This is a genomic window from Rhodococcus maanshanensis NBRC 100610, assembly GCF_001894865.1.
Classification (GTDB): Bacteria; Actinomycetota; Actinomycetes; order Mycobacteriales; family Mycobacteriaceae; genus Rhodococcus_G; species Rhodococcus_G maanshanensis.
In genome coordinates, this window is the sequence record NZ_BCXA01000049.1 from 1 (window position 1) to 57,188 (window position 57,188).

Here is a 57,188-nt window from a genome sequence, read left to right on the forward strand (position 1 = left end):
AGTCGCTCGGCCACCTCGTTGATCGCCACGGGTTCTCCGTGTTGCGCCAGCATGAACAGAGTTCGCGCCTGCGAGAACGACAGATCCATGGCGATCAACTTGTCCATGGACTCCGACTCCCCCACCCCCAGCAGCCGCATGATGAACTCCTCGAGCGCCTGATACAGGTCATCGGGGGATGCAGTCACTCGCGCAATAGTAGCGTTCGTGCAACTATTACCCAAACGTAAGGAATGTGAAGACCGTCACGCCCCTCGATTTGCCCGCGGCGATCCGATCACGACCACACCGGGCGGGCAAACGAATTTCGCCCGCCGGCCGGGTCGCTACTGTCGGGACATGCACTCCCGGGTCCTGATCCTGCTTCGGCACGGCAAATCCGCGTATCCCGACGGTGTGGCCGACCACGAGCGGCCGCTCGCACGGCGCGGGCAACGCGAGGCCGCACTGGCAGGCGACTGGATCCGCCTGACGCAGCCCGCAGTGGACGCCGTGCTCTGCTCCACCGCCACCAGGACGCGACTGACCCTCGAGGCGAGTGGTGTCGACGCACCCGCTCGGTACGTCGACACCCTGTACGGGGCGAGCGCGGCCGAGATCCTGCAGGAGGTCGCGAGCACCGACGCAGCGGTGCGGACCCTGCTCGTCGTCGGGCACGAGCCCGGCATCCCGGACACGGCGCTCGCGCTCGATCCTGGCGGCCAGCTCGCCGACCGGATCGCGGACCGCTTCCCCACCTCGGCCATGGCGACCCTGGCGGTGACGGGAGCATGGGCCGACATCCTCGGCTCGGGCGCGCGCCTGACCGACTTCCACATCCCGCGCTGAGCGGCGCCAGCGAACCGCTACTCGCGGACGAGCACCGCCTTGCCGAGCACCTGACCGGCCTCGAGATCCGCCAGCGCGCGGGGCGCGTCGGCGAGCGGATACTTGGCCTTGACCAGCGGCCGCAGCCCCTTCGCGACCAGTTCGGTGAGGTCCGCGTGGGTGCGCGCCAGCGCAGACGGGTCGGTGCGCAGGAACTCGCCCCATGCCGCGCCCACGATGCTGATGTTGCGGAACAGCACCCGATTCACCTTCACGGACGGGATACCGCCGCCCGCGAACCCGATCACCAGGAGCCGGCCCTCCGGCGCCAACACCCGAACGGCATCGTCGAAGGCGTCGCCGCCGACCGGATCCACCACCACGTTCGCGCCGCGGTTCCCGGTCAGCTCACCAACCCGGGCGGCCCAGCCCTCGTCGAGTGCCACCACCTCGTCCGCACCGAGCTCGCGGAGGAACTCCTCGGCCCCCTCCCGCCGGACCACCGCGATCACCTTCGCGCCGTGCGCCTTCGCCAGCTGGATCGCCGCGGTGCCGACGCCGCCCGCGGCGCCGAGCACCACCACCGTCTCCCCCGGCACCAGGCCAGCCCGCCGGGACAGCGCGAACTCCATCGTCTGATAGTTGATGATGAGCGAGGCCGCCTCCTCGAAGCTCAGGTCGGCAGGAATCGGCATCACCCGCGGCGCCGCGATCGCGACCCGCTCCGCGTAGCCACCGAGGTCGGACATCGCCAGCACGCGGTCGCCGACCACGAACCCGCTGTCGTCCGGCGCGGACACCACCACGCCTGCCACCTCGGCGCCGGGGATGAAGGGCGGCTCGGGCCGCAGCTGGTACTTGCCATAGCTGATGAGCAGGTCCGGGAAGCACACCCCTGTCGCGCGCACGTCGATCAGCACCTTGCCCGTCGCGTCCGGCTCGGGCACCTCCTGCAGGGCCATCCCGGCGGGTCCGGTCAACTCCGAGACCACAACTGCTTTCACCACAGACCTCCGTGTTCGCGCCATCGCAACTCTGCTGCGATCCGAAGCCCTGACGCTAGTCCTTGTCACGCCACGCCTGCGCGGGAAAGATACTGTTCGCGTCACGCCGGTGACCACCGCAGAGGAGCGCAGTCTTGGACTTCGATCAGCCGCTCGCCGTTCCCCCTGCCGACGGGCTGGGGTTCGCAACCTCCTGGCCGGTCAGGACGGGCGACGTCGCTCCCGACAACCGACTGCGGTTCGACGGCATCACCAGGTACCTGCAGGACATCGGCTCCGACAACCTGGACGCCTCGGACCTCACCGAACTCGACCCGCTGTGGATCGTGCGGCGGACCGTGATCGACGTCGTCCGCCCCGCGCTGTGGCCGGACCGGATCCACCTGCGTCGCTGGTGTTCGGGCCTGTCGACCCGATGGTCGGCTATGCGCGTCCAGCTGACCAGCGAGAAGGGTGCGCTGATCGAGACCGAGGGCTTCTGGATCAACATCAGCCCCGACACCGGGATGCCGACCCGGATCAGCGACGAGGGCATCGCCCTGTTGTCGCGGACCACGGACGAGCACCGGCTCAAGTGGCGCCCCTGGCTCGGCGGCCCGGCACCGGAGGACGACGGCACCGATGCCCGATTCCACCTGCGATCCACCGACCTGGATCCGATGGACCACGTGAACAACGCCGCGTACTGGCACGCCGTCGAGGACCACCTCGTCACCAGGCCCGACCTGCTGGCGTCCCCGCACCGCGCCGTCCTCGAGTACAACGCGCCCATCACCTCCGGCGAGCACGTCCACGTCCGCAGCAGGCAGGACGCCGAGTCGATGCGGCTGTGGTTCCTGGTCGGCGGCGACGTGAAGGCCGTTGCCCGGGTCTCGGGCATCGGCCACTACTGAGCCGCCGACCGGCGGAACCTACTTCTTGGCGATCGCCACCATCTCGGTGAGGTCGAGCAGCTTGACCCGCGGCCGACCGGACGCCTTGCCGAGCTCGCGCTCACGAGCGTCGATCGCCTTCCAGCCCGCCCAGTCCAGCGCCTCGGGCTGGCGGTCCGCCAGCAGCGCCTCGAGCGCCTCGCGGTCGCCCTTCGGCGCCGACAGCCGGTCCGCGGCGAGGTCCTCGATGAGCAGCGCGATGGTGTCGTGCGCGCACTGCCGGTTGGTGCCGATCACGCCGGAGGGCCCGCGCTTGATCCAGCCGGCCGTGTAGGTGCCCGGCATCGGCTCGCCGGACTCCGGGTACGTGACCCGGCCGCCGACGTTCGCGATCGTGCCGCGCGCGTCGTCGAACGGCAGGTCCGCGACCGGCACGCCGCGGTAGCCGACCGAGCGCAGCACCATGCGGGTCTCGAGCAGTTCGGTCTGATCCGTGCTGCTCGCCCGCAGCGTGCCGTCCGGACCCTCGACCATCTCGTTGCGCGCCACGACGACCCCGCTGACGTGGCCATCGCCCTTGATCTCGACCGGCGAAGCCAGGAACCGCAGCACGATCCGCTTCTCGTGGCCCGCAAGGGGGCGCTCCGCGTACTCGCGCAGGATCTCCATCTTCAGCCGCTTGGCCGGGCTCTCCGCGACCTCGGCCTCACTGTGGCTGTCGAGCTCGAGCTCGGCCGGGTCGACGACCACGTCCACGTCGGCCATCTGGCCGAGCGCCAGCAGCTCCGGGCTGGTGAAGGCGGCCTGGGCGGGTCCGCGCCTGCCCAGCACCACGACCTCCCGGATGGCACTGCCACGCAGTGCCTCGACCGCGTGCTCGGCCATGTCGGTGCGGGCCAGCTTGTCCGGCTCGGTGACCAGGAGACGGGCCACATCGAGCGCGACGTTGCCGTTGCCGACGATGACCGCGCGCGTGCCGGACAGGTCGAAGGTGTGGTCCGCGTACTCCGGGTGGCCGTTGTACCAGGCGACGAACTCGGTGGCGGCGAGGCTGCCGGGGAGGTCCTCACCCGGGATGCCGAGGTGCCGGTCGCTCGGAGCGCCGACCGTGTAGAGCACCGCGTGATGGTGCTCCATCAGGTCTTCGTGCGTGAGGTGCTTGCCGACCTCCACGTTCAGGTGCAGCCGGAAGCCGGGGCGCCGCGAGACCTCCGCGAACACATCGGTGACCGCCTTGGTCTCCGGGTGGTCGGGGGCCACGCCTGCGCGCACGAGGCCCCACGGCGTCGGCAGGCGGTCGAACATGTCGACCTCGATGCCCGAGCGCTTGAAGGAGAGCAGCTCGCGGGCGGCGTAGAAGCCGGACGGCCCGGCGCCGACGATGGCGACGCGGAAGGGTTCCTGGTCCACCTTCGGGAACTTCAGGGAGGGGGCGGGATCCGCGTACTCGATCTCGGTGCCTGCGAAGTAGTCGGCGTTGATCTTCGAGTACCGCGCCATCGTCTCGGGCAGGTCGTCGTCACGGAAGATCGCGTCCACCGGGCACGCGTCGACGCAGAGCCCGCAGTCGATGCAGGTCTCCGGGTCGATGTAGAGCATCTCGGTCGACTTGAATCCGCGCTCGTCCGGCGTCGGATGGATGCAGTCCACCGGGCACACCTCGGTGCAGCTAGCGTCGTTGCAACAAGGCTGGGTGATCACGAACGCCACTGTCGGCCTCCTCCAAAACTAGAACCTGTTCCTGCGACAATACCCGGCTTGTGCGAGCAAAGTCACAGAGGATCAGAGGATAGCCGCACCGCCGGGCTCCCGACCGAATTCGTGCAGGTCGCCGGCGCCCAAACCCGCCGAGTGTGCACCTGCCGGGGCTTCGCCCGAGTGCCGCGACGACACCCTGCACGCTCGACGCGAACGGGCCGGTCAGCGCGTCAGCCGAGGAACTTCTTGCCCGCCACCACGACCACGCCGAGCACGATCGCCAGGATCAGCGCGCCGCCGAAGCCGAACAGCCACCAGGCCACCCCGAAGATCGCGATCGCGGGGGCCGCGGCGACCAGCGAGATGAGGGGGTTCTCGCGGACGACCTCGAGCGCCGACTGCGCCTTCGAACGGTCGATTCCCTTGCCTGCCATCGAATCCTCCGTGGTCGTCACCCGAACCGATGTCGGGAATGTCCCTCCAACAGTAGACGCGAAACGGCCCCCGCACCCATTGCTGGGGGCGGGGGCCGTTTCACAGACGCCGGAGTCGCTTACCGGTAATCGGTGCTGAAGCCGTAGTCGTCGAGCGGAACAGCAGCTCCGGTCCCGGTGCCGAAGCCTTCCGGGCTGTAGTACTGATCGTCGTACGACGGCACGGCGTAGGCCGCGGCGCGCGCCTCTTCGGTCGGCTGGACCTGGATGTTCCGGTAACGGTTGATGCCGGTACCGGCCGGGATCAGCTTGCCGATGATGACGTTCTCCTTGAGACCGATCAGCTTGTCCGAGCGGCAGTTGATCGCCGCATCGGTCAGCACGCGAGTGGTCTCCTGGAAGGACGCCGCCGACAGCCAGGAGTCGGTCGCCAGCGAGGCCTTGGTGATACCCATGAGCACCGGACGACCGGCTGCGGGCTCACCACCCTCGGCGACGACGCGACGGTTGGCCGCCTCGAACTCGGAACGCTCGGTGAGCGAACCGGGCAGGAACTCGGTGGCGCCGGAGTCGATGATCGTCACGCGACGCAGCATCTGACGAACGATCGTCTCGATGTGCTTGTCGTGGATCGACACACCCTGGCTCCGGTACACCTCCTGGACCTCGTTGACCAGGTGGATCTGCACCTGACGCGGACCCATGACGCGCAGCACCTCGTGCGGATCGGCAGCGCCCTCCATGAGCTGCTGGCCGACCTCGACGTGGTCACCGTCCGCCAGCAGGCGCTCGGAGCCGTCGTCGTGCTTGAAGACGCGCAGACGCTGACGCTTGGACAGCTTGTCGTAGACGACCTCTTCGCCGCCATCGTCCGGGACGATGGTGATCTTGTAGAAGCGGTCGCCGTCCTCGAGCTGCACCCGTCCGGTGACGTCGGCGATCGGGGCCTTGCCCTTGGGGACGCGGGCCTCGAACAGCTCCTGGACACGCGGCAGACCACCGGTGATGTCCTCGCCTGCGACACCACCCTGGTGGAAGGTACGCATGGTCAGCTGGGTACCCGGCTCACCGATGGACTGGGCGGCGACGATGCCGACAGCCTCACCGATGTCCACCAGCTTGCCGGTCGCCATCGAGCGGCCGTAGCAGGTGGCACAGACGCCGGTGCCGGTGGTGCAGGTGAGCACGGAGCGCACCTTCACGTCGGTGATGCCCGCCTCGAGCAGCGCGTCGATCGCCGGGTCACCCAGGTCGGCGCCGCGCTCGACGATGACCGTGCCGTTGGCGTCGACCGCGTCCGCGGCCAGCGTGCGGGCGTAGGTGCTGGTCTCCACGTGCGCATCCCGGATCAGCGAGCCGTCGGCCTGCTTCTCCGCGATCGTGGTGACGATGCCGCGCTCGGTGCCACAGTCCGTCTCGCGAACGATGACGTCCTGCGAGACGTCCACCAGACGACGGGTCAGGTAACCCGAGTCGGCGGTACGCAGCGCGGTATCTGCCAGACCCTTACGGGCGCCGTGCGTGTTGATGAAGTACTCGAGAACGGTCAGGCCTTCCTTGAAGGAAGACTTGATCGGACGCGGGATGAACTCACCCTTCGGGTTCGTCACCAGGCCCTTCATGCCGGCGAGCGACCGAACCTGCGTCATGTTGCCGGCGGCGCCGGACTTCACGATCATCGGGATCGGGTTGTCGTCGGGGAAGAAGGCCTCCATGGCCTTTCCGACCTCGTCGGTTGCCTCGGACCAGATCTTCACCAGGGCGCTGTTGCGCTCGGTGTGGTTGAGGGCACCGCGCTGGTACTTCTTCTCGATCTGCTCGGCCTGGCCCTCGAACTTGTCCATGATCTCGGACTTGCTCGGCGGCACGAGGACGTCGGAGATCGAGACCGTGACGCCCGAACGGGTCGCCCAGTAGAAGCCGGCGTCCTTGAGCTTGTCCACGGTCTGCGCGACCACGATCATCGGGTAACGCTCGGCGAGATCGTTGATGATCGTCGCCTGACGCTTCTTCGGCATCTGCTCGTTCACGAACGGGTAGTCCGCGGGGAGCAGCTCGTTGAAGAGCACCCGGCCGAGGGTGGTCTCGGCGACCCAGCCCTCGCCGTAGTTCCAGCCGCCGTCGGGGAACAGCTCGTCCTCGATCTCGCGCGACGGGCGCTGCGTGGTCAGGCGGACCTTGATCTTCGCCTGTACCGCGAGCGCGCCGCGGTCGACCGCCATGATGGCCTCGGCGGGCGAGGAGTACACACCGGTCTCGGCCTGGTCCTTCGACGCCGCGACGAGCTCACCCACGGCACCCTCGTCCATCCGGGTCAGGTGGTACAGACCGGTCACCATGTCCAGACGCGGCATGGCGAGCGGGCGACCCGACGCGGGCGAGAGGATGTTGTTCGAGGACAGCATCAGGATGCGGGCCTCGGCCTGCGCCTCCGCGGACAGCGGGAGGTGCACGGCCATCTGGTCACCGTCGAAGTCGGCGTTGAAGGCCTCACACACCAGCGGGTGCAGCTGGATGGCCTTGCCCTCGACGAGCTGCGGCTCGAACGCCTGGATACCGAGGCGGTGCAGCGTGGGTGCACGGTTCAGCAGCACCGGGTGCTCGGCGATGACCTCTTCGAGGACGTCCCACACCTGGGCGCGCTGACGCTCGACCATGCGCTTGGCCGACTTGATGTTCTGCGCGTGGTTCAGGTCAACCAGTCGCTTCATCACGAACGGCTTGAACAGCTCGAGGGCCATCAGCTTCGGCAGACCGCACTGGTGCAGCTTGAGCTGCGGGCCGACGACGATGACCGAACGCCCCGAGTAGTCGACGCGCTTGCCGAGCAGGTTCTGACGGAAACGACCCTGCTTGCCCTTGAGCAGGTCGCTCAGGGACTTCAGCGGGCGGTTGCCCGGACCGGTGACCGGACGTCCACGACGGCCGTTGTCGAACAGCGCGTCGACGGACTCCTGCAGCATCCGCTTCTCGTTGTTGACGATGATCTCGGGCGCGCCGAGGTCGATCAGTCGCTTGAGGCGGTTGTTGCGGTTGATCACGCGGCGGTACAGATCGTTCAGGTCGGAGGTGGCGAACCGGCCACCGTCGAGCTGAACCATCGGACGCAGCTCCGGCGGGATCACCGGCACGGCGTTGAGGACCATGCCCATCGGCGAGTTGCCGGTGGACTGGAAGGCCGCGACGACCTTGAGGCGCTTGAGCGCGCGCAGCTTCTTCTGGCCCTTGCCGCTGCGGATGGTCTCCCGGAGGATCTCCGCCTCGGCGTCGATGTCGAAGTTCTCCATCAGCTTCTGGATGGACTCCGCGCCCATCGCGCCGGTGAAGTACTCGCCGTAGCGGTCCACCATCTCGCGGTAGAGGCCCTCGTCGACGATGAGCTGCTTCGGGGCGAGCTTGGTGAAGGTGGTCCAGATCTCCTCGAGCCGGTCCAGCTCGCGCTGGGCCCGGTCACGGAGCTGACGCATCTCGCGCTCGCCGCCGTCCTTGACCTTGCGGCGCACGTCGGACTTGGCGCCCTCGGCCTCGAGCTCGGCGATGTCCGCCTCGAGCTTCTGGGCGCGGGCCTCGAGGTCGGCGTCACGCTGGTCGGCGACGGACTTCTTCTCGACCTCCATCTCGGCCTGCAGGGTGGAGAGCTCGTTGTGACGGAGCTCGTCGTCGACCGCGACGATCACGTAGGCGGCGAAGTAGATGATCTTCTCGAGATCCTTCGGCGCCAGGTCCAGCAGGTAACCGAGACGGCTCGGCACGCCCTTGAAGTACCAGATGTGGGTCACAGGAGCGGCGAGCTCGATGTGGCCCATGCGCTCACGGCGCACCTTCGCGCGGGTCACCTCGACGCCGCAGCGCTCACAGATGATGCCCTTGAAGCGGACGCGCTTGTACTTACCGCAGTAGCACTCCCAGTCCCGGGTGGGGCCGAAGATCTTCTCGCAGAAGAGGCCGTCCTTCTCGGGCTTGAGCGTGCGGTAGTTGATGGTCTCCGGCTTCTTGACCTCGCCGAACGACCACTGACGGATGTCCTCAGCGGTGGCAAGGCCGATGCGGAGTTCATCGAAGAAGTTGACGTCGAGCACGTAACTTCCTTTCCCCAGAGGGATTATGGTGTGCGCTTCTCAGCGCCTACCTGTCTGCCAAATTCAAATGTGGGCTACGCCCCCGGGCCGCGGAATCCCACGGCCCGGGGACCAAACACCTAGTTCGCGAGATCGTCCACGGTCGCCGCCTCGTTCCTGGACAGGTTGATGCCCAGGTTCGCAGCCGCACGCTCGAGGTCCTCGTCGTCGCCGTCGCGCATCTCGATGGCCGCGCCGTCCGAGGACAGCACCTCCACGTTGAGGCAGAGTGACTGGAGCTCCTTGAGGAGCACCTTGAACGACTCGGGGATGCCCGGCTCGGGGATGTTCTCGCCCTTGACGATGGCCTCGTAGACCTTCACGCGGCCGACCACGTCATCCGACTTGATGGTGAGCAGCTCCTGCAGCGTGTACGCCGCGCCGTAGGCCTGCATCGCCCAGCACTCCATCTCACCGAAGCGCTGGCCACCGAACTGGGCCTTACCGCCGAGCGGCTGCTGGGTGATCATCGAGTACGGACCGGTCGAACGAGCGTGGATCTTGTCGTCGACGAGGTGGTGCAGCTTGATGATGTACATGTAGCCGACCGAGACCGGGTACGGGAACGGCTCGCCGGAGCGGCCGTCGAACAGGGTGGCCTTTCCGTCCGGGCCCACCATCTGCTCGCCGTCGCGGTTCGGCAGGGTCGCGCCCAGCAGACCGGTCAGCTCGTCTTCCTTGGCACCGTCGAACACCGGGGTGGCGATGTTGCTGTCGGCCGGGGCCGAGAGCATCTCCTCGGGCAGGGTCGAAGCCCAGTCCGGGCGGGTGCCGTCGCTGGCGATCTGCACGTTCCAGCCGGTCTTGCCGATCCACCCCAGATGGGTTTCCAGGATCTGACCGATGTTCATACGACGCGGGACGCCGTGGGTATTCAGGATGATGTCGACGGGGGTGCCGTCGGACAGGAACGGCATGTCCTCCTGCGGGAGGATCTTGCCGATGACACCCTTGTTGCCGTGTCGGCCGGCGAGCTTGTCGCCGTCCTGGATCTTGCGCTTCTGGGCCACGTACACGCGGACCAGCTCGTTGACACCGGGGGGCAGATCGTCGTCGTCATCGCGCGAGAACACGCGGATGCCGATGACCTTGCCGTTCTCACCGTGCGGAACCTTGAGGGACGTGTCGCGGACCTCGCGGGCCTTCTCACCGAAGATGGCGCGCAGCAGGCGCTCCTCCGGGGTCAGCTCGGTCTCGCCCTTCGGCGTGACCTTTCCGACCAGCACGTCGCCGTCACGGACCTCGGCACCGATGCGGATGATGCCGCGCTCGTCGAGGTCGGCGAGGACCTCGTCCGAGACGTTCGGGATGTCGCGGGTGATCTCCTCGGCACCGAGCTTGGTGTCGCGGGCATCGATCTCGTGCTCCTCGATGTGGATCGAGGTCAGGACGTCCTCTTCCACGAGGCGCTGCGACAGGATGATCGCGTCCTCGTAGTTGTGGCCCTCCCACGGCATGATCGCGACGAGCAGGTTCTTGCCCAGCGCCATCTCACCGGCTTCGGTGCAGGGACCGTCGGCGATGACCTGGCCGGCCTCGACCCGGTCGCCCTCGTCCACGATCGGACGCTGGTTCGCGCAGGTGCCCTGGTTCGAGCGGGCGAACTTGCGCATCCGGTAGGTCTTGCGGCTGCCGTCGTCCGCCATCACGGTGACGTAGTCGGCCGAGACCTCCTCGATGACACCGGTCTTCTCGCTGACGACGACGTCGCCCGCGTCGACCGCGGCGCGCAGCTCCATGCCGGTGCCGACCAGCGGCGCCTCGGAACGGACCAGCGGCACGGCCTGACGCTGCATGTTCGCACCCATCAGGGCGCGGTTGGCGTCGTCGTGCTCGAGGAACGGGATCATCGCGGTCGCGACGGAGACCATCTGTCGCGGCGAGACGTCCATGTAGTCGACGTCCTCGGCCGGGATCAGCTCGACCTCGCCGCCCTTGGTGCGGACGAGGACGCGGTCCTCGGTCAGGCGACCGTCCTTGTCGACCGCGGCGTTGGCCTGGGCCTTGACGTGGCGGTCCTCCTCGTCGGCGGTCAGGTAGTCCACCTGGTCGGTGACCTGTCCGTCGACGACCTTGCGGTACGGGGTCTCGATGAAGCCGAACGGGTTGACCCGCGCGTACACCGACAGCGAACCGATCAGGCCGATGTTCGGGCCCTCAGGGGTCTCGATCGGGCACATGCGGCCGTAGTGCGACGGGTGCACGTCTCGCACCTCGAGGCCGGCGCGCTCACGGGACAGACCACCGGGGCCGAGCGCCGACAGGCGGCGCTTGTGGGTCAGGCCCGACAGCGGGTTGTTCTGGTCCATGAACTGCGAGAGCTGGGAGGTTCCGAAGAACTCCTTGATCGCGGCCACGACGGGACGGATGTTGATCAGGGTCTGCGGCGTGATCGCCTCGACGTCCTGGGTCGTCATCCGCTCGCGCACCACGCGCTCCATGCGCGACAGGCCGACCCGGATCTGGTTCTGGATCAGCTCGCCAACGGTGCGCAGACGACGGTTGCCGAAGTGGTCGATGTCGTCGACCTCGACCGGGACCTCGACGCCGTCGGGCGCCGTCATCACGGTGTCACCGGCGTGCAGGCGCACCAGGTACTCGATCGTCGCGACGATGTCTTCCTCGGTGAGGGTCGACGCGGTGATCGGCTGGCCGTGGTTCAGGCCCAGCTTCTTGTTGATCTTGTAGCGACCCACGCGGGCGAGGTCGTAGCGCTTCTCCTTGAAGAACAGGTTCTCCAGCAGGGTCTGCGCGCTCTCCTTCGTGGGCGGCTCGCCCGGACGCAGCTTGCGGTAGATGTCGAGCAACGCCTCGTCGGTGCCTGCCGTGTTGTCCTTCTCCAGGGTGGCCATGAGGATCTCGGAGAAGCCGAAGCGCTCCGTGATCTGCTCGGTGGTCCAGCCGAGGGCCTTGAGCAGCACGGTGACCGGCTGACGACGCTTGCGGTCGATGCGGACGCCGACGGTGTCGCGCTTGTCGACGTCGAACTCCAGCCACGCACCGCGGCCGGGGATCACCTTGACGCTGTGCAGGTCCTTCTCGGTGCCCTTGTCCACGGAGTGGTCGAAGTAGACACCCGGGGAGCGGACGAGCTGCGAGACGACGACGCGCTCGGTGCCGTTGATGATGAAGGTGCCCTTGTCGGTCATCATCGGGAAGTCACCCATGAAGACCGTCTGGCTCTTGATCTCGCCGGTGTTGTTGTTGATGAACTCCGCGGTGACGAACAAGGGCGCCGCGTAGGTCATGTCCTTGTCTTTGCACTCATCGGTCGAGGCCTTGACCTCGTCGAAGCGCGGGTCCGAGAAGGACAGCGACATCGAACCCGAGAAGTCCTCGATCGGGGACAGCTCGGTGAGGATGTCCTCCAGACCGCCGGTGACGCTGCCGTCGCCGCGGGCAGCTGCCCGCTCACGCCAAGCAGGCGATCCGATCAACCATTCAAAAGAATCCGTCTGTAGATCAAGTAGCCCTGGAACTTCGAGAGGTTCGCGAATCTTCGCGAACGAGACCCTCTTCGGGGCTCCGGGGATTCCGGCATTTGCCTTGGTCTGGCTAGAGACTGCCAAGATGCGTCCTTCCAGCACCTCACGCGGGCCGCTCGTGCTGCGCGACCGCCGCTGTATCTGCTTCTTCATGTGGGGCGAATTCGCTGGTCACGACCCGAACGAAACTCGCCAACAGACGCAGGAAGCGAATGCTTCACAGGCGGTGAGGTGGAGAGATGGACAGGAGGCAGCCAGCGCAACGTCCAAAGGTACCCGAAGTCGACGCAGAATACAACTGGACAGGGCAGCCCGAACGGTGCCCACGCCTGGTGTCCGTGCAATCCCTCGCGCCCGGTGCCTCCATTTGCGCCGGCGCGATCTTGCGCGGACCCGCTCCCGCAGAAGGAGCGATCTCGCATGTCTCGCCATTAGAGTGACGCCTGAACCCCGCCGCGTCAAGACACGTCCCGGCGATTTGCCCCGCGGTCACCGCCGGGACACCCGATCCGGGCCCGGCTCAGCGGTCCCTGATGTCCGTGATCACCCAGTTGTCGCCGGACTTCGCCATGGTCACCGAGAGCGGACCCTGGGCACTCCCCTGCGCAACACCGTCATTGGTCGCGCTCACGTTCATGCTGGCCACGAGCTCGGCGCGGTCGTCGGAGAGCAGCTTCAGGCCGATATCGGTCACCTCGGCGTTCGTCGCCGTCTTCGTCTGGATCACGGCATCCTTGGTGACCGCGGCGGTCCGGTCGAACTCCTCGCGCATGGCGTCGTCGAGGACCGCCCGCGCCTTGTCGAAATCCTGCTCGACCGTGTCGAACTTGTACGTGTAGAGGGTCTGGATCGCGTTCTTCGCGTCGGCGGTGACCTTCGAGGTCTCCGCGGTGTCGACCCAGGCCTGGTTCGGGACGTCGGCGCCCGGCCGGAACGCGGCGACGAGTGCGAAGACGCCGAGCCCAATCGCCACCAGGCCGATCGTTGTGACCCGCTTCCAGCCCGCCCTGACCGCTTCTTCGTCGACCGCGGACCCTGGAGCTGCGGTCACCTCGGCGTCCGGCGCGCCGGTCGCCCGCGGGCGCAGGGAGCTGGTCCGGTTGATCGTCTTCGGCGCCTGTTCCGGCTCCTGCGCCGCGCTCTCGCCCTCCGTGTCCTCTGCTGCCGCGGCGGTGGCGGTCGCCGTGACCTCCGCGGCTGCGGCTTCGGTGTCGGCTGCCGCGGGGGCCACGGATGCCCCTGCCGGCGGGCCGGCGGCTCCCGAGCCCGCCGCCACGACCTCGGTCTCGGTCCCGGCCGAACTCGCGGGCGCGGTGGTCTCGGGTTCGCTCGCGGTTCCGCGGGCGGCGCTCGACCCGGTGCCCGCCACGCGGGGGCGACGCCCCTTGGGCTGGGGCGTGCTGGTGATACGACGACGTGGGGGCACTGTTCGATACTCCTTAGCTGTTCCGCTGCCGGATTGCCTGTGGGGGCAGGACCGTCGGCCCTACTGCCCGCCGGACTCGGGAGCGGGTGCAGGGGCCTCTTCGGGCGCCGGGGCGGGTGCGGGGGCCGGTGTACCGGGGTCCATGGCCAGGGGCTGGCCGACGTTCTCGACCTTCGAGGCCTTCCAGACGCCGTCGACATCGGTCAGGCCGATTCGCATGGTCACCTTGACCTTGCTCGTCGGCTGATTCGGCCAGGTCGTGGTCGTGGTGAGCACGACGAGCGAGTTCGCGGTGCCCTCGTCACGGCTCATCGCGGTGAGCGCGGCGTCGAGCACGTGCGCCTCGCTCTTCGCGCCCGTCTGCTTGACCTGCTCGGTCATCTGGTCCTTGGTCTCGGCCAGCGCGTTCAGCATCTCGTCGCCGGTGATCGACGACTCCATGTTCGCGAACGTCTGGTCAAGGTTCCCCGAGTCGACGGTGTTCAGGTTGATCGCCGCCTGACGGGCGCCGGTCAGCGCATCGTCGCGGGCGGCGGCCGCCGGCTTGTCCGAGAACAGGGCATGACCCCAACCGAACCCGAACCAGACGGCGGCCACGAGGGCCCCGATGGCGAGCACACTCACCGCAGCGAGAACAGGCTTCAGCAGTTTCGTGCTACGCATCACGTTTTCTACCCTACTACTTGGTAACTTCTGCTCGGCTCCGTCGGAACGGCATCACTTCGGGGTGATGCCGAGCAACGGCGCCAGCTGCGTCGCGATCGGGTTGAGGTTGAGCTTGTCCGGATCGACCTTCGGCTTGTTGTCCCACGGCTGCGGCGTCGCCGGGTCCGCGTACACGATCCGGTTGGCGCTACGCACGCCGGTGACGCTGCCCAACGGCGTGGTGCAGTTGGCGTTCATGTTCAGCGGGAACTCGTCGCGGGTCGGGTCGAAGTCGGGGTTCTCCCGCTTCATCTGCGCGAGGATCTCGTGCGTCCCCTCGTAGCCCTGGGTGCACGGCGGCGGATTGTTCGTCTCCAGCAACAGGCCCTGGTGCAGGGTGCCGTCGCCGGGCGCCGCGGTACTCGCTCCCGCCGCCAGTCCCGGCAGGAACATCAGCAGGGCGTTGAGTGCCAGGGTCCGCGGACCGAGCGCCGCCGTCACCAGTGCCAGGTTGTCCAGGTCGGTGGTCAGGGCCGGGCCTGCCGAATCGATCAGCGCACCGACCTCGTCGCTCGCGGCGGTGCCGGTCTCGATGAGGCGCCGCAGGTCCGGATCGCTTGCCCGGAGCTGGGCAGCCACCAGATCCAGATCGGAGCTGAACTGTCGGATCGCCGAGGACTGCTCCGACTGGGTGTCGAGCACGGTCCTGGTGTCCCGGATCAAGGTCAGCGTCTGCGGCAGGTTGTCGATCCCATCCTTCGAGAGGGTGTTGAGCGAGTCCACCAGCACCTGCAGGTCGTCGCCCTTGCCGTTGAACGCCTTGCCCAGCTCGGTGACCGTGGTGTTGAGCGCCTTCAACGGCACCGAACGCACCAGCGCGTTCGTGCTCGAGAGCACCTCCTCGACGGGGACGGGGGTCGCGGTGTCCTGACGGGGGATCACCGATCCGTCCTCCAGGTACGGACCCTCGTCGCTGGTCGGCTGCAGGTCAACGTACTGCTCACCGATCGCCGACCGGTTCGCGACGACGGCCTTGGCCGAAGACGGGATCTCCGGGGCGCTGGTGTTGATCTTCAGATCGACCAGCACGCCGTCGTCGGTCAGGTGCAGATCCCCCACCGTGCCGACCGGCACACCTCGGTAACTCACCTCGGCGTTGGTGAAAATGCCGCCGGAGTCGGCGAAGTCCGCCTGCACCGTGTACTGGCCGAATCCCAGCAGGTTGTCGAGCCGCACGTACTTCGCGCCAACATAGAGCAGGCCGAGAATCGCGACCAGCGCGAACGCCACCAACTGATAGCGCACCAGAGCAGATCTCATCGTCCACCCACCCCCAGCTTGTCGAGCAGCCCGCTCAGCGGATTCTGCGGCGCCTGATCCTTCTTCTCCTTGACCGGTTCGGTGCCGGGCGGCACCGGGGCCCCCGGAGCGGGCGCGGGCATCGGGACGATCGGCGGCAACGGCAGGATCGAGACCGTCGGCCAACCGGGCCGCGGGCCGTTGCCGTTGTAGTACGGGTTCGACGGGTCAACCTTCGGCACGTAGCCGCCGTATCCGGGCGGCGGCGGAACGTAGACCGGGTCGGGGAGTCCGACCCCGAGCGCCTCGAACTGCTGGCCGAGTCGCATGTCCAGCGAGAGGAAGAGGTTCATCGAGTTGCCGTGGATGACCTTCTCCGCACCGTCCGGGAACGGGAACGTCGGGATCAGCGGGAGCACGGTCACCAGGTCCTCGCCCGAGTCGGCGAGCGCCTGCAGGGTCGGCCGCAGCGCGCGCAGGTCCGCGATCAGGTTGTCCTTGGACTGCACCAGTACATCGGTGCCCACCTGACCGAGCCGGTCCAACTGGGTGAGCATCTGGATGAACTGCGGTTCCTGCTCGTTCAGGACCTGCACCGCGGTCGGGATCTCGCTGAGGATCTTGTCGATCTGATCGGTCTGCTCGTTGACCCGACCGGTCAGGGTGTCGAGCCCGTCGAGCGCCCGGGTGATGTCGTCGCGCTGCTTGTTGAGCCCGTCGATCAGCGTGTTCGCCTGGTCGAGCAGCGAGCGTGCCTTGGACTCGCGACCGTCGAGGGCCGTGGTGAGCTCGTGGATGATCGGCTGCAACTGAGCCACGCCGCCGCCGTTGAGCAGCAGCGACAGCGCGCCGAGCACCTGCTCGATGTCGGTGGCATGCCTGGTCCGGTCCACGGGGATCGTCGACCCGTCCGTGAGCCGGGCAGCGTCTGCGTCGACGGGCGGGGCCTTGAGCTCGATGAACTTCTCACCGAGCAGGCTGGTCTGCTGCACGGACGCGAGCGCGTTCGCGGGCAGGTCGACCGCCGAGTCGACGACGACGCCGACGGCCGCCGTCCAACCGTCGTCCGGGACATCGATGCTCTGCACCCGTCCGACGGGGACGCCGTCGACCTTCACGGTGGACTGGGGCACCAGGTCGAGCACGTCATCGAACTCGACCGTCAGGTGCATCGGGTCGCTACCGATGTCGGCGCCACCGGGCAGCGGAATGCTGTAGATGCCCTTGGACCCACAACCCGCGACCGTCAACGCGACGACGCATGCGCCGACACCGATCGCGACCGAGCGCTTCACTGACCGTTCCTGCATCACTGGCCACCCCGCGGGATGTTCTGGTCGCTGAGGCCGGGGGCCTGCGAGTTTCCGAGTCGGGGCGAGACGTTTCCTGGAACCGTGCCCGGCTGCGAGGGCCGCTGGAGGTTGTCGCCGCTGAGGATGCCGAACGGTAGATTCAACGACGGTGTCTTCACGCCCGCGGTCACCTGGTCCATGATCATCTTGCAGTTCTGGATCAGCGGCGCCATCTGGCGCCCGAGCGCGTCGAACTTCGGGTCGCCCGGCATCAGCTTGCCGAGGTCGATCAGCTTGCACAGGGTGCCGAACGGGTCCTGCGTCTCGGGCAGGTTCACCCTCGAGGCCAGCGTTCCGGACTCCGCGTCGTATGAGTTCACGACGTTGCTGATGGCGATCGGCAGCGTGGTGAGCGCGTCGACCAGGTCCTGCCGGTTGTCGGCGAGGGTCTGCGTCACCTGGACCAATCCTTCCGCGTTGCTCGTGACGGCCTCCTGGTTGTCGCGGACGAACACCGCCACGTCGCCGAGCGCGAAGGAGAGCTGGTTCAGCGCGTCGCCGAGGTTCTGCCGTTCGCCGGCCAGGAAGCCGCTGAGATCGGAGAGCTGGGAGTTGAACTGGCGGACCTGCTCGTCGTTGGCCGCGAGCGCGCTGACGAAGGTCTGCAGGTTCCGGATCGTCTCGAACAGATCGCCCCGGTTGAGGTTGAGGGTCTCCGCCGCCTTCGACAGCTCGGTGATGGTGGCGCCGAGCGCCTCACCGTTGCCGTCGAGATTCTTGGCCGCGGTGTCGACGAACTCGGAGAGCGCGCCCTCCTTGTTCGCCCCCTCCGGCCCGAGCGCCCTCGACAGTTCGTCGATGCTCGAGTAGAGCTGATCGACCTCGACCGGGGTCGCGGTGCGCTCGCGGGGAATGGTGTCGCCGGACTCCATCACCTCGCCGCCCGAGTACGCGGGGGCGAGCTGGATGTACCGGTCGGACACCACCGACGGCGTGATCTGCGCGGCCTTGGCATCTTCGGGGATCTTCACCCCGCGATCGACGCGCATGGTGACCCTGACCTGGTCACCCAGTGGCTCGACCTCGTTCACCGAGCCGACCTTCACGCCGAGCACCCGGACGTCCGAGCCGTCGTAGATGCCGACCGACTTGTCGAAGTACGCGGTGATCTTGGTGGTGCCCGCTCGGGTGATCAGCCACCAACCGCCGAATCCCACCACCAGCAGCCCCACCAGCAGCAGGGCGGTGGCAACGACCTGGCGCCTGCTGAACTTCTGCATCCTCCCCGAGGTCACGCCGGTCATCAGTTGCCCCCAATGGTTCGAACGGGATCGCGGTAACCCGGGATCAGCGGGAGCGCGGGCGGCGTCAGGTTCACGACCACCTGGTCGAACCAGCGACCGTTGCCGACGATGTTCGCGTACAGCCGGGTGAACGGTGCGTACAGCTTGATCGCCTTGTCCAGGTTGTCGTTGTTGTCCTGCAGGATCTGCACGACGCCGCGGAGCTGCTCGAGCGCGGGACCGATCTGCTCCTCGTTCTCCTTGACCAGACCGGTCAGCTGCTGCGAGAGCCGCTGGGTGCCGGTGAGCAGCTGGGAGATCGCCTGCTGACGGCTGTTCAGCTCGCTGAGCAACAGGCCTGCGCTGCCGATCAGCTTGGTGAACTCGGCGTTGCGGTCGGCGAGCACCTTGGAGGTGTCGGCGGTCGCGGCGAAGAGCTTGCGCAGCTCGTCGTCACGGCTGCCGATGGTCTTCGACAGGCGCGTCACCCCGTCGAGCGAGGCCCTGATGTCCGCGGGGGTACCCGAGAACGCATCGGACAGCGTCTCCATGGCCTGCGCGAGCTGCGTCGTGTCGATCGCGTCCAGCGTCGTCGTCGCGTCGCCGAACGCGTCGAGCACGTCATACGGGGAGGTGGTGCGCTCCAAGGGGATCGTGTCCCTCGGGTCAAGGGTGTCGGATCCGCGGGGGTCGAGCGCCAGGTACTTCTGGCCCAGGACCGTCTTGATCTGGATCGACGCGGTGGTCTGGTCGCCTACCCAGGCGTCCTTGACCTTGAACGCGACCTCGACCTTGTCGCCGTCGAGCTCGACGGCGGTCACCTTGCCGACCTTGACGCCCGCGATGCGGACCTCGTTGCTGGGCTTGAGCCCGGCCGCCTCGGTGAACTGGGCCCGGTAGGTGGCGCCAGCCCCGATCAACGGCAGGTCGTCGAGGAAGAAGGCCGACACGGTGGCGAGCAGCACCACGACGATGCCGAGCGCGCCGATGGTGGCGGGGCTACGACGTTGCTTCACTGTCCGGCCCCGTTCGCCGAGCACCGCGGTGCGGAGTTGGTGTAGATCGGCTGATTGACCGTCGGGAGCCCCGTCGGCAGGTTGAGGTACGGCGACTCGCCGGGACCCGCGACGATGTCGATGCCGCACAGGTAGAACTGGAACCACGACCCATAGCTCGCGATGCGGGACAGCTTGTCCAGCTTCACCGGCAGGGTGGCCAGGATCTTGTTCACGTCGTCGCTCTGCGCGTTCAGCGTTCCGGCCAGCGTGTTGAGTGCGGACACCGAGCCCTGGATCGACGGCCTCGTCGGTTCGAGTACGTCCGCGGTGGCATCGGCCAGCCCCGCGAGCGAGGTCACCGCGCTACCGACCACGTCGCGATCATTCGCCAGCCCCGTGACGAGTTGCTCGGTGTTGACGATCAGCGAGCTCAGCTCCTCGTCGTGCTTGTTGACGGTCTCGAGAACCCCGTTCAGGTTGTTGATCACGTCCCCGATCACTCGGTCCTTGTCCGCGATGGTGTTGGTCAGGCTGGCCGTGTTGCGCACCAGTTCGGAGATCGTGCCGCCCTCGCCCTGGAACACCTGGATGATCTGGAACGACAGCTTGTTCACGTCGTCGGCGCTGAGCGTCTGGAACAGCGGCCGGAAGCCGTTGAACAGGGTCGTCAGGTTGACCGCGGGCTTGGTGCGCTCGATCGGGATGGTCGCGCCGCCGGACAGCTTCATGCCCTGCGCGCCCTCGCCCTGTTCCAGCGCGATGTAGCGCTGGCCGACCAGGTTCCGGTAGCGGATCGTGGCGGTCGAGCTGGCCGGGAGCCAGTCGCGGTCGGTCAGCGAGAACTGGACCTTCGCCTCCCGCTCATTGACGATCCCGATCTCGTCGACCTGTCCGACCCGGACACCCGCGATCCGGACCTCGTCACCCTTGTTGAGCGAGGCGACGTCCGTGAAGATCGCGTTGAACTTGGTGCCACCGCCACCGCTGGTGTTCGCGATGGTCAAGGCCAGCGTCGCGGTCGCCACCACGGTGACGACGGCGAAGATGATGAGCTTGATCAGGGGAGCCGCGAGACCTCTCATCGGACACTCACCTCCGTTCCCCTCAGCGCAGGCGCGCCCAGCAGCGTCGCCCAACCCGGCACCGCCTCCGGCAGGGTGCCGGTGCCCTCCCCGTAGATGACTGCCAATGTGTCCTGCTCGAGTGTCGATCCGGTGTATGCGGCGGGCGTGTTCTGCCCGGCCGCCGGGCTCGGGACCACCGAGTACTGCGGCGCGGCGGGCGACGGCACGAACGAGGGGCCCGGATTGCGCGACGGCACCTGGTAGGAACCGTCGTTGTACGATCCGCCCGGGTACTGGCCGAACTTGTAGCCGGGCGCCGCCGGCTCATAGCACTTGGCGCCGCGGTTGTCGAAGAGCCGGGGCTCGTCCTGGTTCGGCAGGTAACGCCCCTTCGGGTTGACGAACACCGTGGCCGCACGGGCGCCCGGGTGGTCTTGGAGGCTGCCGTCCGGGTTGAGCCCGAGGATGGCGCTCGCGCTCTCCACGATCGGCACGAACTGCGAAAAGGTGCAGCCGAAGGTCGGTGATGCGGCCGCCAAGACCTCGAGGGCCTCCCGCGAGTCCGCCGCGATGGAGATCAGCGAATCCTTGTTGGCCGTCAGGAAGTCCGCGGTGCTGCCTGCGGTGGCGGTGACCGTGGACATCAGCGCCCGGATCTGGTTCTGCTGCTGGACCACGGTCGCGCCGGTGGTCCGCAGGTTGTCGAACGCGTTGATCAGGTCGGGAGCGGCTTCCGAGTAGGTCTGTGAGAAGTCCGCGAGACCGCGCAGGCCCTCCCGCAGGTTCGGCAGCTCCGTGTTGACCCCGGCGAAGATGGTCTCGAGTCGCTCGATGCTCAACCCGATGTCGTTGCCGCGCCCGGCCAGTGCCTGCGACAGCGCGCCGAGGGTGTTCGCCAGGTCCTGCGGCGGAACCGCCTGCAGCAGCGGCAGCAGCCCGTCGAGCAGTTCGCCGACCTCGATCGCGTTGCCGCTCTTGTCCTGGAGCAGCGTGTCGCCCTCCGAGATCGGGGCGGCGGTGTCGCCCGTGGGCACGATCAGCGAGACATACCGCTCGCCGAACAGGGTCTTCGGCAGCAGCCGCGCCGTCGCGTTGGACGGGATCAGCTCGGCCTTGTCGGGGTCGATGGCCAGGACCGAGGTGACCTTGCCGTCCTCGGTCGAGGCGGAGCGCACCTCACCCACGATCAACCCGCGCACCTTCACGTCCGCGTGGCTGGGCAAGGAGTTGCCGACCGAGTCGGTCACGAGGTTGACCTTCACGACCTCCTTGAACGACTTGTTGTACATCCCGATCGTGAACGCGAGGAACAACGCGAGGACGAGAAAGAAGGCCAGGCCAAGAATGCGTCGGCGCAGCGCCGAACCACCGTCGGTCATCCGGCCACCCTCACTGTGGTCGTGGTGCCCCAGATGGCGAGGCTCAGGAAGAAGTCGAGCACCGCGATCGTCACGATCGCGGTCCGCACGGCCCGGCCGACGGCGACGCCGACGCCCGCGGGTCCGCCGGAGGCGTGGTAACCGTAGTAGCAGTGGATCATGATCAGCACGAACGCGAAGACCAGCACCTTGCCGAAGGACCAGAGCACGTCCGCAGGCGGTAGGAACAGGTTGAAATAGTGGTCGTACGACCCACTCGACTGCCCGTTGAAGACCGTGTTGATCAGCCTCGACGCCAGGTACGCGGCCATCAGACCGACGATGTAGAGCGGCACGACCGCGACGAACCCGGCGATCATCCGGGTGGTGACCAGGAACGGCACACTCGGCACCGCCATGACCTCGAGCGCGTCGATCTCCTCCGAGATGCGCATGGCACCGAGCTGCGCGGTGAAGCCACAGCCGACCGTTGCCGACAGCGCAAGGGCCGCGACGAGCGGGGCGATCTCACGGGTGTTGACGTACGCGGACAGGAAGCCGGTCAGCACGGAACTGCCGAGCTGCTCGAGCGCCGCGTACCCCTGCAGACCCACGACGACGCCGGTGAAGCCGGACATCATCACGATGACGCCGATGGTTCCGCCGATGACGGCCAGCGCACCGCTACCGAAGGTGACCTCGGCGAGCAGCCGGAGCACCTCTCGGCCGTAGTGCGTGAGCGTCCGCGGAATCCAGCCGATTGCCCTTGCGTAGAAGGACATCTGGTCGCCGGCGCGATCGAGAACGTGCAGCGGCGCGCGGGTCACCTTGCGCGCACGCATCAGTGTCCGGTCGCCGCGACCCTTGGCGATCGTCATGGGTTAAGCCCCCTTGGCAGGAACGACTTGCAGGTACACCATCGTCAGGATCAGATTGGCGAAGAACAGCAGCAAGAAGGTGATGACGACCGTCTGGTTCACGGCCTCGCCAACGCCCTTCGGCCCTGGATTGGGGTGCAGGCCCTTGTAGGCCGCGACCACGCCCGCGATGACGCCGAACACGGCGGCCTTCGCCTCCGCGATGTAGAGGTCGGGCAACTGGGCGAGCGCGGAGAACGAGGACAGGTAGGCGCCGGGGGTGCCGCCCTGGAGGATCACGTTGAAGAAGTACCCGCCCGCGATGCCGACCACCGAGACCAGCCCGTTGAGCAGCACCGCGACCAGGATCATCGCCAGCACGCGGGGGACCACGAGGCGCTGGACCGGATTGATACCGAGCACCTCCATGGCGTCGATCTCCTCACGGATGGTGCGTGAGCCGAGGTCGGCGGTCACCGCCGAGCCGGCCGCACCCGCGATCAGCAGCGCGGTCACGATCGGACTGCCCTGCTGGATCACCGCAAGCACGCTGGCCGCGCCCGTGAAGGACTCGGCGCCGAGCTGCTTGATCAGCGATCCGGTCTGCAGTGAGACCACCGCGCCGAACGGGATCGCGACCAGCGCAGTCGGAAGGATCGTCACGCTCGCGATGAACCAGGCCTGCTCGATGAACTCCCGGAACTGGAACGGCTTCCTGAACGTGTTCCGCACGACGTCGACGAAGAGCTGGAATATCAACCCGGCCTGTGTCAACGCGGCCGTCAGCGGACTGAGCAGCGTGCTCTTGGTACCCCCCATCGGCGCGTGCTACCCGCGTCCCCAGGAAGACGTCTCCATGCCGGAGCCGTCATATGCGGGAATCACCTGAGTGCTGTCCTCGGTGTCAAGGCTCTCCTGAATCGCGACCTGGGCATTGTGCGGCAACGTGTGCATGATCCGGCGGACGCGATCCTGACGGCGGGCGACGGCCTGACGGAACGGCATGCCGGGGGTGGCCTTCATCTGCGGGATGATGCCCTCGACGTCGTCGACGCCACCGTGGTGGTGGCCCGCATCGACCATCGCCTGCTCCTGCGCCATCTGCGCCTCGTCCTTCTCCTCGGACATGCCGATCGGACCGAGCATGCTGCCGTTGAGGAACTGCTTGACCACCGGCTCGTCGCTGGTGAGCAGCACCTCACGGGGGCCGAACATGACGAGCTCCTTGCGGAACAACATGCCGATGTTGTCCGGCACGGTGCGCGCCAGGTTGATGTTGTGCGACACGATCAGGATCGTCGCGTCGATCTGCGAGTTGATGTCGATCAGCAGCTGGCTGATGTAGGTCGTGCGGACCGGGTCGAGACCCGAGTCGGGCTCGTCGACCAGGATGATCTCCGGGTCGAGCACGAGCGCCCTTGCCAGTCCGGCGCGCTTGCGCATACCGCCGGAGATCTCGCCGGGGAGCTTGTTCTCCGCACCGATGAGTCCGACCAGCTCCATCTTGTTCATCACGATGTTGCGGATCTCGGACTCGGTCTTCTTGGTGTGCTCACGCAGCGGGAAGGCGACGTTGTCGAAGAGGTTCATCGACCCGAACAGCGCACCGTCCTGGAACAGCACTCCGAACATCTTCCGGATCTCGTAGAGCTCTCGGCTGGAGCACTCAAGGATGTCGGTGCCGTCGATGACGATCGAACCGCGCTCCGGACGGAGCAGGCCGATCAGCGACTTCAGGAACACCGACTTGCCCGTACCGGACGGGCCGAGCAGGGCCGTGACCTCTCCCGGGGGGAGCGTCAGGGTGACGTCCTGCCAGATCTTCTGCGAGCCGAACGACTTGGTGAGTCCCTCGACTACTACCTCTACTCCCACCGAAAACCTCCACGCTTTTCGACACACTGACCCAATGTGGGTTGGGTCACTCTATCGCATCGATGTGGTACCTGTGACGCTGAATGCTACTCATGAGTAGGGTTTGAGGGAAATCGGACCCCCCCATGTCCGATTTAGGCACTGTGACCTGCTCAGACACGCCCTCAAATCACTAAACAACCGTCCACTTTTGGATCCGGCGGCGACACGGGAAACCGGTCGCTGGCGAACGCCAAAAAGGGCCGCTCCCCTTGCGGGGAACGGCCCTTTTGTCGAGCGCGAGCGCTGCGTTGTTACGCGGCGGTCTTACTTGATGGAGATGGTGGCGCCTGCGGCGACCAGCTTCTCCTTGGCGGCCTCGGCCGCATCCTTCGCAACCTTCTCGAGGATCGCCTTCGGCGCGCCCTCGACGAGGTCCTTGGCTTCCTTCAGGCCCAGGCCCGCGACGACCTCACGGACGACCTTGATGACCTGGATCTTCTTGTCGCCGGCCGACTCGAGGACGACGTCGAACTCGTCCTGCTCCTCAGCGGCGTCCGCGGCGGCGGTCGGGACACCGGCGGCGGCGACGGCGACCGGAGCAGCGGCGGTGACCTCGAAGGTCTCCTCGAACGCCTTCACGAACTCCGAGAGCTCGAGGAGGGTGAGCTCCTTGAACTGGTCCAGCAACTCTTCGGTGGTGAGCTTCGCCATGATGGCGGTCCTTCCTGTAAGTCCCATGTCGCTGATCCGCGACGAGGTGGGAGTGGTTTGTTACGTGATACGCAAGACCTTGTTCGCGCCCGCGAGGGCGCCCGTCCGGTCTCGTGCGGATCAGCTTTCGGCTGCGGAGCCTTCCGCGGCCTTCTTGTCCTGCAGCGCAGCGGCCAGACGGGCCATCTGCGAGGCGGGGGCATTGAACAGGCCTGCGGCCTTTGCCAAGTTGCCCTTCATCGCGCCGGCGAGCTTGGCCAGCAAGATCTCGCGGGACTCGAGGTCCGCGATCTTGTTGACCTCGTCCACGGACAGCGCGTTGCCGTCCATGTAGCCGCCCTTGATGACAAGCGCCTTGTTGTCCTTCGCGAAGGCCTTGATGGCCTTCGCTGCGTCAACCGGCTCGCCCTTGATGAACGCAATGGCGGTCGGTCCGACGAACAGGTCGTCAAGGCCCTCGACGCCCGCCTCTGCGGCGGCGCGCTTGACCAGGGTGTTCTTGGCGACGGAGTAGGTTGCGCCTGCTCCGAGCGCGCGTCGCAGCTGCGTCAGACTGGTCACCGACAGACCACGGTATTCGGTGATCACGGCGGCAGTCGAACCCTTGAACTGCTCAGTGATCTCCGTGACTGCGGAAACCTTTTCGGGCTTTGCCATACTTCGCCTCCTCTCGTGACATCGTGTTGGTGCACCCTCGGGATGCGGCCGTGACAATGCAAAACGCCCCGGTGCAGGCACACGGGGCGTCACGAAGAGATCCGGACCCAGCTCGCGCAAGGCCCACCACTCCCCTACCTCGTCCTCCTGCGTGGGCCGTCGGGCTGTGTCCCGAACCTTCAACCAATGCCTCGCGACATCGGTGACCAACGGTCTTGGGTAGAACTTCTTGGGGTGAACTCGAAATAGATCGAACTCTTCCGGAGAGAGTACCCGAACCGGCGTGACCATCCAAAACGGGCCACCCGAGGGAGCACTGATTGTGTCAGCCGTCACAAATGACCGGCCGGCGTGACCAATGCCTCTCCAATTGACTGTTATATGGAGTTACACATAGCTAGTAGCGTCTCAACCCATGACCACGCTGGAACGCACCAACCCACCCGACAACAGGGTCGAGCTGATCTCCTCGCGCGCACGGCGATTCGCGGCACTCGCCGTGATCTGCCTCGCGGAACTGCTGGTGGTTCTCGACAACACCATCGTCAACGTCGCCCTCCCCTCGATCGGCGTCGAACTCCACACCGGCGTGAGCGGACTGCAGTGGGTGGTCGACGCGTACACCCTCACCTTCGCAGGCCTGCTGCTGGCCTGCGGCAACCTCGGAGACCGGTACGGCCGTCGCCGCATCATGATCATCGGCCTGATCGGCGTCGGGGTGTTGTCCGTGGCGGGCGCCAATGCCGAGACACTCGGGCAGGTGATCGCCGCACGGGCCGCCATGGGTGTGTTCGCCGCCGCGGTCTTCCCCGCCACCCTCGCCCTGATCATCAACATCTTCACCGACACCCGCGAACGCGCGCTCGCCATCGCGGCTTGGACCGCCATGGCCGGCTTCGCCATCGCCATCGGACCGATGTCCGGCGGGTGGTTGCTCGAACACTTCTCGTGGCACTCGGTCTTCTGGATCAACGTCCCCGTCGCCGCGGTCGCGGTGATCGCGACGCTGCTCCTCGTCCCGGAGTCCAAGGCCTCCGTCGTCGGCCGACTCGACATCCCCGGGATCGTGCTGTCCGTTGCGGGCATCACGCTGCTGGTCTGGTCGATCATCGAGGCCCCGCGCTACGGCTGGCTCAGCCTCGCCACCCTCGGCGGCGTCGCGGTCGCGGCGGTACTCCTCGGCGCGTTCGTCTGGTGGCAGTTGCGCACCGCGACACCGATTCTCGACATGCGCCTGTTCCGGATCCGCAGATTCTCGCTGCCCGCGCTTGCGATCGCGATCGCGTACTTCTCGATGTTCGGCTTCCTGTTCCTGATCACTCAGTACTTCCAGGGAGTGCGCGAGTACACCCCGCTCGAATTCGGGATCGCCTCGCTCCCCTTCGCGGTGAGCGTTGCGGTCGGCGCGCCCATCGCCACCCTGCTCGCGCAGCGCATCGGCACCACAGCGGTCATCGTCTTCGGCCTGCTCCTGACGGGGCTCGGGCTCTACCTCGGCGGGCTCGTCGACGTCGACAGCACCTACCTCGCCGACGTCTTGCCGTCGATGGTCTCGATGGCCCTCGGCCTGGCGATCGTCCAGGGCCCCGCCACCGAATCGATCATGTCCTCGCTCCCCCTCGACGAGGCCGGTGCCGGCTCGGCCGTCAACGACACCACCCGCGAGATCGGCGGCACCCTCGGCGTGGCGGTGCTCGGGTCCATCGTCGCCTCGTACTACTCGACGAAGATCTCGCCGATCATCGACCGGGTGCCTGCGATGCTCATGAACGACGACGAGAAGGGATTCGCGCGGGCGACGGTCCTCAGCGTTCTCGAGATCCGCAAGCGCGAGATCCCGACGATGCTCGAACCGCAGCGCGAGAACCTCATCACGGCGATGAAGTCGGCGGTCCTGCAGGGCTCACAGACGGCCTCCCTCGTCGCGACCGGCGCCGTGGTGGTCTGCGCGATCATCGTCGCGATCTTCCTGCCATGGGCGCCGTCACGGGAGAACGCCGTCCTCCTCGCCTGGCGGAAGGACGAGGCCGACTCACAGGCGTGAGGGACCGCGGACACGAAGAAGGCCGGTACGGAGATCCGTACCGGCCTTCTTGTCGAACAGTCTTACTCTGCAGCATCCTCGAGGAGGTTGCGGGTGCGGTTCGGGTCCACCGGGATGCCCGGTCCGGTGGTGGTCGTAACCGTGACCTTCTTGACGTACCGGCCCTTCGCGGAGGACGGCTTCGCACGCAGGATCTCGTCCAGCGCGGCGCCGTAGTTCTCCACCAGCTTGGCGTCGTCGAAGGACGCCTTGCCGATCACGAAGTGCAGGTTGGCCTGCTTGTCGACGCGGAAGTTGATCTTGCCGCCCTTGATGTCGTTGACGGCCTTGGTCACATCGGTGGTGACGGTGCCCGTCTTCGGGTTCGGCATCAGGCCACGCGGTCCGAGGACGCGGGCGATGCGGCCGACCTTGGCCATCTGGTCGGGGGTCGCGATCGCGGCGTCGAAGTCCAGCCAACCGCCCTGGATGCGCTCGATCAGGTCCTCGGCACCAACCGCGTCCGCACCGGCGGCCTCGGCCTCGGCGGCCTTCTCGCCTGCGGCGAACACGATCACACGGGCGGTCTTACCGGTGCCGTGCGGGAGGTTGACGGTGCCGCGAACCATCTGGTCCGCCTTGCGGGGGTCGACGCCGAGTCGAACGGCGACCTCGACGGTCGCGTCCATCTTCGTGGAGGAGGTCTCCTTGGCCAGCTTCGCAGCCTGCAGTGGGCTGTAGAGCTTGGTCTGGTCGACCTTCTCGGCGGCGGCGAGGTACGCCTTGCTGCGCTTTGCCATGTCTTCTGTCCTTACTAACGGTTCAGTTGTGGTTTCGGGCCTGGCCGGCCCTCCCACGCGATCTGGAGGTGCTTAGCCCTCGACGGTGATACCCATCGAGCGTGCGGTGCCGGCGATGATCTTCGCGGCCTGCTCGATGTCGTTCGCGTTGAGGTCTTCCTGCTTGGTCTTCGCGATCTCGCGCACCTGGTCCATGGTCACCGTGGCGACCTTGGTCTTGTGCGGCTCGCCGGAGCCCTTCTGCACGCCTGCGGCCTTGAGCAGCAGTCGCGAGGCGGGCGGGGTCTTCAACTTGAAGTCGAAGGTCCGGTCCTCGTAGACGGAGATCTCAACGGGGATCACGTTGCCGCGCTGCGACTCGGTGGCCGCGTTGTAGGCCTTGCAGAACTCCATGATGTTCACGCCGTGCTGACCAAGCGCGGGACCCACGGGCGGTGCAGGGTTAGCCTGACCGGCCTGGATCTGAAGCTTGATGAGCCCGGCGAGCTTCTTCTTCTTGGGGGGCATCTTTCGTTCCTAATTTCTTGTGTGTGTCTTGCTACTGCAGTGCAAGTTTGTGGCTAGATCTTCGCGACCTGCGTGAAGGACAGCTCGACCGGCGTCTCGCGACCGAAGATCGACACGAGGACCTTGAGCTTCTGCTGCTCGGCGTTGACCTCGCTGATGCTGGCGGGCAGCGTCGCGAACGGGCCGTCCATGACGGTGACCGACTCGCCGACCTCGAAGTCGACCTCGATGAGGGGCTTCGCGACGGCGGCTGCGGCCTCGCCTGCTCCTGCGGCAGCGGCGACGGGCTTCTTCGCGCCCTCCTGCGGCATCAGGAACTTGACGACCTCGTTGATGGTCAGCGGCGACGGCCGCGAGGTGGCGCCGACGAAGCCGGTGACACCGGGGGTGTTGCGGACCGCGCCCCACGACTCGTCGTTGAGTTCCATCCGGACCAGGATGTAGCCGGGCAGCACCTTGCGATTGACCTGCTTGCGCTGGCCGTTCTTGATCTCGGTGACCTCTTCGGTCGGAACCTCGACCTGGAAGATGTAGTCGCCGACGTCCAGGTTCTGCACGCGGGTCTCGAGGTTGGTCTTCACCTTGTTCTCGTACCCGGCGTACGAGTGGATCACGTACCAGTCACCGGGGGCGCGACGCAGCGCGGCCTTCATCTCGGCGACGGGATCGACCGGCTCCTCGGAGTCGGCGGCGATGGCGTCGTCTGCGGAAGCGGCTGCCTCCTCGACGGGAGCGTCGGCCTCGGGAGCGTCACCCTCGCCGAGGACTGCCGCGTCAGCGGACTCCGCGGCGACCGCGTCATCGGCAACATGCTCTGCGGCTGCAGCCTCAATTGCGTCGTTCTCGGGGGTGCTCACTGGGGCACTCGCTTCCTTCCATCACGTTCGGTGTCCGGCGTCAGCCGAACAACCAACTGACGCCCTTGATGAACGCCAGGTCCAATCCACTGATGAACGCCACCATGAAGGCCACGAACGTCAGCACAACGGTGGTGTAGGTGATCATCTGCTTGCGGTTAGGCCAGATCACCTTCCGGAGTTCCGCGATCACCTCGCGGAGGAACTTCCTCAGGCGCTTGAAGAGATTCTCCTTGCGCGGCTTCTCCGCCTTGGCCTTCGTGACCAAGGGAGTGCCTGCGACCTTCGCGGCCTGCGACTCGCTCGCGGCGGCGTGGGTACGACGTCCCGGACGCTTGCCAGTCGGCCGAGAGGCGACGGGAGCCGAATCGCTCGCGCCGGCCGCGGTGGCGTCGACGTCCGGGGACCCCGCCGCGCTATCGGCCTTTCCGCGATCCTCGCTCACCGTCGTTCCTCTCAGTCGCTGACATCCGGGGCAGGGGCGACAGGACTTGAACCTGCAACCTGCGGTTTTGGAGACCGCTGCTCTGCCAGTTGAGCTACGCCCCTCTGGTTGACCGACGCGTCCGGATCGTCATGATCCGAACCGATCAACCTCTCCGTGACCACACAACACGCGCGCCACCCTCAGCGGCCCAATCGGGCACGTAGGGCAGCGCGCAGCGCTGGTTGATCCCAGAAATCTCAGTGTACTGCACGGTAGTCGAACAAACCGAATCGGCTGGTTACTCAGCCGAAGCGCACGGTCGCGGTGGCGCGACCGAAGATCTTCTTGTCGTCCACTTTGGCGACGATGGCGACCACGGCCGAGCGGGTCTCCTCGTCGACGGACTTCACCTTGCCGGTGAGGACGATCTCGGCACCCTTGCCGTCGTTGGGCACGACGACGGGGCTGGTGAAACGAACGCTGTATTCGGTGACCGCACCCGGATCGCCGAGCCAGGTGGTCACATAGCCGGCACCGATGCCCATGGTGAGCATCCCGTGCGCGACCGCGCAGGGAAGACCGAGCTTCTGCGCCGTCGCGTCATCCCAGTGAATGGGGTTCGGGTCGCCGGAAACGCCTGCGTACTGGACCAGGTCGGACCGGGTCAGGGACACGGTCTCCTCGGGCAGCTCCTGGCCGACGGAGATCTCCGTGAAATCGCGAACGGACATCACTCGCCCTCCTCTGCATGCCGGCCGACCAACGTGGTGTACGTGGTCTGGACCAACTGGCCGTCCTGGTCGGTGATCTCGTTGCGGGTGACGACGATGTCGCTGCCGCCCATCGTCCGGATCGAGTCGACGTACACGTCGCAGTACAGACGGTCGCCGACCTTGATCGGACGGTGGAAGACCAGACGCTGGTCGGTGTGCAGAACGCGGCTGAGATCCAGCTCGACGTCCAGGGCCTTGAAGAACTCTTCCTGCGCGAGGAATCCGAAGACAGCAATGAAGGTCAGCGGGGCCACGAGCGTGTCGTAGCCGATCTTCTTGGCGGCCGCCTCGTCGCGGTAGACCGGGTCGTCGCTCTTGACGGCGCGCGCATACTCGCGCACCTTCTCACGACCGACCTCGTAGTAGTCGCTGAACCTGTGATGCAGGCCAACGAGATCAGAACTCAACTTCACCTGGAGGAACCTATCTGCTTGGGACGCAGCTAGGCCAGGAAGCCGGTAAGCCGACCCCTACGATCTCCGCGTCGACTCGAAGAGTACTAGCGCGACTCGCGGTGCGCCTGATGCGTTCCGCAATTCGGGCAGAACTTCTTGATCTCGAGACGATCGGGATCGTTCCGACGGTTCTTCTTGGTGATGTAGTTGCGGTGCTTGCATACCTCGCAGGCCAAGGTGATCTTGGGCCGAACGTCAGTCGAGGCCACGGGATGCCTTCTTTCGGATAAATCTGATCGGGGTCAATCAGGGTGTGTGCTATGTGTCCACTTGTGTAGCGATGGCCGGACTTGAACCGGCGACACAACGATTATGAGTCGTTTGCTCTACCAACTGAGCTACACCGCCTCGGTGCATCGGTGCCAGTCTATGGACACCCAATCCAGCGAGCCCCCTAACGGAATCGAACCGTTGACCTTTTCCTTACCATGGAAACGCTCTGCCGACTGAGCTAAGGGGGCATGCTTCCGCGCACTTCGTTCTTGCGCTGAAGCCTCCAAGAGATTACACAGCGGCGGGGCCGAGTGCCAAACCCGCAGGTCAGGAGCTCTTTCCATCCGTGTAATCAACGAGCCCCGGCAAGCTTGCGCTCACCGGGACCCGGGTGTGGCAGGTGTAGGATTCGAACCTACGTAGGCATAAGCCGACGGATTTACAGTCCGCTCCCATTGGCCGCTCGGGCAACCTGCCTGGTGTCATCCAGGTCCGATCCGGGGCTTCCCGGCTCTTCACTGGCGCGGACAGAGAATACCTCTACCGGGGCGGGTAAATGCAAACCGTGTGGTTATCGTGGGGTTCTCACGCGCGAGCGCAGGCCCGCGCACGATGAACAAGGAGTTGCCGTGGCGGATTCGTCCTTCGATGTGGTGAGCAAGGTTGACCGACAGGAAGTGGACAACGCACTGCACCAGGCGGCCAAGGAGCTGTCGACGCGCTTCGACTTCCGCAACACCGGCGCGAGCATCGACTGGTCCGGCGAGGAGGCGATCACGCTGACCGCCGACACCGAGGAGCGCCTGCTGGCCGCTCTCGAGGTCTTCAAGGAGAAGTTGATCCGCCGGGACATCTCACTCAAGGCCTTCGACGCAGGCGAGCCCGCGCAGTCGGGCAAGATCTACAAGCTGAGCGGGACCCTGGTCCAGGGCATCACCACCGAGAACGCGAAGAAGATCTCGAAGAAGATCCGCGACGAGGGCCCCAAGGGCGTCAAGGCGCAGATCCAGGGCGACGAGCTGCGCGTCAGCAGCAAGAAGCGCGACGACCTGCAGGCCATCATCTCGCTGCTCAAGGGCGAGGACTTCGGCATCGCCCTGCAGTTCGTCAACTACCGCTGATCACCCGACAAAGCCGAGAGGGGACCGCGGCGGCCACGAAGGCCGTGCGGTCCCCTCTGCGTCGGCGGGGTCCGCCGACGTGACGCCGTGCGGAGGTGATCCCGGCGCCTACAGCGAAGAATCTTGTCCCACAGCGAGATCCGTCACTAGGGCAGCCGGCGACCGGCCATCCTCTCCAGGCGGTCGATCCGATCCGCCATCGGCGGGTGGGTGGAGAACAGCCGGCTCATCTTGTCGCCGGCCCGGAACGGGTTCGCGATCATCATGTGCGACTGCGCGGCGATCTTCGGCTCCGGCGGCAGCGGGGCGGCCTCGACGCCGCGCTCCAGCTTGCGCAGCGCCGACGCGAGCGCCAGCGGGTCACCGCTGAGTTCCGCACCGGACTGGTCGGCCTGGTACTCCCTCGAGCGCGAGACCGCCATCTTCACCACGGAGGCCGCGATCGGACCGAGCAAGGAGACGAGCAGCAGCGCCAGCGGGTTCGGCCTGCCCTCCCCGCGGCCGCCGAACATCGACGCGAACATCGCCATGTTGGCCAGGCCCGAGATCACCGCGGCCATCGCACCCGCGACCGAGGAGATCAGGATGTCGCGGTTGTACACGTGCGAGAGCTCGTGGCCGAGCACGGCCCGCAGCTCCCGCTCGTCGAGGATCTGCAGGATGCCGCTGGTGCAGCACACCGCCGCGTTGCGCGGGTTTCGGCCCGTGGCGAAGGCGTTCGGCGCTGCCGTCGGGCTGATGTAGAGCCGGGGCATCGGCTGGTGGGCCGTGGTCGCCAGCTCGCGCACGATCTTGTAGATGACCGGCGCCTCGACCTCGGTGACCGGCTGCGCGTGCATCGCCTTGAGCGCCAGCTTGTCGCTGTTGAAGTACGCGTAGCCGTTCATCCCGACCGCGAGCAGGATCGAGAAGATCAGGATGCTGCGGTTGTTGAACAGCGCCCCGATGAACACGATCAGCGCGGACATCCCCACCAGCAACGCAAAGGTCTTCAAACCGTTGGAATACCGGTGCACGTTGGGCCCCTTCTCTCGCCGGACACTCAGTTAATCAACGAAAGAGCCCGGAGGGACGTTCCCCCGCACGCAGCGCGTCGGCGAGCCACCAGGACCCGGCCGAGACGTTACCGTCAGCCGACCCGCGCGATCGTGTAATCCACCAGCCGTCCCAGCGCGTCGTTCGCCGGGCCCTGCGGCAGTTCCGCGAGCTGTGCGTGCGCCGAGGCGGCGTACTCGGCCAGCTTGGCCTTGGCCGCCGCCATGCCGGGGGAACGCTCCAGCAACGCCAGCGCCTCCGCGACGGCGTCGTCGTCGGTGACCGGCCCGTCGAGCAGCACCCGCAGCCGATCGGCGTCGGGGCCCTCCTCGCGCAGCGCGTAGAGCACCGGCAGGGTGTGCACCCCTTCGCGCAGGTCGGTGCCAGGGGTCTTGCCGGACTGCGCGGCAACCGAGGAGATGTCGATGATGTCGTCGGAGATCTGGAAGGCGGTGCCGACCGCGTCTCCGAGCCGCTCGAGGCGGACCACGTCGTCGGCGCTCGCCCCGGAGAAGGTGCCGCCGAACCGACCGCAGGCCGCGATCAGCGATCCGGTCTTCTCCCACACCACCTTCAGGTAGTGCTCGACGGGATCCTGCTGCTCCTTGACGCCGATGGTCTCCCGCATCTGCCCGGTGACGAGCTCGGCGAAGGTCTCGGCGATGATCCGCACCGCCTCCGGTCCGAGCGTGGACACCAGCCGGGAGGCGTGCGCGAACAGGTAGTCGCCCGCCAGGATGGCGATGGAGTTGCCCCAGCGCGAGTTCGCGCTAGGGGCGCCGCGGCGCATCGTCGCCTCGTCCATCACGTCGTCGTGGTAGAGCGTGGCCAGGTGCACCAGCTCCACGACGGTCGCCGCGGTGACGGTCGACGGGTCAGTCGGATTGGGGCCCAGCTGCGCCGTCAGCAGGGTGAACAGCGGCCGGAACCGCTTGCCGCCCGCCTTCGCCAGGTGCAGCGCCGCCTCGGTGAGGAAGTCCTCGCCATCCGAGAGCTCACTCACCAGCAGGCTCTCGACCTCGGCGAGACCCCCACGCACCACCTCGGCCAGCGCCGGATCCCCCAGATCCACGCCGGCAACGACCGTGCCCATCGCTTCGCTCGTGCTCACGATCTCAGTACCCATCCCGTCTCGCGTGATGCCCAGCAACCGATGCCATAACTGTCACGGTAGTGAACCTATCGGGTTCGCGGCCCGTCGGGCTGACCACAGCGGTCGACCCCGGCCTGAGAAGATACTGGGGTGGTGCCCTCACCTGTCGACCCCGATCCCTCCGCCGCCCGTTCCGAGGCGCCCGCTGACGTCCCCGCACACGCCGAAGTGGTGGTGATCGGCGCAGGTCCGGCCGGTTCTGCCGCGGCAGCGTGGGCGGCGCGCGCGGGCCGCGAGGTACTGCTCGCCGACGCCGCCACCTTCCCGAGGGACAAGACGTGTGGCGACGGACTCACTCCGCGCGCCGTGGCGGAGCTCGTCCATCTCGGCCTCGGCGACTGGCTCGCCACCCGCGCCACCAACCGCGGTCTGCGACTGAACGGGTTCGGGCAAGAGCTTGAGCTGCCGTGGCCGGGCGGCTCACTGCCGAGCACAGGCAGCGCCGTCCCGAGGACCGAGCTCGACGACCGGATCCGGCAGGTCGCGCTCGACGCCGGCTCCCGGATGGTGCAGGGCGCCAAGGCCGTCGACGCCGACCGGGACGGAAACCGGGTGCGGTCGGTGACCCTCAAGACGGCCGAAGGGCCGCGCACGGTCCGGTGCGAGCACCTCATCGTCGCCGACGGCGTGCGCTCGACGCTCGGCAAACGCCTCGGCCGCGAGTGGCACCGCGACACCGCCTACGGGGTGGCGGCCCGCGCCTACGTCCGCTCGGCCCGCAGCACCGACCCGTGGATCACCTCGCACCTCGAACTGCGTGACCGCGAGGGAGCCCTGCAGGCCGGCTATGGCTGGGTGTTCCCGCTCGGTACCGGCGAGGTCAACCTCGGCGTCGGCACCTTGGCCACCGCGAAGCGGCCCGCGCCCGGCGCCCTGAGGCCGCTGATCGAGCTGTACGCGCAGCAGCGCCGCGACGAATGGCAGCTCGACGGCCCCGTGCGCGCGGTGGCGTCGGCGCTGCTGCCGATGGGCGGGGCGGTGTCAGGGGTGGCGGGGACCAATTGGGCGATCATCGGCGACGCCGCTGCCTGCGTGAACCCGCTCAACGGCGAGGGCATCGACTACGGCCTCGAGACCGGCTCGATGGTCGTGGAGGTACTCGGGGCCCCCGACCTCACCGAGCTGTGGCCGACCCTGCTGCGGGAGCGGTACGGGCAGGCCTTCTCGATCGCCCGTCGGCTCGCAGGCCTGCTCACCGTCCCCCGGGTGCTGCCTGCCTCCGGGCCGCTTGCGATGCGTTCGCGTGCCCTGATGACGATCGCGGTGCGGGTGATGGGCAACCTGGTGACGGACGCCGACCGCGACCTGACCGCGCGGGCGTGGCGCGCATCGGGTTCGTCGTCACTGCGGCTCGATTCCCGGCCGCCTTTCAGCTGACCTCCTGGCAGACCTGCTGAACCGCGAACACGGGGAACCGCTCCCCCGACTCCGCCTGCAGGAACTCCACCCGCATCGACCTATCAGGATGCACCGGCAGCTCGCCCTCGATCCAGGTGTAGATCCACGGACCCTCGTCGAGCTCGACGATCGCGAGCGTGCACGGCACCAGCGCCAGCCGGAGATCGGCGGACGAACAATCCACCACCGTCCACGACACCACGGTCCCCGTGCCCGCGGCCCGGACCCGCTCGAGTTCGTCGCGTCCGCAGGAGGTGCACACCGTGTCCTCCGGAGCCAGCAGCGTCGCACACGCCTCGCAGCGCAGGATCATCAGCGCCCTACGTAGGGTCGGGACACTTCGCGCACCTGTGGATGTGCACTGCACCTGTTGCTCGAACATCGGGGACCTCGGCTTCCTGGGACTGACGAGACTGGTCAAAGTGTCCCTTTTGCCCGGGTCCCCTGCGACGGTGGAACCACCCGGGTGGGTACCTGTTTTCGCCGCTGAGCGGGCCCGACCAGACCGTCAGGGCGATCGGGTGTCGACCTGCGCCTGCTCGACGACCCACGCGGCGATCTGTGCGCGGGAGGTGAATCCCAGCTTGGCGAGGACGTGCTCGACGTGGCCCTCCACCGTGCGCGGGGCGATCACCAGGTGCTCGGCGATCGCCCTGTTCGTCATGCCCTGCGCGACCAGGTCGGCGACCTGCCGCTCGCGTCGGGTCAGGGCAGGGGCGCCGCCCGCGGTCGGCATCCCCTGTGGCTGCTCGTCCAGCGCGTACGCGATGCCTTCGTCAAAACTCAGGCCCGCGCCCTGCCCGAAGGCCGCGTCGAAGGCGCGCTTGCCGAGCGCGGTGCGGACCCGCAGCTCGGACTCGTCGTGGTAGTCGTGCAGCGGCGGTATCACGACCCCGGTGCTCCCGACCGCCCGCCACAGCGAGTGCGCGACGCCGAACAGCACGGCCGAGCGCCTGGCGGAGTTGTCGCCCGCGGCGACCCAGGCCATCGCCTCGACGCAGATCGCGGAGCCGAGCAGGTCGTCCACCACGCGGCTGAGCCGAAGGCCCTGTTCGAGCATGCCGGACGCCCGACGGGGATCGCTCTGCCACAACGCGAGCCCGAGGGTGGACAGCGCGTAGCCCCGGTACACGGACTCGCCGCGGGACTGGGTGATCGCGAGAGCCTCCTCTTGACAGGCGATCGAGCGCGAGGTGTCCCCGAGCAGCGCGCAGGCCAGCGCGAGACCGAGCACGGTCGCGAGCTCCAGCAGTGTGTTCCCGTCCGCGCGGAACGTGTCGAGGGCCGCGTCGAACGAGGTGACGGCGAGGCGCAGGTCTCCGCTGCACACCGCGAGCTGCCCGACTCCGTGGGTGACGAGGGCGCGAACCGCGGGATCGTCGAGGACCTCGGCGATCTCGCCTGCCTGCTCGATCAGAGCGGCCCCCGCCTCGATGTCGCCCTGGTTCGAGGCCAGCACGCTGTTCGCGTACAGCGCCTTGGCCCGCTCCGCGGTCGGCTGCCCGCCCTGGCGGACGAGAGCGAGGTCGAGCCAGTGCCTGCCCTCCCCGAGCAGGCCCCTGGACAGCCAGAACAGGTAGACGGCGTTGGCGATGCGCAGGGCCGCCTCCGCCTCCCCCGGCTCGCTCAGGGAGAACTCCATGGCCTCGCGCACGTTCGACTGTTCCCGCCCCAGCCGCGCGATCCACTCCACCTGCGTCGGGCTGATCCACTCGGCCTGCGCGCGCGACACGAGCTGCTGGTACCAATCCCGGTGCCGTCGCCGCATCGACGGGTACTCGCCGGACTCCTCCAGCTTCTCGCGGCCGTACTCACGCAGGGTCTCGAGAAGCCGATACCGCACCACGGCACCCGCTTCCTCCCGGATCAGGATCGACCTGTCGACCAGCGCCGCCACCACGTCCAGCAGATCGTCCGGGCTCAGGTCCCCTGCGCAGATTCCCTCCGCCGCATCGAGCTCGAAGCCGCCGGTGAACACCGACATCCGCCGCCACAGCATCCGCTCCCGCTCGGTGCACAGCTCATGGCTCCAGTCGATGCACAGGCGCAACGTCTGCTGGCGCGTCGGCGCGCCCCGACTACCCCCGGTCAGCAGGCGGTAGCGGTCGTTCAGCCGGTCCAGGATCTGCTCCGCGGACATCGCCCGAAGACGCACGGCGGCCAACTCGATGGGCAGGGGCAGCCCGTCGAGCCGCTGACAGATCCGGGCCACCGCGACCCGGTTGTCCTCGGTGAGCCCGAACCCGGGGACCGCGGCGCACGCCCGTTCGGCGAACAGCGTGACGGCATCGCCCGATGACGACCCGGCGCGGGACGAGCTCCGCTCCGGATCCGGGACCGACAGCGGCGGCACCCGAAGAAACGTCTCTCCCCCGATGCCCAACGGCTCGCGGCTGGTCGCCAGGATTCGCAGCTCTGGACAGCGCCGCAGCAGCGCCTCGGCGAGCGACGCGGCCGCGTCGAGGACGTGTTCACAGTTGTCCAGCACCAGGAGCAGCCGCCGATCGGCGAGGTAGTCCGCCAGCGAGTCAAGTGCGGGGGTGGTCGACTGCTCCCGCAGCCCGAGCGTGGCGGCGACCAGGTCGGGCAGCAGGGCCTCCTCCTGCAGCTCGCCGAGCTCGACCAGCCACACCCCGTCCTCGAACACCCTCCTCGAGTCCTCGGCGACCCGGAGCGCGAGCCGGGTCTTGCCGACCCCGCCGATCCCGGTCAGCGTCACCAGGCGCGAGACAGACAGCAGCCGTCTCGTCTCGGTCACCTCGCGGCGACGGCCGACGAAACTTGTCAGCTCGAGAGGCAAGTTCCCGACCTTGCCCCGGACAGCGGTAGCCATCGAACCGTCACTCTCAACTCGCGGTCTCCTGCAATCGACGCTACCCCCGGGGAGGGTCGCAGGGGCGGGTTGCAGGGGCGCGTCAGGCGACTCGCACGGCAGTCCCGTGCTGACAGCCGTGGAACACCGGGTACCGCTCGTCGGACCCGAGATGGTCGAACTCGACCCGGACCGGGCGGCCGGGGCGCACCGCGATCTCACCCTCGATCCAGCTGCAGATCCACGGCCCGTCGTCGAGCGCGACGACGGCCAGCATGCTAGGCAGGGCGTCGTCGTCCGCTCCGACGCCGGTGCGGTCCGCCAGCTTCCAGGTCACCATGGACCCGAGGCCGGTCGAGGGCACTCGCGACAGGTGGTCACTGCCGCACGAGGAGCAGGTCACCGCGACCGGCGCGAGCAGCAGATCACAGCACTCACAACGCCGGATCATCAAGGTGCGCGCCGACAGACCCGCCCACAGGTGGGTCCCGCCCGCGGCCGTCACAACGTCACCGCCGCTGGTGTGTCGGGCAGCGTCTGCTCCGCGCCGAACACGGTCGCCATCGCGGTGCCGAATCCGTGTGGGTCGTCGATCAACCAGCCGTGGTTGCCCGCGACGGTGACGACCGTGGGATTGCGGAGCGCGATGCACAGGGATTCGAAGCTGGCGCGCGGGATGAACGTGTCGTCTCCGCCCCAGAGCAGCGTCACCGGCAGGCCGCGTTCCGCCAACTCGTAGAGTTCGCCGCGCAGGTCCGCGGTTCGGGCCAGGTGCGCGAGCCGCCACATCCCGAGCGGATTGCGAATCACATTGCCCACCGCATCGGCGGTGATGGCCAGCAGACCCGCGACGGACGGCCGAATGGCGAGCGCATCGCCGGTGGCCGCCGCGCCCCAGTCCCAGATCGGCCGCTCACCGATAGGGCGCACGCCTCCGCCCGCGGGTTCCCACGCCGCCCCGCCGACGGAGTTGACCAGCACGAGTCGTTCCACCCTCGGGCCGAGGTCGTGCGCGGACTGGATCGCGACCCCACCTCCGAACGAGTGGCCGACGAGCGTCACCGGTCCCGCGATACCGATCGAGTCGAGGAACCCGCCGAGCCAGCGCGCATACCCGGCCAGGTTCCGCTCCTGCGAGGGGAGCTCAGCGGTGCCGCCGAATCCGGGAAGGGAGGGCGCGAACACCCGCACGCCCTGAGCCGCCATCCGGAGCAGTGCGCGGTCGTACGCGCGAGGGGTCAGCCCGTACCCATGGAGGAACACGACAGGAGCGCCCGCACCCGCGACGGCGTAGGTCGCCGCCCGACCCTCGACGAGGGTGTTCTTCCAGCTGGTGTTCCTCGCGTCGCTGACGACATAGGGGTGGCTGGTGGGTTGCTGCAACATCGAGGGCCTCGGCTTCGCGGTCGCGGATATGACCCAGCACACATTGCCGCTTGTGACCGTTGTCCGTCAGGGCGGAACTACCCGGTTACATACCTGTTTCTGATCAGGCTCCGCGCCGCGTGCCTGTTTCTGGTCAGGTTTCGCGCTGCAGGCCTGTTTCTGATCAGGCTCCGCGCCGCGGGTCCGTTTCTGATCAGGCCCCCCGCTGCGTATCCGTCGCCTGCTCCCGCGTCCGCTCGAGATACCAGGCAGCGATCTGGGTTCGCGAGGTGAACGCGAGCTTGGCCAGCACGCGCTCGACGTGTCCCTGTGCGGTTCGCGGCGAGATGACCAGCTCCTCGGCGATTGCCCTGTTCGTGAGGCCCTGCGCGACCAGCTCGGCGACCTGCATCTCCCTCCGGGTCAGGCTCACCGGCTCCTCCACGGCGGCGGGCCCGGCCGGGCGGCGTTCACCGAGCGCGTAGCCGATCGCCTCGCGGAAATCCATCCCCCTGCCGCGGCGCCTCGCCTCCTCGAAGTCCCGCTCGCCGAGTGCCGCGCGTGCCCGCTGTTTGCACTCCGCGTGGTGGCTGAGCAGGTTGGGCAGCGTGACGGTGATGCCCCCCTCCGCCTTCGCCAACGCGGTGGCGGCCCCCAACAGGACCGCGGCCCGCTCCGGCGCGTCCTCGACCGCCGCGATCCACCCCATCGCCTCGAGGCACCACGTGGCGATGATCGGATCGTTGACCCGTCGGACCAGGCGCAGCGCCTGCGCCAGCTGCGCGGCCGCCCGAGTCCTGTCGCCCTGGTGCAGGGTCGCCAGGCCGAGACCCCACAGCGCGTACGCGCGATAGTAGGACTCGCCGCGCGGTGCGGTGATGGCGAACACCTGCTCGTAGCAGGCGACCGACCGGGCTTCGTCGCCGAGCAGTCCGCTGGCGACCGCCAATCCGAGCAGGCAGCCGATTGCCCGTTGGAGTTCGCCGGTCGGCCCGCTCGTCTGCAGTGCGTCCTCGAACGAACGCCGTGCGCCCTTGAGATCGCCGCTGAACAACGCCTGGAAGCCGGTAGCGTATCCGGCGGTCGCCAGCAGCATCGGATCGCCCAGCTCGTCGGCGAGCGTGCGGCACTCGTCCACGAGGCCGGTGGCGGTGGCGAATTCTTGCTGCATGCCCGTCAGAACGCTGCCCCCGAACAGCGCGAGCACCCGGTCCGCCGTCCGCCGATCGCCCGACACGGCCAGTGCGCGATCCACCCAGCGCCTACCCTCGCTGATCTGCCCACGGCAGATCCAGTACAGGTACAGGGAGTTGACCATCCGCAGGCTGACGTCGGCCTCGGCCTCGCCCGGCGTCAGGCTGAACTGCAACGCCTCGCGCAGGTTGGACTTCTCCCGCTCCAGGCGCCCGATCCAGGTCACCTGATTGGGCCCGATCCACTCGGCCTCGGCTTCGTGGGCCAACCGCGCGTACCAGTCCCGGTGCCGACGATGCAGCGTGTCGCGGTCACCGGATTCCCGCAGCTTCTCGCTCCCGTAGGCACGCAGGGTCTCGAGCAGCCGGTAACGCACCGCGGTACCGTGCTCCTCGCGGATCAAGATCGACTTGTCGGCCAGAGAGGCCAGGACGTCGCGCAATTCGTCCGAGGACAGGTCCCCTGCACAGATCCCCTGCGCGGCGTCGAACTCGAATCCGCCCGCGAACACCGACAGCCGGGCCCACAGCTCCTGTTCCTGGACCGAGCACAGCTCATGGCTCCATTCAATGCTGGACCACAACGTCTGCTGACGAGTCGGGGCGCCGCGGCTTCCCAGCGTCAGCAACCGGAAGCGATCGGTCAATCGTTGCAGAACCTGTTCGGCCGTCATCGCACGCAACCGCACCGCGGCCAACTCGATCGGCAGCGGCAGCCCGTCCAGCCGGTGGCAGATCCCGGCCACCGCATGCCGGTTTTCCTCGGTGAGGGTGAACTCGGGGACCGCGGCCGCGGCGCGCTCGGCGAACAGCGCCACCGCGTCGTACCGGGGAAGGCCCTGCAGCGAGGGCGCCTCGTCGCTGCTCGGGGCCGTCAGCGGAGGCACCCGCAACACCGCCTCGCCGGTGATGCCGAGGGCCTCCCGGCTCGCGGCGAGAATGCGCACCTCGGGGCAGGCCTTCAGCAACGACTCCGCCAAACCCGCGACCGCGTCGACGAGGTGCTCGCAGTTGTCCAGCACGAGCAGCAGGTGGCGGGTGGCGAGGTGGTCGGCCAACACCTCCTCGGGAAGGTGCGCGAGCTGGTCCCGTAGCCCGAGCGCGGCGGCCACCGTGGCAGGCACCAGCGTCGGGTCGTGCACCTCGCCCAGTTCGACGAGCCATACCCCGTCGTCGAATGCACGACGGGAATCCTCGGCAACTCGCAGGGCCAGCCTGGTCTTGCCGACCCCCCCGATCCCGGTCAGCGTCACGAGACGGGACTCGGACAGCAACCGCCGCGCCTCGGTCACCTCGTGGCGACGGCCGATGAAACTGGTCAGCTCGAGAGGCAGGTTCCCGACCTTGCCTTGCACGGTGGGCGGCATCGAAGAGTCACTCTCGTCACACGGTCCCCTGCGTGTTCCACATTACCCGCAGCGATCGCGCCGACGAGCGGGTTGCGGTGGGTAGGACTACCGTTCGGCGCGGTGCAGCGCCACGACACCGCCCGTGAGGTTGCGCCACTTCACGTTCTTCCAGCCGGCGGCCTCGATCTTGAGTGCCAGCTCCTCCTGCGTCGGCCAGGCCCGGACCGACTCCGCGAGGTACACGTAGGCGTCGGGGTTGCTGCTGACCGCGCGCGCCACCACCGGCAGCGCCTTCATCAGATACTCCATGTAGACCGTGCGGAACGGGCCGAAGGTCGGGGTGGAGAACTCGCTGACGACGAGGCGGCCACCCGGCTTGGTCACCCGGGCGATCTCCCGGAGGCCCGCCTCGAAGTCCGAGACGTTGCGGAGCCCGAAGGAGATGGTCGCGGCGTCGAACACCGAATCGGCGTAGGGCAGGGCCATCGCGTCGCCGGCCACCATCGGCACCGGCCGGTGCGCGCCCGCGTGCAGCATCCCCTTGGAGAAGTCGGTGGCCACCACCCAGGCACCGGACCGGCCGAGCTCGACGGTGGAGACCCCGGTGCCAGCCGCGAGGTCGAGGACCCGCTCCCCCGGCTTCAGGTCGAGCGCCGCCCGGGTCGCCTTGCGCCAGGCGCGGTCCTGCCCGAAGGAGATGATCGTGTTGGTGAGGTCGTAGCGCTTCGCGACTCCGTCGAACATGGACGCGACCTCGTGCGGGGCCTTCTCGAGTGAGGCCCGAGACCCGTGTGTTTTTGCCACGGCGTTGACGTTACAGGCGTGCGCCGAGCGCCTCGCGCCCACGTTCGCGCGCGGACGGCTCAGGCCGAGCGCCGTGCCGGGGCACCGCTCGACCCCGTCACGTCCGCGTAGTGGCCCAGCAGTTCGCTGCACACCGAGGACCACGTGCGGTGCAGCACCGACCGCCGGGCGGACGCTCCGAACCGGGCGCGCGTGGCCCGGTCCCGCAGCGCGATCACGGCACTGGGCAGCAGCTCCTCGAAGCGCTCGACCGGCAGCAGGTAACCGTTGCTGCAGTGCGCGACCAGGTCGCGTGGTCCGCCCGCGTCCGGACCGATCACCGGGACACCGCTGGCCAGCGCCTCCTGCACCGCCTGGCAGAAGGTCTCGTGCTCGCCCGGGTGCACGAACAGGTCCAGGCTCGCGTACGCCCGGGCCAGCTCGTCCCCGCCGAGTTGCCCGGTGAACACCGCCGACGGCATCAGCCGCTGCAGCCGCGCCCGTTCGGGGCCGTCGCCGACGATCACCAGCTGCAGGCTGGGGTCGTCGGCCAGCACGGCCAGCCGCTCGACGTGCTTCTCCGGGGCCAGCCGACCGACGAACCCGATCACCAGCCGGTCGGCGTCACACCAGCTCGCCCGCAACTCGGCGCTGCGCCGGGACGGCGCGAACCGCGCGGTGTCCACGCCGCGGGCCCAGCGGAACACCCTTGGCACTCCTCGTGATTCGAGCGCCTCGACGGCAGCCGTTGACGGGGCGAGGGTGCGGGCGGCCCCGCGGTGCAGGCGTCGGGTCCACCGCCAGGCGGCCCTGCTGGTCAGCCCGAGGCCGTAGCTCTGCGCAAAGCCTGCGACATCGGTCTGATAGACCGCGACGGCGGGCACGTCGAGCCGGTTGGCCGCGGCCAACCCGCCCGCGCCGAGCAGGAAGGGTGACGCCAGGTGCACCACGTCCGGTTCGAAGGACCGCAGCGCCGAGGTGATCCCCGGCTGTGGGATGCCGACGGGAAGGGAGCTGACCCGCGGGATCATCACGGCGGGCACGCGGTGCACGGGGAACCCGTCGTGTGAGGTGGGCGCGGCGGGACGACCGGCGACGCTGTCCGGGGCCACGAGCAGGGCCTGGTGTCCGTGGCGCCTGAGGTGCTCGAGCACCCGGATCACCGAGTGGGTGACCCCGTTCATGTTCGGCAGGAACGATTCCGCGACGATGGCTACTCGCACCAGTCCAGTGTCCGCGCCGCGCGAGCCGGGACGGGGAGACCGAGGTGTCCTGACGGCGAAGTTCCGGCGAAACCTCGGCTACCGGATCAGCCGGGCGGGGTGACCGTGACGTGAGGCGACTCGGCCGCGGTGCGCCGCCGGACCAGCCAGAGCGCGGGCACCGCGATCAGCCACGTCACCGCGATCACCGAACCGGCAGGGACCAGCGCCACCCGGACGTCGCGACCGGACACCCGGACCAGGTCCGGATCGGACCTCGCGTACTCGACGTCGATCCGCTGACCGACGATCAGCTCGGTCGGGTACAGCACGCCGAGCCGCGGGTTCTTGGTGACCCCGTCCGGGGTGACGAAGCTGATCGCCGAGCGCAGCCGGCCCGCGGAGAGCACCTCGGCGGTGGCCACGCCCTTGTCGGAGTCGATCGTGAGGTCGTTGCGCCAGGCCGCGACCACCAGCAGCACCGCAAGGACCGAGATCCCGATCGCGGCGACGAGGATCCCCTTCCTGACCCGGCCCGCCACCGTCGGCGTCACAGCTGCGCCCGTACCGCGGCGTGCAGTTCGCGCAGCCCGGATCGTTCGGTGGCGACCTCGAGGACCCTGATCCCCGCGGTGTTCGGCTCGGTCAGTGCCACCGCCAACTGCTCGGGGTTCACCGCGTGGTGCTCGACCCGGTAGGCGGCGCAGAGCGCGGACAGGTCCATCCCGTGCGGGGTGCCGAACACCCGCTCGAAGACACCCGCGTACTGCGGATCGCCCTGCTCGAGCAGTTCGAAGATGCCGCCGCCGTCGTCGTTGGCCACCACGATCGTGAGGTCGCGCGGCCGCGGTTCCCCGGTGCCGATGAGCAGCCCGGAGGCGTCGTGCAGGAAGGTCAGGTCGCCCATCAGCGCGAGGGTGCGGGTGCGCTCCCCCGGCGCGGCCATCGCCGCGCCGACCGCCGTCGACACGGTGCCGTCGATGCCCGCGACACCGCGGTTCGACAACACCCGTACGCCCGGACGTGGGTAGCTGACGAGGGCCGCGTCCCGCACCGGGTTGGACGCGCCGAGCAGCAGCTGGTCGCCCTCGCACAGCGCGTCCATCACCACCTTGGCCACGTGCAGACCGGTCGGCTTCGGGTGCGCCGAGAGCTGTTGCCGCACAGCCTTGTCCGCATGCTCGGTCAGGTGCCGGCAACGCTCGAGCCAGGACTGGTCGGGGGCGCCGGAGATGACGGCTCTGGTGCCGGTGGCCAGCACGTTGCCGGACACGTCGGGCCAGCGTGGGCCGGTGGTGAGCGCGAAAACCGACACCCGGGGATCGGCGAGCAGCTTGGCCACCGGACGGTGCAGCGTCGGCCTGCCGGTGATCACCGCCTGGCGGGGCGCCAGCTGGGACAGCGCCAGCGGATGCAGCGGCAGCCCGTGCATCGGTGCGGTCGGCTCGGCGACCGTGGGCAGTCCCGCGAGTTCCGGTCGGTGACCGGATCCGTGGCCGGAGATCACCACGGTGTCGGGCGTGAGGTCCAGCTCGAGCGGCACGTCGAGGGTCGCGTGCGTGGTCGTCGTCCACGGGGCGCCGTCGGGGCGCCCCTCCGGCACCGGGCCCTGGACGTGCGCGCCGGGAACGAGCGGCTCGCGCAGCGGCACGTCGAAGTGCACGGGTCCCGCGTTGCCGGACCTGGCGCCCCTGGCCGCGGCCAGCACCCGGCAGACCGCCGAGCGCCACTGGCTGTTCTGGTCGATGCCGTCCTCCGCGAGGCCGAGGCTGATGGTGGCCCGCACCTGGCTGCCGAACAGGCCCAGCTGCTCGATGGTCTGGTTGGCGCCCGTCCCGAGGAGCTCGTACGGGCGGTTCGCGCTGAGCACCACGAGCGGGACCCTGGCGTAGTTCGCCTCCAGCACAGCGGGGCCGAGGTTCGCAACGGCGGTGCCGGAGGTCATGACGATCGGCACCGGGTGCCCGCTGCCGATGGCCAGGCCGACCGCGAGGAATCCGGCGGTGCGCTCGTCGATCCGCATGTGCAGCCGGATCCGGCCTGCGGTGTCCGCCGCCTGCAGCGCGAAGGCCAACGGCGCGTTGCGCGAGCCCGGGCAGAGCACCACGTCGCGCACCCCGCCACGGATCAATTCGTCGACGACGGCGGTGGCCTGGGCTGTGGACGGATTCACGGTTCCAGGGTGTCAGACGGCCACCCGCCGATGGGCGGCGGTCCGGACACACCGTCAGTTAGGATTGCCTGAGCTAACCACCCCGCGAGGAACGAGACCATGGCCAAGCGCAGCAAGTTCGTCAAACCCGAGGACCGGCACATCACCAGGGCCCGGGTGCTCGGCAGCAAACAGGTGAGCCCCAACTTCATCCGCGTCACCATCGGCGGCGAGGAGCTGCGCAGCTTCGTCCCCATGGGATTCGATCAGTGGTTCCGCATGTTCATCCCGCAGCAGGGCCAGACCACGCTGCGGGTGCCGAGCGCGGCCAGCAACCTCTGGTACGCCCAGTACCTGGCGATGTCGAAGAGCACGCGGCCGGCGGTCAGGAACTACACGGTCCGCGGATTCCGCGGCGCGGACCAGGCGGTGTTCGGCGAGGACATCCCCGAACTCGACATCGACTTCGTCTCGCACGGCGACGCAGGACCGGCGTCGGCGTGGGCCGGCTCGGCCACCCCGGGGGACGAGGTCGCGCTGCTCGACGAGGGCCTGATCTACAACCCGACCCCGGACGCCCAATGGCAGCTGCTCGTCGGCGACGAGAGCGCGCTGCCCGCCATCATGGGCATCCTGGGTTCGGCCCCTGCCGACCTGCGCGCCGAGGTCTTCGTGGAGATCCCGCACGCCGAGGACGCGCAGCAGGTGGCCGCGCCAGAGGGAGTGAACCTGCACTGGCTGGTCCGCTCCGACCCGCACGATCGGCCCGGGGTCCTCGCCCTCGAGACGGTGCGACAGGCGGAGCTGCCGACGGGACCGTCGTACACGTTCGTCGCGGGCGAGAGCGACCTGTCGACGGGACTGCGACGGCACCTGGTCAACGACCGCAAGGTACCCAAGTCCGACATCGCCTTCACCGGCTACTGGCGCCACGGCAAGTCCGCACCGTAGGCGCTGCGCGCCCGTGCGCGGTTGACGAGTGCCTGGACTCGTCAACCGCGCACGGGCGGCGAAGCCGCCTATGGACGCCCGGTCAGGAACATCCCGTTGTGGTCCTGCCCCGCCGTGTTGCGGCAGGCGTAGTTACCGCTCGGCTTGGCATACATCAGGTCGAGGCAGCGACCCAGCGCGAGCTGGCCGAAATAGTTCGGGTGCATCGACTCCTGGAGGGTGCCCTGGGTGGTCCGCCCCATGTCCAGCCAGCGCATCCACTCGCTGTTCGCCCCTGACGGCGCGGACGTGGCAGTGACCTGCTTGGCCGCCTTGGCGCAGATCTCATGTCCGTCGAAGGTGTCTCGCAGGTCGAGGAACTGCACTCCCTTCGCGGCCGCGACAGCGGCGAAGCGGTCGGAAATCTGCGGCACCAAGGAATCTCGGGCCCAGTTGGCGTCGCCGTCCCAGAGCGGACAGCCGCCGGTGTTCGCCCGCGTCCAGCCGCTCTCCGGGTATCGGATGTCCGCGGCGCGGGGGGTCGGCGATGGGGCGGACTGGAGCACAACGCGATAGTCCGTTGCCGCGTAGCCGGCACCGGACATCACGGCCCGGATCTCGTCGATGGACTTGGCGACACCCTCCATCGCCGCATTCATCTTGCCGTCGATCGCCGCCTGCTGGTCATCGTTGCAGTAGGAGTACCAGACCAGATAGTCCTGGACGCAGGTCGAGATGACGTCGGCGAAGCCGAGGTCGTTCCCGCCGATCGAGAGGGTGATCAGCTTGACCTTGTTGGCCGCGGCGACCGCGGCCAGCTGGTCGGCCTGCGGCGCCTCGCCCTTGAAGGCCTGACCACCCTTGGCCGCACGGAAGACGTTGACGGTGGTGGCGCCGGAGCAGGCCAGGTTGATCTTGGTCTGCGCCACGGACGCGGCGCTGTTCACCTCGGCCGAATCGGAGCGGTCACAGCCGTTGGCGGCGGTGGTGCCGTACACGCGGGCGGGGTCGTAGCCGCTTCCCGTCCATGCCCGGTCGGTGCCGTCGCGGCTGCCGGAGTTGGTGAGGCTGTTGCCCTTCCAACGACCCGCCTCCCCCGACATGTAGCTGTCGCCCATCGACACGCTCGCCGTCGGCCCGGCGGGAACTGCCGCGGCAGGCGCGGCGAACACCGACAGACCGGCAGCGGCAAGAGGTACCGCCAGCAGGGCGGCGAGCAGTCGCCCGGCGCTGCGGCCGGCGGCGGATTTGTGGCAGGTTTCGACCAACACGGACTCCTGGGGATGGGCACACCTGTCGTACGAGGACAGGCGTGCGTTCGTGAATGGGTTGGTCGCCGGCCGGTGACGCCAGGGAGTCTGGCACGGGCCCACTTGCTACCGCCGGGTAATCGGAATCTTTGTGTTAAACACTTCGACGGCGGCCCGGCCGTGCCCACAAACGGCGAGTGGGCCGGATCCCCAGGATCCGGCCCACTCGACTACCACTGCGACGTGGCGTCTAGCTTGCGTGCTTCTCGACGAGCGCACCGAGTCGCGGCAGCGCCTCGATGACGTTCTTCTTCGCCGACGGGCGCATGGTCGAGTAGACCTTCTTGATGGCGGACTTGCTGGTGCCCTCGATCTTCTCGTCGGTCACGCCGAGCAGCGCGTCCGCGACCTGCTCGCTGCGAGCGCTGAGGAAGTCACCGAAGCCGGCTCCACCGGCAGCGCCGAAGTCCTGCCAGAACGGCTCGAGGCGGGAGACGAATCCCGGCAGCAGGCCCTCGACGGCGTCCGGCACGATCGACGGTCCGACCTTCTTCACGGCTCCGTAGCCGCCCTTGACCGCGAGGCCCGAGGCGCCCGTCTTATCCGAAACCTCGGCGTCGATCAGCTCCTGCACGTCCGCGACCACGGCGGGCAGCCGGGACGGGTCGAGAAGGGTGTCATTCAGTGCTGCAACCACTTTCAATGCCTCCGATGTTGACTTGGGTGTCGCGCCAGACCTTATACGACGCGGAGCCAACCTGGATTACTCAGCATCCGCCGAGAGCAGCTCGTGACACCGGTCGAGCCTCCCGAGCCACCACTGTGCGCGGTCCGGCGAGGCCGACAGGCCTGCCACCCGCTCCGGGTCCGGCACGACCGCCGAGGCAGGCAGCGCCCCGTCCACCATCGTGCGCGGCGCCGCGACGTCGGCCTCGAACAGACCGCCGGTGCCGAGCCCGCAGGCGTACTCCAGCTCGGGCAGCGCGGCCGCCGCCGCCAGTCCCGCACCCATCCCGACCGCGGAGTCCAGCGCGCTCGAGACCACCACCGGCACACCGTGTCCCGCCAACTCCGCGGCGAGACGCAGCAGTGCCCGCATGCCGCCGAGGGGCGCGACCTTCACCACTGCCACGTCCGCACCGCCCGCGCGCACGACCCTCATCGGATCCTCGGCCCGGCGTATGCTCTCGTCCGCGGCGATCGGCACCCGCACGCGGCCCGAGGCCGCCGCGTGATCGGCAAGGCGCCTGCGCAATTCGACCAGTTCTTGCACGGAGGCGCACGGCTGCTCCGCGTACTGGAGGGGGCCGTCCGAGGACAGCGCCAGCAACGCCTCCTCCGCCTCGTCGAGACTCCACCCGCCGTTCGCGTCGACCCGCACGTGCTCGACGTGCGCACGGACCGCGGCGACCCGCGCAAGGTCCTCGGCGAGCGACTGCCCTCGCTCGGCGACCTTCACCTTCGCCGTCCGCGCGCCGGGGAACCGGGACAGGATCTCGGGCACCCGCGCCGCCTCGACCGCGGGCACTGTCGCGTTGACGGGCACCGTCGCCCGCACCGCCGCGGGCGGGCCAAGCCATGCGGCCTCGATCGCCGAGCGCAGCCACGCGGCGGCCTCGGCGTCGGCGTATTCGGGGAAGGGGGCGAACTCGCCGTAGCCGGCGGGCCCGCGCAGTAGCAGCACCTCGCGAGTGGTGATGCCGCGGAATCGGACTCGCATCGGCAGGCTCACCACTGCGGCGCCCGCACGTAGCTCGGCCAGCGGCGGCAGCGACATCGGTTCGCCACTCATGACGAGGCGTCCACGAACGCCTCGCCCCGCAGCAACGGGACCACGGCGCTGGTGTCGAGTTCGGCGGCGATGTCGACATCGTCGCCGAATCCCTTGTCCACGAGCTCCCTGCCGCTCGCGCAGTCACGCAGCCTCGCCTGCAGGTCACCCTCGGCCGCGGCGAAGGCCTCGGCGGCCGCGCGGGCCTCGGGCGAGGCCGCCTCCGCCTCGAGCGCCCCCAGCGCACGCAGCACCGCGCCAGCACCCCAGAGATCCTCCAGGCCGGGACGGATGGCCCCGTCCGGCCAGCGCTCCCCCGCCGCGACCACCGCCACCCGGGGCGGTCCGGCCGCGCCGACCCGCGCCGAGAGCCAGCGCGCCACGGCGGTGGCGTTGCGCAGCGAGGCCCCAACCACGTCGACCCCGGCATCGGCCAGCCCGAAGCACAGCGCGGAACCGTTCGGGGACGGCAGCACCAGCCTGTTCCCGCCGACATCGGTGAGCCCGCCACGGCCGAAGGCGGCGCGGACCGACACGGGCGAGAGGCTCACCTCGCCCGGCACGGCGCGCGATCGGCCGACCGCAACCGTCGCCCCCCGTTCGGCTGCGTAGCCTGCGGCGGACTCGGGGTCCCATCGGTAGGGGTAGACGCTGACGCCACCGTCGAGCGCGACGGTCAGCGTCGTGGTGAAGGACAGCACATCGACGACGACCGCGACGTCGCAGTCCTCGATCAGGGCCGCGGCGCCCGTTGGTCCCCAGTCGAACCGGAGTCGGTACGCACCCTGACGGTGAGCGGCAAGCATGCTGTCATCCTCGCACCCGACCTCAGGGCTGACCGGGCAGCAACACCACCATCAGCGCCTCGCAGTCGGCGAGCAGCGTGCCCTCGGCGTCGACGAGCCGGGCGCTGACGAAGGTCTTGCGGCCCTCGACCCTGTCCACCTGCCCCTCGACGGTGAGCTGGGTGTTGATCGGGGTGATCTTGCGATAGTTGACGTGCAGATAGCCGGTCCGGCTGATCGGGCGGCCGTACGCGTGCGTGACCATCCCGAACAGGTCGTCGAAGAGCAGCGGCAGCGTGCCGCCGTGCGCGGCCCCGTTGCCGCCCATGTGGAAACGGCGGAACTCGCCGGTCGACCGCACGCCGGTCTCGTCGAACTTCTCGATGGTCCACGGCATCATCAGCAGGCTGCCGCGACCGGGCAGACCCATCGAACGCCCAGCCGGCTGCTGCCCCTCGGGGACCCGGTGCGGTTCCAGCAGCGCGACGAGGGCCTCGGCCTGCTCGGCGGCCTGCCTGACGACGTCCGCGGGCGGCGCTGTCGACACACCCAGGTCCTGGATCGTGCGCAGCGCCTCGACGAGCCGTCCGAAGTCCGGGCCACCGTTGTCCTCGGCGGCCCGGTACACGGGGAATCCACCGTGCTGCTCGTAGTCGTCGACGTCGCCCCTGCCCCGGCCCCGTTCCACCTGCTCGCTCATAGCTGCACGGTAAGCCCGGCGGGGGTGCGTCGCGCCTGCCGGGGTCGCGGCCGTGCGGCCACCGCCGCGATGCGGGGCATATCCTTGGCGATCGTGACCTTCAATCCGCAGCTGTGGCGTCCGGTTCCCGGGTTCGAGAACCTCACCGATATCACCTATCACCGGCACATCACGCAGGGCACCGTCCGCGTCGCCTTCAACCGTCCGGAGGTGCGCAACGCGTTCCGGCCGCACACGGTGGACGAGCTGTACGCCGCCCTCGACCACGCCCGGATGACCTCCGATGTCGGCGCGGTGCTGCTGACCGGCAACGGTCCCAGCCCGAAGGACGGCGGCTGGGCGTTCTGTTCGGGAGGCGACCAGCGCATCCGCGGACGCAGCGGCTACCAGTACGCCGCGGGCGAGACCGCCGACACCGTTGACAAGGCGCGCGCGGGCCGGCTGCACATCCTCGAGGTGCAGCGCCTGATCCGCTTCATGCCGAAGGTGGTGATCTGCCTCGTCAACGGCTGGGCCGCCGGTGGTGGGCACTCACTGCACGTGGTCTGCGACCTGACCCTGGCCAGCCGCGAACACGCCCGGTTCAAGCAGACCGACGCGGACGTCGGCAGCTTCGACGGCGGATACGGCAGCGCCTACCTCGCGAAGATGGTGGGACAGAAGTTCGCCCGCGAGATCTTCTTCCTCGGCGACGCGTACACCGCGGAGCAGATGCATCAGATGGGTGCGGTGAACAAGGTCGTCGACCACGCCGAGCTCGAGGACGTCGCGCTGGAGTGGGCCGAGAAGATCAACGGCAAGTCCCCGCAGGCGCAGCGGATGCTCAAGTACGCCTTCAACCTGGCCGACGACGGCCTGGTCGGCCAGCAGCTGTTCGCAGGCGAGGCCACCAGGATGGCCTACATGACCGACGAGGCCGTCGAGGGCCGGGATGCGTTCCTGGAGAAGCGCGATCCCGACTGGTCGCCGTACCCCTGGTACTTCTAGGCCTACAGCCCGAGCGCCTGACGCAGCGTGGGCCACGCCTTGGGCAGCCTGTCGTTCCAGTAGGCCCAGGCGTGCACGCCGGTCACCTCGTAGTCGACGGTGGCCGGGATGCCCAGCTCGCGCAGCTTCTTGTCCAGCCGCCTCGTGCACTGATTCGCCGCCGCCTCGATGCCGCCGCCGACGAAGATCCGTTCGGCGTCGGTGCCGGGGCCCTCGTGCTCGCCCACGATTCCCGTGCCGACCGACAGGTAGATGGGCTTGCCGCGCAACGCCTCCGCGTTACGGACCGTGTCGTGCGCGCCCCACTCGGGACCTCCTGGCACACCCCACATCTTGGCCGGGTCGCCGCCGCGGGAGGACACTGTGACCTGCGTGCTCAGCCGGCCCACATCGTCGGTGGTCGAGTAGCACCCGCTGAAGACCGCGATGCCGCGGTACAGGTCGGGGCGCCGGTGCGCGAGCATCATCGCGCCCTGTGCGCCCATCGAGGTGCCCGCGATCGCGTTGACGCCGTTGGTCTTCAGCCGGGCGTTGATCAGCGGCGGCAGCTCCTTGGTGAGGAAGGTCTCCCACTTGTGCAGCCCGACCTTCGGATCACTCTCGTCCCAGTCGGTGTAGAGGCTGGCCACCCCACCGTTGGTCAGGACCACATTGATGTTCTTGTCGGCGAAGAACTTCGGCGCGTCGGTCATGTACATCCAGGCGCTCTGGTCCTCGCCGGCGCCGACGCCCTCGAGCATGTACAAGGTGGGCCGGGAGCTGTCCGCGGCAAGCAGCACGTCCACGCCGACCTCGCGGCGCAGGGCGGGCGAGGCGATGAGGAAGCGCGCGACCCGCTCCGAGGCGAACTTCTCCGAGACGATTGCCGGGGTGACGATGTCGTCGCGCAGCGGGGGTATCGGCCCCGGATCGTCCCGCCACGACTCGGGCATCGTCGACCCGGAGGTGACGCTGCCCGAATCCGAGCTGCCGAGGTCCGAGCTGCCGCCAAGGCTGCCCGAGTCCGAGCTGCCCGCGCTCCCGGAATCACTGCCCGTGCCCGGCGCCGCGACGGCCTCGCCCGACCCGGCCAGTACCGCGACCGCGACCGCGACCACACCCACCGCCCTGCCCCACCCAGGACGACGACACGCGAAATTCATGGACTCCCCCAGTCTCGATGATGTCGATCGGAATCGGGCACCAGCCGGCCCGGACCGCCGGACTCCTGAGCGGCGGTACCGATCGCCGAGACGGTACCGCGTTCGGTCGAGCCGCACAGGCGAATTCGTTCCCCCCTGTCACGAATCTCTCACCCGCGACCGAACACGGGATCAGGCACACTGAACGCATGGGCGTCGACCGCGAAAAGCCTGCACCCGAGCACCGTCGACCGGACGGTGTCACCGACGCCGAGGTCGCCGCCGCCGGACGGGTCTCCGAGGCCCTCGAGACGGTCGAACGCGCCCGAGGGCATCTGTACGGGTTTCACCAACTCATCGGACACGCGCACCTGCAGCTCGCCGAGGCCGTCGACATGCTGCGGGCGGCCGGCCACGGGGAGCGGGCCGACAAGCTGATGGAGGAGCTGGTCGGCCGCAACGTGCTCGCGGGCCGCTGGACATTTCAGGTGGTCGAGGAGTTCGACGACGGCTACTGGTCGGAATTCCGCGACCAGGAGCGGGCGGTGCGTGAGGAACTGCTCGGCGGACGCAGGCACCTCTACGAGGCTGAGATGAAGCAGCACAGACGGACACCGGGCAGGGCAGGGCACGAGGCCCGGCCCGCGGAGCAGGAGTGAGCATGGAGATTCTGAGCAGCCGGACGATCCTGCGGCCGGCCGACTATCCGACGACCCTGGCGTTCTACGCGCAGACCCTGGAGCTCGCGGTCGCGCGCGAGTATCCGGGCGGCACGGTGTTCTTCGCCGGACAGGGATTGATCGAGGTCGCCGCCCACGGCGGATCCGGCGTGAGCACCCGCTTCGACGGCGCACTCTGGTTTCAGGTTCGCGACCTCACGGCCACGCAGACGGAACTGGTGCTCAAGGGCGTGCAGATCATCCGGGAAGCACGGCAGGAACCGTGGGGCCTGCACGAGATGTGGATCGCCGACCCGGACGGCGTCCCGATCGTGCTGGTACAGATCCCGGCGGACCACCCGATCCGGAGAGACGGCCGCCCGGCCCCCTAGCGAGGCGTCGGACCGGATCTCTCGGCGCGGCAACGTTGACGGCCACGGATCGGGCGCCGCTCCGTGGGGCGGGTCGCTCCCGCGCCCCACGGTGCGCCGGGTGTCCTAGGCCGCGCGCAGTGCCTCGGCGATCTGGTCGGCCTGGGCCTGGCCCTCGTACAGCTGGCGCAGCAGCCACAGCCGCAGCACCCTGGCGACGGCTCCGGCGAGATACAGCGCCGCGCCGATCACGGTGACGGCGAGCAGCCCGGTCGCCAGGATCTGGTACGAGGCGATGTTGCGCAGGTCGTCCTGGGTGAGTGAGGACAGGTAGACGACGAAGGCCGCCACCGCCCCACCGATCATCAGCACCAGGCCGAGCACCCGGGCCGCGCCGTCGCCGCGCGACCGACCGGTCTTGAGCTTGAGCTCCGCGACGTCGTTCTTGAACTGCGCGCGACGCTCCTCCGCGAGTGCGGTCATCGTCATCCTCCTAGATAGCTTGTGGATAGTTCACGGTCGATTTCGTGCGGGTCCCCGGTCCGGACCACGCGCCCCTGCAGCATCAGCGCCGCCGAGGTCGCGATCGGCAGCACCGCCCTGGCGAACTGCTCGGCGACCAGGATCGAGAGCCCCTCCCCTGCGAGCTGAGCGACGATCTCGTACATCTCGGTGACCACTCGCGGCGCGAGCCCCATCGAGAGCTCGTCGAGCAGCAGCACCGTCGGTGCGGTGCCGAGCGCCCGAGAGAGGGCGAGCATCTGCTGCTCGCCGCCGGACATCGATCCGGCCAACTGGCCACGCCGCTTCCCGAGCACCGGGAAGCGTTGGTACGCGGCCTCTTCGAGCGCCCGCAGGCTCGTCCCCGTGCCCGTCGCCACCCAGAGGTTCTCCCGCACGGTGAGGTTGGGGAAGACACCGCGGCCCTCGGGGATGGTGCAGACCCCCAGCCGTGCCAGGTCGGCGGCGTCGGCACCGTTGACCACCCGTCCGGCGAGCCGGAACTCACCCTGTTCGACGGGCAGGATGCCGGAGCAGATCTTCAGCGTCGAGGTCTTCCCGCCGCCGTTGGGTCCCAGCAGCGCGACCACGGCGCCCGGGTGCAGCGCGAGGCTCACCCCGTGCAGCACC

At 68.4% G+C, this 57,188-nt stretch carries 53 protein-coding genes, 4 tRNA genes and 1 pseudogene; 9 read left to right on the top strand and 49 right to left on the bottom strand.

Annotation, left to right across the window (positions count from 1 at the left end):
• A pseudogene (locus RM1_RS21420) lies at positions 1-140 on the bottom strand (MarR family winged helix-turn-helix transcriptional regulator); the annotation flags it as partial.
• A gap of 199 nt (positions 141-339) precedes the next feature.
• Between RM1_RS21420 and RM1_RS21425 the strand changes: the two are divergent.
• Positions 340-828 carry a SixA phosphatase family protein gene (locus tag RM1_RS21425; protein WP_072753702.1) on the top strand — a complete coding sequence of 163 codons (489 nt, stop codon included), beginning with the start codon at positions 340-342 and terminating at the stop codon, positions 826-828.
• 17 nt (positions 829-845) lie between these two features.
• Here RM1_RS21425 and RM1_RS21430 read toward each other — a convergent pair whose 3' ends face one another.
• Positions 846-1,811, bottom strand: a complete 966-nt coding sequence (locus RM1_RS21430; RefSeq protein ID WP_072753734.1) for an NADPH:quinone oxidoreductase family protein — start codon at positions 1,809-1,811, stop codon at positions 846-848.
• A gap of 134 nt (positions 1,812-1,945) precedes the next feature.
• Here RM1_RS21430 and RM1_RS21435 point away from each other — a divergent pair, with 134 nt between their 5' ends.
• Complete coding sequence (locus RM1_RS21435; RefSeq protein WP_072753703.1) at positions 1,946-2,704, top strand: acyl-[acyl-carrier-protein] thioesterase; 759 nt, start codon at positions 1,946-1,948, stop codon at positions 2,702-2,704.
• A gap of 18 nt (positions 2,705-2,722) precedes the next feature.
• Here the strand turns inward: RM1_RS21435 and RM1_RS21440 are convergent, their stop codons facing one another.
• The 17 genes from RM1_RS21440 to rplJ all read right to left on the bottom strand — a co-directional run bounded on the left by RM1_RS21440 (position 2,723) and on the right by rplJ (position 25,865).
• A complete protein-coding gene (locus tag RM1_RS21440) occupies positions 2,723-4,393 on the bottom strand; it encodes a 4Fe-4S binding protein (RefSeq protein WP_072753704.1) in 1,671 nt (556 codons plus the stop codon).
• A 218-nt stretch (positions 4,394-4,611) separates the two neighbouring features.
• A complete protein-coding gene (locus RM1_RS21445) occupies positions 4,612-4,815 on the bottom strand; it encodes a hypothetical protein (protein ID WP_072753735.1) in 204 nt (67 codons plus the stop codon).
• 119 nt (positions 4,816-4,934) lie between these two features.
• Complete coding sequence (locus RM1_RS21450) at positions 4,935-8,894, bottom strand: DNA-directed RNA polymerase subunit beta' (protein WP_072753705.1); 3,960 nt, start codon at positions 8,892-8,894, stop codon at positions 4,935-4,937.
• Between the two features lie 119 nt (positions 8,895-9,013).
• The gene (rpoB, locus tag RM1_RS21455) at positions 9,014-12,520 is read right to left on the bottom strand and encodes a DNA-directed RNA polymerase subunit beta (protein WP_027500648.1); all 3,507 of its coding nucleotides are present in this window, start codon (positions 12,518-12,520) and stop codon (positions 9,014-9,016) included.
• A 418-nt stretch (positions 12,521-12,938) separates the two neighbouring features.
• On the bottom strand, positions 12,939-13,844 hold the full coding sequence (locus RM1_RS21460; protein WP_072753706.1) for a prolipoprotein diacylglyceryl transferase: 906 nt from the start codon (positions 13,842-13,844) through the stop codon (positions 12,939-12,941).
• Positions 13,845-13,904: 60 nt separating this feature from the next.
• Complete coding sequence (locus RM1_RS21465; protein ID WP_072753707.1) at positions 13,905-14,507, bottom strand: Rv1363c family protein; 603 nt, start codon at positions 14,505-14,507, stop codon at positions 13,905-13,907.
• Between the two features lie 54 nt (positions 14,508-14,561).
• On the bottom strand, positions 14,562-15,809 hold the full coding sequence (locus RM1_RS21470; RefSeq protein WP_072753708.1) for an MCE family protein: 1,248 nt from the start codon (positions 15,807-15,809) through the stop codon (positions 14,562-14,564).
• Complete coding sequence (locus tag RM1_RS21475; RefSeq protein ID WP_174562987.1) at positions 15,806-17,083, bottom strand: MCE family protein; 1,278 nt, start codon at positions 17,081-17,083, stop codon at positions 15,806-15,808. The genes RM1_RS21470 and RM1_RS21475 overlap by 4 nt, the downstream gene beginning before the upstream one ends.
• A 14-nt stretch (positions 17,084-17,097) precedes the next feature.
• Positions 17,098-18,384, bottom strand: coding sequence for an MCE family protein (locus RM1_RS21480; protein ID WP_072753710.1), 1,287 nt, complete (start codon positions 18,382-18,384; stop codon positions 17,098-17,100).
• Positions 18,384-19,379, bottom strand: coding sequence for an MCE family protein (locus RM1_RS21485; protein ID WP_072753736.1), 996 nt, complete (start codon positions 19,377-19,379; stop codon positions 18,384-18,386). Before RM1_RS21485 ends, RM1_RS21480 begins: the two co-directional genes overlap by 1 nt.
• The gene (locus RM1_RS21490) at positions 19,376-20,443 is read right to left on the bottom strand and encodes an MCE family protein (RefSeq protein WP_072753711.1); all 1,068 of its coding nucleotides are present in this window, start codon (positions 20,441-20,443) and stop codon (positions 19,376-19,378) included. Before RM1_RS21490 ends, RM1_RS21485 begins: the two co-directional genes overlap by 4 nt.
• On the bottom strand, positions 20,440-21,804 hold the full coding sequence (locus RM1_RS21495; RefSeq protein ID WP_072753712.1) for an MCE family protein: 1,365 nt from the start codon (positions 21,802-21,804) through the stop codon (positions 20,440-20,442). Before RM1_RS21495 ends, RM1_RS21490 begins: the two co-directional genes overlap by 4 nt.
• On the bottom strand, positions 21,801-22,661 hold the full coding sequence (locus tag RM1_RS21500; protein WP_072753713.1) for an MlaE family ABC transporter permease: 861 nt from the start codon (positions 22,659-22,661) through the stop codon (positions 21,801-21,803). Before RM1_RS21500 ends, RM1_RS21495 begins: the two co-directional genes overlap by 4 nt.
• 3 nt (positions 22,662-22,664) lie before the next feature.
• Positions 22,665-23,459, bottom strand: coding sequence for an MlaE family ABC transporter permease (locus RM1_RS21505; RefSeq protein ID WP_027500658.1), 795 nt, complete (start codon positions 23,457-23,459; stop codon positions 22,665-22,667).
• Positions 23,460-23,468: 9 nt separating this feature from the next.
• Positions 23,469-24,515: an ABC transporter ATP-binding protein gene (locus RM1_RS21510; protein WP_027500659.1), complete on the bottom strand. Its 1,047-nt coding sequence runs from the start codon at positions 24,513-24,515 to the stop codon at positions 23,469-23,471.
• A gap of 306 nt (positions 24,516-24,821) precedes the next feature.
• Positions 24,822-25,208, bottom strand: a complete 387-nt coding sequence (gene rplL, locus RM1_RS21515; protein ID WP_072753714.1) for a 50S ribosomal protein L7/L12 — start codon at positions 25,206-25,208, stop codon at positions 24,822-24,824.
• Between the two features lie 120 nt (positions 25,209-25,328).
• Entirely contained in the window at positions 25,329-25,865 is a 537-nt protein-coding gene (gene rplJ, locus RM1_RS21520; RefSeq protein ID WP_027500661.1) for a 50S ribosomal protein L10, read from the bottom strand.
• Positions 25,866-26,280: 415 nt separating this feature from the next.
• Between rplJ and RM1_RS21525 the strand changes: the two genes are divergently transcribed.
• The gene (locus RM1_RS21525; protein WP_072753715.1) at positions 26,281-27,909 is read left to right on the top strand and encodes an MFS transporter; all 1,629 of its coding nucleotides are present in this window, start codon (positions 26,281-26,283) and stop codon (positions 27,907-27,909) included.
• Positions 27,910-27,971: 62 nt separating this feature from the next.
• On the opposite strand, the gene rplA is transcribed toward RM1_RS21525, so the two are convergent.
• The 11 genes from rplA to RM1_RS21580 all read right to left on the bottom strand — a co-directional run bounded on the left by rplA (position 27,972) and on the right by RM1_RS21580 (position 32,397).
• Complete coding sequence (gene rplA, locus RM1_RS21530; RefSeq protein ID WP_027500663.1) at positions 27,972-28,688, bottom strand: 50S ribosomal protein L1; 717 nt, start codon at positions 28,686-28,688, stop codon at positions 27,972-27,974.
• 72 nt (positions 28,689-28,760) lie between these two features.
• On the bottom strand, positions 28,761-29,195 hold the full coding sequence (gene rplK, locus RM1_RS21535) for a 50S ribosomal protein L11 (protein ID WP_027500664.1): 435 nt from the start codon (positions 29,193-29,195) through the stop codon (positions 28,761-28,763).
• 53 nt (positions 29,196-29,248) lie between these two features.
• The gene (nusG, locus tag RM1_RS21540) at positions 29,249-30,052 is read right to left on the bottom strand and encodes a transcription termination/antitermination protein NusG (RefSeq protein WP_027500665.1); all 804 of its coding nucleotides are present in this window, start codon (positions 30,050-30,052) and stop codon (positions 29,249-29,251) included.
• Between the two features lie 40 nt (positions 30,053-30,092).
• Entirely contained in the window at positions 30,093-30,497 is a 405-nt protein-coding gene (gene secE / locus RM1_RS21545) for a preprotein translocase subunit SecE (protein WP_072753716.1), read from the bottom strand.
• A 31-nt stretch (positions 30,498-30,528) separates the two neighbouring features.
• Positions 30,529-30,601 (bottom strand) — tRNA-Trp (locus RM1_RS21550).
• 180 nt (positions 30,602-30,781) lie between these two features.
• Positions 30,782-31,210 carry a (3R)-hydroxyacyl-ACP dehydratase subunit HadB gene (gene hadB / locus RM1_RS21555; RefSeq protein WP_027500667.1) on the bottom strand — a complete coding sequence of 143 codons (429 nt, stop codon included), beginning with the start codon at positions 31,208-31,210 and terminating at the stop codon, positions 30,782-30,784.
• Positions 31,210-31,665: a (3R)-hydroxyacyl-ACP dehydratase subunit HadA gene (hadA, locus tag RM1_RS21560; protein WP_027500668.1), complete on the bottom strand. Its 456-nt coding sequence runs from the start codon at positions 31,663-31,665 to the stop codon at positions 31,210-31,212. Before hadA ends, hadB begins: the two co-directional genes overlap by 1 nt.
• An 86-nt stretch (positions 31,666-31,751) precedes the next feature.
• Positions 31,752-31,916 (bottom strand): 50S ribosomal protein L33, encoded by a 165-nt coding sequence (gene rpmG / locus RM1_RS21565; RefSeq protein ID WP_027500669.1) that lies wholly within the window; start codon positions 31,914-31,916, stop codon positions 31,752-31,754.
• Positions 31,917-31,982: 66 nt separating this feature from the next.
• Positions 31,983-32,055, bottom strand: a tRNA-Met gene (locus RM1_RS21570).
• A 40-nt stretch (positions 32,056-32,095) separates the two neighbouring features.
• Positions 32,096-32,168, bottom strand: a tRNA-Thr gene (locus RM1_RS21575).
• 146 nt (positions 32,169-32,314) lie between these two features.
• Positions 32,315-32,397: transfer RNA gene (locus RM1_RS21580), tRNA-Tyr, on the bottom strand.
• A 152-nt stretch (positions 32,398-32,549) separates the two neighbouring features.
• On the opposite strand from RM1_RS21580, the gene RM1_RS21585 reads away from it, so the two are divergent.
• Positions 32,550-33,041, top strand: coding sequence for a YajQ family cyclic di-GMP-binding protein (locus tag RM1_RS21585; RefSeq protein WP_027500670.1), 492 nt, complete (start codon positions 32,550-32,552; stop codon positions 33,039-33,041).
• Between the two features lie 146 nt (positions 33,042-33,187).
• Here the strand turns inward: RM1_RS21585 and htpX are convergent, their stop codons facing one another.
• Positions 33,188-34,057, bottom strand: coding sequence for a zinc metalloprotease HtpX (gene htpX, locus RM1_RS21590; protein ID WP_072753717.1), 870 nt, complete (start codon positions 34,055-34,057; stop codon positions 33,188-33,190).
• A gap of 113 nt (positions 34,058-34,170) precedes the next feature.
• A complete protein-coding gene (locus tag RM1_RS21595) occupies positions 34,171-35,202 on the bottom strand; it encodes a polyprenyl synthetase family protein (RefSeq protein ID WP_027500672.1) in 1,032 nt (343 codons plus the stop codon).
• 195 nt (positions 35,203-35,397) lie between these two features.
• Between RM1_RS21595 and RM1_RS21600 the strand changes: the two genes are divergently transcribed.
• Positions 35,398-36,606: a geranylgeranyl reductase family protein gene (locus tag RM1_RS21600; RefSeq protein ID WP_072753718.1), complete on the top strand. Its 1,209-nt coding sequence runs from the start codon at positions 35,398-35,400 to the stop codon at positions 36,604-36,606.
• On the opposite strand, the gene RM1_RS21605 is transcribed toward RM1_RS21600, so the two are convergent.
• The 9 genes from RM1_RS21605 to menD all read right to left on the bottom strand — a co-directional run bounded on the left by RM1_RS21605 (position 36,599) and on the right by menD (position 47,504).
• Positions 36,599-36,940, bottom strand: coding sequence for a Zn-ribbon domain-containing OB-fold protein (locus RM1_RS21605; protein ID WP_072753719.1), 342 nt, complete (start codon positions 36,938-36,940; stop codon positions 36,599-36,601). The two genes, RM1_RS21600 and RM1_RS21605, sit on opposite strands and share 8 nt — an antisense overlap.
• A 195-nt stretch (positions 36,941-37,135) precedes the next feature.
• Entirely contained in the window at positions 37,136-39,460 is a 2,325-nt protein-coding gene (locus tag RM1_RS21610; protein ID WP_072753720.1) for an ATP-binding protein, read from the bottom strand.
• An 82-nt stretch (positions 39,461-39,542) separates the two neighbouring features.
• Positions 39,543-39,944: a Zn-ribbon domain-containing OB-fold protein gene (locus tag RM1_RS21615; RefSeq protein WP_083576891.1), complete on the bottom strand. Its 402-nt coding sequence runs from the start codon at positions 39,942-39,944 to the stop codon at positions 39,543-39,545.
• Positions 39,941-40,825: an alpha/beta fold hydrolase gene (locus tag RM1_RS21620; protein ID WP_072753721.1), complete on the bottom strand. Its 885-nt coding sequence runs from the start codon at positions 40,823-40,825 to the stop codon at positions 39,941-39,943. The genes RM1_RS21615 and RM1_RS21620 overlap by 4 nt, the downstream gene beginning before the upstream one ends.
• 193 nt (positions 40,826-41,018) lie before the next feature.
• Positions 41,019-43,364, bottom strand: a complete 2,346-nt coding sequence (locus tag RM1_RS21625; RefSeq protein WP_072753722.1) for an ATP-binding protein — start codon at positions 43,362-43,364, stop codon at positions 41,019-41,021.
• 87 nt (positions 43,365-43,451) lie between these two features.
• On the bottom strand, positions 43,452-44,150 hold the full coding sequence (locus RM1_RS21630; protein WP_072753723.1) for a demethylmenaquinone methyltransferase: 699 nt from the start codon (positions 44,148-44,150) through the stop codon (positions 43,452-43,454).
• A gap of 59 nt (positions 44,151-44,209) precedes the next feature.
• The gene (locus RM1_RS21635; protein WP_218019734.1) at positions 44,210-45,352 is read right to left on the bottom strand and encodes a glycosyltransferase family 4 protein; all 1,143 of its coding nucleotides are present in this window, start codon (positions 45,350-45,352) and stop codon (positions 44,210-44,212) included.
• 86 nt (positions 45,353-45,438) lie between these two features.
• Positions 45,439-45,885 (bottom strand): DUF3592 domain-containing protein, encoded by a 447-nt coding sequence (locus RM1_RS21640; protein WP_072753725.1) that lies wholly within the window; start codon positions 45,883-45,885, stop codon positions 45,439-45,441.
• Entirely contained in the window at positions 45,882-47,504 is a 1,623-nt protein-coding gene (menD, locus tag RM1_RS21645) for a 2-succinyl-5-enolpyruvyl-6-hydroxy-3-cyclohexene-1-carboxylic-acid synthase (protein WP_072753726.1), read from the bottom strand. Before menD ends, RM1_RS21640 begins: the two co-directional genes overlap by 4 nt.
• Before the next feature lie 99 nt (positions 47,505-47,603).
• Between menD and RM1_RS21650 the strand changes: the two genes are divergently transcribed.
• Entirely contained in the window at positions 47,604-48,434 is an 831-nt protein-coding gene (locus RM1_RS21650; RefSeq protein ID WP_072753727.1) for a siderophore-interacting protein, read from the top strand.
• A 68-nt stretch (positions 48,435-48,502) separates the two neighbouring features.
• Here the strand turns inward: RM1_RS21650 and RM1_RS21655 are convergent, their stop codons facing one another.
• The 5 genes from RM1_RS21655 to RM1_RS21675 form a co-directional block, all read right to left on the bottom strand.
• Positions 48,503-49,684 (bottom strand): GDSL-type esterase/lipase family protein, encoded by a 1,182-nt coding sequence (locus RM1_RS21655; protein ID WP_218019735.1) that lies wholly within the window; start codon positions 49,682-49,684, stop codon positions 48,503-48,505.
• Between the two features lie 229 nt (positions 49,685-49,913).
• Entirely contained in the window at positions 49,914-50,360 is a 447-nt protein-coding gene (locus RM1_RS21660) for a DUF6918 family protein (RefSeq protein ID WP_072753728.1), read from the bottom strand.
• Between the two features lie 66 nt (positions 50,361-50,426).
• A complete protein-coding gene (locus RM1_RS21665) occupies positions 50,427-51,440 on the bottom strand; it encodes an o-succinylbenzoate synthase (RefSeq protein WP_072753739.1) in 1,014 nt (337 codons plus the stop codon).
• An 11-nt stretch (positions 51,441-51,451) separates the two neighbouring features.
• A complete protein-coding gene (locus RM1_RS21670) occupies positions 51,452-52,240 on the bottom strand; it encodes a 2-phosphosulfolactate phosphatase (protein ID WP_072753729.1) in 789 nt (262 codons plus the stop codon).
• A gap of 22 nt (positions 52,241-52,262) precedes the next feature.
• The gene (locus RM1_RS21675) at positions 52,263-52,919 is read right to left on the bottom strand and encodes a PaaI family thioesterase (RefSeq protein ID WP_072753730.1); all 657 of its coding nucleotides are present in this window, start codon (positions 52,917-52,919) and stop codon (positions 52,263-52,265) included.
• A gap of 93 nt (positions 52,920-53,012) precedes the next feature.
• On the opposite strand from RM1_RS21675, the gene RM1_RS21680 reads away from it, so the two are divergent.
• Positions 53,013-53,906 (top strand): 1,4-dihydroxy-2-naphthoyl-CoA synthase, encoded by an 894-nt coding sequence (locus RM1_RS21680; protein ID WP_027500684.1) that lies wholly within the window; start codon positions 53,013-53,015, stop codon positions 53,904-53,906.
• Between the two features lie 2 nt (positions 53,907-53,908).
• Here RM1_RS21680 and RM1_RS21685 read toward each other — a convergent pair whose 3' ends face one another.
• Positions 53,909-55,048 (bottom strand): alpha/beta hydrolase, encoded by a 1,140-nt coding sequence (locus tag RM1_RS21685; RefSeq protein WP_072753731.1) that lies wholly within the window; start codon positions 55,046-55,048, stop codon positions 53,909-53,911.
• 188 nt (positions 55,049-55,236) lie between these two features.
• On the opposite strand from RM1_RS21685, the gene RM1_RS21690 reads away from it, so the two are divergent.
• Together RM1_RS21690 and RM1_RS21695 are read left to right on the top strand one after the other, a co-directional pair.
• A complete protein-coding gene (locus tag RM1_RS21690) occupies positions 55,237-55,686 on the top strand; it encodes a hypothetical protein (RefSeq protein ID WP_072753740.1) in 450 nt (149 codons plus the stop codon).
• Positions 55,687-55,688: 2 nt separating this feature from the next.
• Positions 55,689-56,078, top strand: a complete 390-nt coding sequence (locus RM1_RS21695) for a VOC family protein (RefSeq protein ID WP_072753732.1) — start codon at positions 55,689-55,691, stop codon at positions 56,076-56,078.
• Between the two features lie 105 nt (positions 56,079-56,183).
• Here RM1_RS21695 and RM1_RS21700 read toward each other — a convergent pair whose 3' ends face one another.
• Both RM1_RS21700 and RM1_RS21705 read right to left on the bottom strand, forming a co-directional pair.
• Positions 56,184-56,540: a hypothetical protein gene (locus tag RM1_RS21700; RefSeq protein ID WP_027500688.1), complete on the bottom strand. Its 357-nt coding sequence runs from the start codon at positions 56,538-56,540 to the stop codon at positions 56,184-56,186.
• Between the two features lie 2 nt (positions 56,541-56,542).
• Positions 56,543-57,187, bottom strand: a complete 645-nt coding sequence (locus RM1_RS21705; RefSeq protein WP_245816535.1) for an ABC transporter ATP-binding protein — start codon at positions 57,185-57,187, stop codon at positions 56,543-56,545.
• Position 57,188: the final 1 nt, after the last annotated feature.

Bases quoted from the DNA above. Each gene is read 5' to 3' on its own strand.
- RM1_RS21425 (WP_072753702.1), top strand. From the start codon at position 340: ATGCACTCCCGGGTCCTGATCCTGCTTCGGCACGGCAAATCCGCGTAT.
- RM1_RS21445 (WP_072753735.1), bottom strand. From the start codon at position 4,815: ATGGCAGGCAAGGGAATCGACCGTTCGAAGGCGCAGTCGGCGCTCGAG.
- RM1_RS21465 (WP_072753707.1), bottom strand. From the start codon at position 14,507: ATGCGTAGCACGAAACTGCTGAAGCCTGTTCTCGCTGCGGTGAGTGTG.
- RM1_RS21470 (WP_072753708.1), bottom strand. From the start codon at position 15,809: ATGAGATCTGCTCTGGTGCGCTATCAGTTGGTGGCGTTCGCGCTGGTC.
- RM1_RS21480 (WP_072753710.1), bottom strand. From the start codon at position 18,384: ATGACCGGCGTGACCTCGGGGAGGATGCAGAAGTTCAGCAGGCGCCAG.
- RM1_RS21490 (WP_072753711.1), bottom strand. From the start codon at position 20,443: ATGAGAGGTCTCGCGGCTCCCCTGATCAAGCTCATCATCTTCGCCGTC.
- RM1_RS21495 (WP_072753712.1), bottom strand. From the start codon at position 21,804: ATGACCGACGGTGGTTCGGCGCTGCGCCGACGCATTCTTGGCCTGGCC.
- RM1_RS21500 (WP_072753713.1), bottom strand. From the start codon at position 22,661: ATGACGATCGCCAAGGGTCGCGGCGACCGGACACTGATGCGTGCGCGC.
- RM1_RS21505 (WP_027500658.1), bottom strand. From the start codon at position 23,459: ATGGGGGGTACCAAGAGCACGCTGCTCAGTCCGCTGACGGCCGCGTTG.
- rplL (WP_072753714.1), bottom strand. From the start codon at position 25,208: ATGGCGAAGCTCACCACCGAAGAGTTGCTGGACCAGTTCAAGGAGCTC.
- rplJ (WP_027500661.1), bottom strand. From the start codon at position 25,865: ATGGCAAAGCCCGAAAAGGTTTCCGCAGTCACGGAGATCACTGAGCAG.
- RM1_RS21525 (WP_072753715.1), top strand. From the start codon at position 26,281: ATGACCACGCTGGAACGCACCAACCCACCCGACAACAGGGTCGAGCTG.
- rplA (WP_027500663.1), bottom strand. From the start codon at position 28,688: ATGGCAAAGCGCAGCAAGGCGTACCTCGCCGCCGCCGAGAAGGTCGAC.
- rplK (WP_027500664.1), bottom strand. From the start codon at position 29,195: ATGCCCCCCAAGAAGAAGAAGCTCGCCGGGCTCATCAAGCTTCAGATC.
- hadB (WP_027500667.1), bottom strand. From the start codon at position 31,210: ATGTCCGTTCGCGATTTCACGGAGATCTCCGTCGGCCAGGAGCTGCCC.
- RM1_RS21595 (WP_027500672.1), bottom strand. From the start codon at position 35,202: ATGGGTACTGAGATCGTGAGCACGAGCGAAGCGATGGGCACGGTCGTT.
- RM1_RS21605 (WP_072753719.1), bottom strand. From the start codon at position 36,940: ATGATCCTGCGCTGCGAGGCGTGTGCGACGCTGCTGGCTCCGGAGGAC.
- RM1_RS21610 (WP_072753720.1), bottom strand. From the start codon at position 39,460: ATGGCTACCGCTGTCCGGGGCAAGGTCGGGAACTTGCCTCTCGAGCTG.
- RM1_RS21620 (WP_072753721.1), bottom strand. From the start codon at position 40,825: ATGTTGCAGCAACCCACCAGCCACCCCTATGTCGTCAGCGACGCGAGG.
- RM1_RS21625 (WP_072753722.1), bottom strand. From the start codon at position 43,364: ATGCCGCCCACCGTGCAAGGCAAGGTCGGGAACCTGCCTCTCGAGCTG.
- RM1_RS21650 (WP_072753727.1), top strand. From the start codon at position 47,604: ATGGCCAAGCGCAGCAAGTTCGTCAAACCCGAGGACCGGCACATCACC.
- RM1_RS21665 (WP_072753739.1), bottom strand. From the start codon at position 51,440: ATGTCGCTGCCGCCGCTGGCCGAGCTACGTGCGGGCGCCGCAGTGGTG.
- RM1_RS21670 (WP_072753729.1), bottom strand. From the start codon at position 52,240: ATGCTTGCCGCTCACCGTCAGGGTGCGTACCGACTCCGGTTCGACTGG.
- RM1_RS21675 (WP_072753730.1), bottom strand. From the start codon at position 52,919: ATGAGCGAGCAGGTGGAACGGGGCCGGGGCAGGGGCGACGTCGACGAC.
- RM1_RS21685 (WP_072753731.1), bottom strand. From the start codon at position 55,048: ATGAATTTCGCGTGTCGTCGTCCTGGGTGGGGCAGGGCGGTGGGTGTG.
- RM1_RS21690 (WP_072753740.1), top strand. From the start codon at position 55,237: ATGGGCGTCGACCGCGAAAAGCCTGCACCCGAGCACCGTCGACCGGAC.
- RM1_RS21695 (WP_072753732.1), top strand. From the start codon at position 55,689: ATGGAGATTCTGAGCAGCCGGACGATCCTGCGGCCGGCCGACTATCCG.
- RM1_RS21700 (WP_027500688.1), bottom strand. From the start codon at position 56,540: ATGACCGCACTCGCGGAGGAGCGTCGCGCGCAGTTCAAGAACGACGTC.